Below are 57,671 nucleotides of genomic sequence, written 5' to 3'. Positions count from 1 at the left end.
ACCAACGCACGCGCCTGCGGGGTGGTCGTACGACGCCTCGCCCCGCTCCCGGGGGCACGCGTCCCCTGCTGGTCGACGCCAAGGTGACCGCCGACCGACCCGCCTGGTGGCTGGAGGAGGCGTTCAGGGGGCACGGAACGAGCAAAGTCCCCAAGGCGGCTCGGTCACCGCCATGGGCGGTGGACGATCTTCTTCACGGAACGGCCGGGGTAGACGACGATCAGGTGCTCCTCGCCGGGCGCGTAGGAGTCGTCCTCGTCCTCCTCGAACGTGCGGGCGTAGACGCGCATCCGGTAGCGGCCGGGGCCGTCGACGGCCAGGTTGGGCAGCGGCTCGAGCGTCCCGCTGTCACCGCCCTCGGGGTACGGCGGCACGACCAGGCGGCCGCTGCGGCTGACGACGCCCACCTCGACCACCTGGTCCCAGCCCTTTAGCCGGAGCGGCGGGGCGGCGCGGAACGCCTTGACCGTGAGGCACATCGGCTCGTTCTCGCCGTAGGTCGTGATGGCGGCGCTGCTGCCGGCGGCGTCGATGAACCCGTCGTCGATGGCCTTGAAGATGTCGCCGCCCGCGCCATCGGTGTCGTCGCGGTCGTCGAGGACGGCGTAGCCGCCCCCTTCGAAGAGCAGGTACGCGGCCGTGCCCTGCCGCCTGGCTCGCAGCTTCGGCCAAGGGTCGGCGCATCGGGCGTTCATCTCGGCCATCTCGGCCTCCCACCTGGCTACGCTGCGCGCCTCGTCCACCCGCTGCTGGGCGGCGACGCCGGGGCACAGGAACTCCAGGGCGCCGCTGAGCTCACCCGCCTCCGCCGACCCGCCGGCCCGCCGGAGCAACTCCTGCCGCTCCTCGACGCCGGGCACCGCGCACAGTTCCTCGCCGTACGCCATGACGCGCTGGTCCGGCAGGTCCTCCGGGAACATCGCCATCCCCGCATGGGTGTAGTCCCTGGCGAGGCAGAGGAACGCCTGCCGCCGGTCTTCCGGCCGGGTGTCGGCGTAGGACCGGATCCGTTCGCGGCAGCCCTCGTCCGCGCTGGTGAAGCTGAACCGGGCGTCTTCCTCGGCTCCGACCATGAGGAGCGGCAGCACCAGCGCGACGGCGACGAACAGCCGCGGCCTGCGGCCGGTGGCGGGCCGAACGGCGGTTTCAACGGCGGACAGGCCGACGGGCCTGGCGAGCTCGTGCGCGGTGCGCGCCAGCCACGCCGTGGTGAACACGTCGAGCGCGCTCACCACGAGCCCCGGGCCGCCGAACAGCCACGCGTTCTGGAAGGCGAGGCTGAGCACGGGGACGGCCAGCGGGGCGACGAGCGCGATCAGCCCGATGCCAATCGTGGCGCTGCTCCACCGCCCGTCGCGGCGCTGTCCGATGAGGATCATCACTCTCCAGCCGAGGCTCGCCAGTCCCAGCAGGCTGATCACCTGGGGGCCGGGGCCGTCGGGGAAGAACAGCAGCACTGGAGTCAGCACGCTGATCAGGCCGAGCGCGAGGGCGATCGCCCGGAACCGGGCCGAGACCCCGGAGACGACCCGCACCAGCAGGATCACCGTGGCGGCCCACACGACCAGGCTCGCGGCGTACTCCACGGTGTCGGACAGCTCTTCGACGAGTTCCCAGAGCAGCAGGTCGCCGGCTATGCCCGCATAAAGCAGGCGCCGCAGCCAGACAACGCTGCGCGGCAACCCTCCGGCGCGCGGCAGCGCGGGGCCGCGCAGCACCTGCCACAGCATCCACGCGTTGAGTCCGCAGATCCCGGTGAGCAGGGGCCCCACCCAGTCTCCCTGCGCGGAGAGGCCCCACATCGAGGCCGTCGCGGCCACCGACAGCGCCGACAGGTCGCCGGACACCGCGGCGAACACCGCGGCAGCGGCCACGGCAGCCAGATAGAGCGCGACGACGACGACGGTTACGCGCCCGAAGCGGTAGCGGCCGGTGGCGGCCCATAATCGAGTAACGATGCTGATGATCTTAGCTGCGTGTCCCCTACGCCCGTTCCGTCATGTTGGCCATGCACGCCGCGCGAATTCTTGAGAAGGTCCACTCCGTCGCCGCTGGAGCTTGCTCTCAGTCGCGAGCGCCGCTGCCTTGTTCAGTGACGCCAGACGCCAGGGAAGGTGGCTTCCGCTGGGACCTGAACCGGAGCACATGGCCGGCGGGCCTGCCGAAACGGCGCTCAGCCACCCTCGCTGGAGGAGCGTTGACCCCACGGGGCTGCACCGGCGACGGCGAGAGGGGTCAAGGTGGCTTGCCGTACGGGCTCCGACGGGGACGGCACCGGCGGGGGGGGTCGGTCAGGCGGTGGGTTCGTCGAGGTGCGATGGGCAGGAACACGCGGTCCATCCGTCCGGCATTGTGCCGAGGTCGTCGTCGTGCCCGGCCCGGATCCGCGACCACTGGGCGGTCGGGCGGCCGTCCAGCCGAAACTGGCCGCCTTGGGAACCCCAACGCTGTGGCCAGCCCTCCGGCGAGTCCTCCCAGAACTCCTGCCGGCCGTAGGCGGTCAGATCCAGCAGTCCGTACGACGGTGCCATCAGTTCGTTGCCGCGGCCGGTGGTCCAGTAGGTCTCGTAGACTTTGTCATCGTTTCGGAGATAACTGACCAGGATGCCGAAGTGCCGATCTGCGATCAACCGGTCCACGGCGTCCTGCGGCACCGAGTACCAGGGAACCGTCCAGCCCATGAAGTCGCGATACCGCGAGCTCTCCTCGTACGGCCCCTGACAGAAGGTCGCGTAGCTCACGTCCCGCGAGTGCAGATAGGACAGCTCGTTGATGTGGGTCGTGGAGAAGGTGCAGCCCTCGCACTGCTCCGCGGCGGGCCTGCCGGTGTGCCACATCTGGAAGTAGGCGATCAACTGGGACCGACCGTCGAAGATGTCGATCAACGGAACCGTCCCGTCCGCTCCGATCAGCGGAGTCTGCGGATCGACTTCGACCATCGGGAGGCGGCGTCGGGCGGCGGCGATCGCATCGCCCTCGCGGGTGTGGGCCTTTTCTCGGCCCCGAAGCCGGTCCAGTTCGGTCTGAAACGCGGCCCGGTCGGTGACCGGGGGCCTGGCCGCGTCGCGGATCGCTGAAACGTCGGGTTCGGTGGGCTGGTTGGTCATGACGAAATCCCTTCTTGTAATACCGGTGCAGGAACATCGCAAGACTGCCGCTCCACCGTACAAACGTTGTTGTCTCCGACAGCCTCGATCCCAGAGAAGGGCACCTGCCTTGTACGTGCGAGAAACCGGTAATGCCGCTGGTCCTGTCCTGCTGCTCATCCACGGCGGCGGCGTCGCCGGCTGGATGTGGGATGCGCAGATCGACCACTTTGGACCGCGCTATCGCGTTCTTGTGCCTGATCTTCCCGGTCACGGCCACAGCCATGATGTGGCCTTCACGACGAGCGCGGCGGTTGTCGCCGAGCTCGCCGCTTACCTCGGGCGGTTCCCTGCCGGCACGGACGTCACTGTGGCAGGCTTTTCGCTCGGCGCACAGCTTGCGCTCGAACTGGCCGCTTCCCATCCCGAGGTGGTCACACGCGTGGTCATCACCAGCGCGCTGACTCAGGGCATACCGTTGCCGAGCCTGAGCCACTGGCTCGTCGGGCTCACCGCACCGCTCGCCCGGCAGACATGGTTCGCCAAGCTCCAAGCGAAGTCGCTCTACATCCCGGACGATCTCCTCGACGACTACATCCGCACCTCGAAGACCCTGCCCAGGGAGAGCCTGATCGCGCTGACCCGGGCGAATGCCGAGTTCCGCACGTCATCGGCTTGGCGCCGGTTCCCCGGAGCTGTCCTGCTTCTGGCCGGAGCGAAGGAACCACGAGCGCTCCGAGAGGGGATGCGGCAGCTCGACCATGACCACTCGAAGAGCGAGCTGATCATTCACGAGCACGCAGGCCACGGGCTGCCGCTGCAATACCCCGAGTGGTTCAATGCACGCGTCGAACGCTGGATTCGCGCCAATCTCGCATGAACCGCCGAGATCATCGTGCAGCGCCCCTGCGAACACCAGGTCATCGTGACGCACGGTGGCTCGCTGACATTCGTGGTGGCGTCCTGGATCAAGATGCCGATCAAGGCGGTCGGCCATGCCTATTTCCGGGTGCCATCCGGCAGCATCACCACGCTGCGCGAAGCCGATGAGCCGTCCCTCGCTTAAAAGTCAACGACGTTGCAAAGCGAGCAGCTCTGAGACCGTGACGAATCGGTATCCCTGATCACGGAGGCCCATGACCAGGCCTTTGATGGCCTCGCGAGTGTTCCGGCCGCTGGCGTACCACGGGTGGAGCAAGATGATTGATCCTGGCCTCGTCTCCTCGCGCACCGCCGTGACGATCTCGGCGGCGGTGGGGGTGGTACCGGAGTCCGGCTCCACGTCCCACATGACCGTGTGCCTCTGGTTGCCGGCCAGATACAGCGGTAGGACAAGCAATTTCTTGCCCGTCGGCGGACGGAACAGGATCTCGCCGCGCTGCCCCGCCGTTCGGATGGCCGCATCAGTGCGCTCAACCTCGCTCGCCACGGTGGATGGGGAGACGAACACCATCCGCCGATGGGTGTAGGTGTGGTTGGCGAGCTCATGCCCCTTGCCGACCAGCGCCTGCGCGTCCTGCGGCCGGGCCTCGACCTGGGAGCCGACGACGAAGAACGTCGCGCGGACGCGCTGCTCGGCAAGGATGTCGATGATCTCGGGGGTGTGCTCGTCAGGGCCGTCGTCGAAGGTCAGGGCGACGACCTTCTCGTCGGTCGCCACGCGGTCGGTCAGCTCTCCTGCCAGTTGTAAGGTCCGCGCGTTCATCAGCTGATACAGGCCCACCGCTCCCAGGAGGAGGATGGCGAGAAGGGCCGCAAGAAGCTTGAGCCATCTTCTCCGCACGGTCGTTGCTGCTGCATTCATGAGTGATCATGGAACCACATGCCCGGGAACCCTGTAGCCGCGTCCACACAACCAAGGGCGGGAGCCGGCCACGCAGTCAAGTCCCGTGGTCCCGTGTCTGGGCCGCTGCGGGTCAAGCCGTGGCCGCGGTGACTACGATCTTGCCGAACTGGGTGTTGGATTCCATGTGCTGGTGTGCCTGCACGATCTTCTCCAGCGGGAACACGCGATCTACCACCGGGCGGAACACTCCGCTGCTTAGGCCCGAGGCGACGAACGCGGCGGCGCGGCGCAGCCGTTGCGGGTTCCTGGCAATCTCGAGCATCGTGTAGGTGCGCATGTTCAGCGCGGGCATGCCCAGGTCAAACCCGGGATACGGGGTCGGCTGCCCGCTGAGCGCACCCCACAGGAACAGGGTCCCGTCGGCCGCCACAGCGCGGGCCAGGTCCACGACTCCGGGACCGGCGACGGCGTCGAAGACATACTCGGCGCCTTTGCCGCCGGTCAGCTCCAGCACGCGCTTGGCCACGTCCTCCTCGTCCGAGACGATGACCTCTGCCGCGCCCTCGTCGATCAGCTGCTGCTTCTTGGCGCGGGTGCGGGTGATGGCGACTGGGGTGGCGCCCACCCGGGTGGCGGTGTGGATCGCGGCCAGGCCGACGCTGCTGGAGGCCGCGTTCACCACCGCCACATCACCCGCCCGCATGCGGCCGACTTCCACCATCGCGCCGTAGGCCGTGAGGTAGGGCATCCACACTGCCGCGCCGGACACCGCGTCCACGTTGTCGGGGCGGTGCAGTAGTGCGGTGGCCGGCACGATCGACTGCTCGGCGTACACGCCGTAGTCATTCTGCGAGAAGTTCGGCACGACGCTGATCGCCTGCCCCTTCTCGAAACCGGTCACCTCGGGGCCGACCGCCTCGATCACGCCGGCGGCCTCGGAGCCGAGCCTGGCGGGCAGTTGCTTGACCGACTCGATGTACTGGCCGCTCCGGAACAGTGCCTCGGCCCTGTTGACACCGATCGCGTCTACCCGGATCCGCACTTCGCCCGGTCCCGGCTCACCTGGCTCCAGGTCCTCCAGCCGCATCACCTCGGGTCCGCCGATCTCGTGGAACCGCACAGTCCTTGCCATGCCACCGTCCTTCACTCGCTGGGAACTGGGCCTACGGTGACACAGAAGTACGACCGCCGTCAAACTTTGATGGCTGTCGTACTATGAGGCCATGGACCGTACGCCGTCGCACCCTGAGGTGTCGAAGTTCAACCTCCAGCAGGTGCTGGAGGCTCTCGTCGATCCGGTACGCCGGAGCATCGTCATCCAGCTCGACACCGCCTGCGAGGACATCACCTGCGGCGCTTTCGACATCTCTGTCAGCAAGTCCACCGCCACCCACCACTTCAAGGTGCTGCGCGAGGCGGGCCTGATCCGGCAGTACTACGTCGGAACCTCGCGGATGAACGCCCTGCGCCGCGCCGAGATGGACCAGGCGTTCCCCGGCCTGCTCGACGCCCTGGCCACGCCCCAGGCGCAAGGGGTGTCGACTTAGGGGTGGGCGACTCCTGCGTCTTAGTGATCAGGTCGCGCCGCATGCTCGTCAACCCCCTACGCCCATCCGAGTAGGGGGTTACTCATGCCCGGAATGTTCCCGAGGGGCAGCCTTCAAGGGTCGGCAAGGACGTCGTAGGGAGCGTGTCGTGCGCAATGACTTGAATCATCGATGGAGTGGTCGCCGTGGGCTGCTGACCGTGGTCATGCTCCTGTCTCTCGCCGTGCCCGTGTGGTCGCCGGCTCCGCCGGCCGCCGGCGCCGTGGCGAGGAGTGGGCAGACGGCGGATACCTGGTCGTACCTGTTCGAGATCCACCGGCGTTTCCCGGCGCCGGAAACGTGCGTGGATGTCGACAACGCCTACACCCACGACGGCGCGAACGTGAAGCAGTGGGCCTGCGTCAACGTGCCCCAGCAGCGTTGGCAGTACCTACGGGTGACGCCCGGCAGCGAGTGGTTCTTCATCCGCGCCCAGCACAGCGGCAAGTGCCTGGACGTCGATCGTGCGCTGACCCACGACGGCGCCAACGTCCAGCAGTGGACCTGCGTCAACGTTCCACAGCAGATGTGGCGCTGGAAGTACGCCTACACCGACGCGTGGTGGAACACCTTCTACTTCCTGGAGAACAGGAACAGCGGCAAGTGCCTGGACGTCGACCATGGCTGGACCCACAACGGCGCCAACATCCAGCAGTGGACCTGCAACGAGTACGCCGGCCAGCAGTTGTGGTACTTCCTGGCCGTGTAACCCGCGGTGCGCGAGCGGCACCGGCCGCAATGGACCCGGCCGGTGCCGCAGTCACGCTGGGACTCCGACGGGGGCGGCAACGGCGGGAGGCGCCGTGGCGTGCCGTACGGGCTCCGGTCAGTCGGTCAGTCGGCCAGGTCGCGGCTGAGTTCGTCGGTGATGAGGAGGTCCTCGCGGACCTTGCCGGCGCGGTAGGCGGCGCGGCCGACCATGTGGGCGGCGACCGGGGCCGTCATGATCTGAAATATGGCGATCAGGGCGAGGATGCCGTAGTCGAGAGCCGCGCCCGTGCTCACCCCGATCGCCACCAGCGTCGCCACCAGCCCGATGAGCTGCGGTTTGGCCCCGGTGTGCAGGCGCGAGAGCAGGTCGGGGAAGCGCAGCAGGCCGATCCCGGCGGTGAGCGAGAACACGCCTCCGACCATCAGCAGCGTCCCGACGACGACGTCACTCACTGTTCCTCCGCGCCGCGAACCGCGCCACGGCCACCGAGCCGACGAACCCGATGATCGATACGACCATCAGGATCGGCAGCGTGGCGGTGTGCCGGTTGTAGGCCGCCTCCATCCCGATCCCCACCACGGTGATGGCGATGAGCACGTCGAACGCCACGGCCCTGTCCAGGCGGGACGGCCCGGCGATCAGCCGGATCAGCGTCAGGGTCGCCGCCACGCCGAGCATTGCGCCGGCGATGAGCACGACGACGGTCACGTGAGCCTCCCTCTCTCCTCGCCGCGCCCGATCACGTGAGCCTCCCTCTCTCCTCACCGCTCCCGATCGCACGGATCACGCGGGCCTCCAGAGCCAGCACGCCCAGGCGGGTGTGCTCCAGGTCGTGCTCGCGGTCCACCCCGAGTACGTGCAGGTAGAGGATGCCCGCCGACCTCCTGACCTCCACCACGAGGCTGCCGGGCACCGCGGAGAGGGTCAGCGCCGTGACCGTCATGGTGAGGTCGCTACGGCTCCGCAGGGTCACCGCGATCACCGCGCAGACGGGCGGCGGGCCGGGCCGTACGGCCTGCCAGGCGACGCGCGAACTGGAGATCACCATGTCGGCCAGGAACCATCCCAGCAGCCGCACGCACCCCCACGGCGCGATCCGCGCGTCGCCGCCGACCCTCGGCAGCCGGGTCAGCCAGGTGATGAGCACGGCGACCAGCACCCCGGACAGCACGTTGGCGACGGACAGGTTGCCCCACATCAGCACCCAGATCGCCGCCAGACCGATGATCGGCGCGGGCCTCACGGCAGCACCGCCGTCACTCCGCACGGCGCACCGGCGACCCCTGACGCCAGGCCGGTGGACTGCCCGGCCATCATGGCGACACCACCGCCCGCCCGGCGGCCCGCTGACCCGTCCGGCCGATGAACTGCCGGCGCTCTCACGGCAGCACCGCCGTCACGTAGGGGGTGCGTTCGAGGAGTTCGGCGGCGGCCCGGTCGGTGTAGGTCACCAGTGGTCCGGCGACCACGGTGAAGGCGGTGGCGAACCCGACCAGCGCCAGGGTGGTGCCCGCCATCGATCCCGGGTAGGCGGCGGCCACGATGGCCGTCCCGCCGAGCCCTTCGCGCGTCCGGATGATCTGACCGGGTTCGGGCACCTTGCTCCGGTCGCCCCAGAAGGCGCGGTTCCACACCCAGCAGACGGCGTACAGGGTCAGCAGGCTGGTCAGCACCGACACCCCGACCAGCGTGTACGCCAGCGGGGTGCCCGCCTCGACCCCGGCGCGCAGCAGGCCGAGCTTGCCCAGGAACCCGGACAGCGGCGGTATCCCCGCCAGGTTCATCGCCGGGATGAAGAACAGCACCGCCAGCAGCGGCGACAACCGGGCCAGCCCGCCCAGCCGTTCGATCGAGGTGCTGCCGCCACGCCGTTCCACCAGGCCGGTGACCAGGAAGAGCGTGGTCTGCACGGTGATGTGGTGGGCGACGTAGAAGATCGCCCCGGCCAGCCCGGCCCGCGAGGCGAGGCCGATGCCGAAGACCATGAAGCCGATGTGACTGACCAGCGTGAACGACAGCAGCCGCTTGATGTCGGTCTGCGCGACCGCGCCGAGTATCCCGACGAGCATGGTGAGGGCCGCCGCGACCAGCAGCAACGTGGTCAGGTTCGAGCCGGGGAAGAGCAGCGTCTGGGTACGGATCATCGCGTAGACGCCGACCTTGGTCAGCAGCCCCGCGAAGAGCGCGGTGATCGGCGCGGGCGTGGTCGGATAACTGTCGGGCAGCCACGCCGACAACGGGAAGACGGCCGCCTTGATGCCGAACCCGACGAGCAGCGCCAGCTGGAGCACCAGGCGAACATCGTCGGGCAACGCGTCGAGCCGTACGGCGAGCTGGGCCATGGTGAGGGTGCCGGTCGCGGCGTAGCAGAGCCCGATGGCCAGCAGGAAGACCACCGAGGAGAGCAGGCTGACCACGATGTAGGTCATCCCCGCGCGCACCCGCGCGCCCGTGCCCCCGATGGTGATCAGGACGTAGCTCGCGGTCAGCAGGATCTCGAAGCCGACATAGAGGTTGAACAGGTCGCCCGCCATGAAGGTGTCGGCGACTCCGGCGACCAGGATGAGATAGGCCGGGTGGAAGATCGCCAGCGGGGTGACCTCGTCGTTGTCGGCGGCTCCCTGCCCGATGGCGTAGACGATCACAGCGAGGACGATCACGCTCGACACCAGCAGGATCAGCGCCGACAGACGGTCGACGACCAGCATGACGCCGATCGGGGCGGGCCAGCCGCCCGGGTCCATGGTCTGCGGGCCGTACCTGTCGGTCTGGTAGACGAGCACGGCGGCGATGACCACGATCGACAGCAGGACAGCGACGGAGATGCCACGCTGGACCCGGGTGATCCGGGGCCCGAGGGCGAGCCGTACCCCGGCCGCGAGCAACGGCAGCACGACGGGCAACGGCACGAGGACGTTGTTCACCGCACGCCCCCGCCCATCGCCGTGTCGATCGCCCGGCCGCCGCCCACACCCTCGCCCGTCCTCATGCAGACCTCTCGGCCGCCGCGCACCACACCGCGCCGCCCACGAACGGCGTCGACCCCCCGGACGTCGTTCACTGCACGTCCTCGCCCATCGTGGTGTCCATCGCCCGTTCCGGGTCGTCGGCGGCCATCTGGCGTTCCCATTCCTCGCGCATCCGGCGGCGGAAGTCCCTGCGCTCGCCGCGTGCCGTGCTGCGCAGCCCGCGCCACGCCCGCCAGCCCGCGCGGCGGCCCTCCTCGGCCTGGATCCTGCGGACCCGCTCGGCCTGCTCGCGCAGGCGATCCCTGGCCAGTTCGCGCTCGACCCTGGCGATGACCCTGCGGTCCTCCTCGTCGTCGCGTACCTCGTCGTCGCCGGTGAGCTGCCGGCTGCGATGGGCCAGGGCCAGCAGGAACGCGACGAGCGCCAGGGTGATCACGATCGCGGTGAGGATCATGATCTGGGGCAGCGGGTCACTGATCGCGGACACGGACGAGAACCCGAGGAGGGGCGGCCTCCCCGTCGGGCCCCCGGCGGCCAGGATGAACAGGTTCACCCCGTTGCCGAGCAGGATCACGCCCACGATGATCCTGGTGAGGCTGCGTTCCAGCATCAGGAACACCCCGGTCGCCACCAGCACGGTCACCGTGGCCAACAGGATCACGTTGGGCCCGGTCACGCGGTGATCACCTCCTCGCCCTCCTCCTCGACCTGCCGGTCCAGCTCGCCGCCCATCGCGCGCAGGAAGTCGAGGACGACGCCGATGACCACCAGGTAGACGCCGATGTCGAAGATCGTCGAGGTGGGGAAGTGGATCTCGCCGAGCACCGGCAGGCGCCAGTCGAGCACCGTCTCCCTGAACACCTCGCCGGAGATCAGCAGCCCGGTCAGCCCGGTGACCGTGATGACCGTCAGCCCGGCGCCCTGGCACACTCCCGGCCCGAGCGGCAGCGCGTCCGCCAGTTCGTAGCGGCCCCCGGCCAGGTAGCGCATGGTCAGCGCGAGCCCCGCGACCAGTCCCGCCGCGAATCCGCCGCCCGGCGTGCCGTGCCCGCTGAACAGCAGGAACAGCGAGAGGACCAGCATCGGATGGAAGACCGTCCAGGCGGTCACCTCGAAGACGATCGACCGCCGTTCGGCGGACAGCGTCTCGCTGCCCCGCAGCCAGGTCGCGGCCGGGCGGGCGGCCTCCGGCTCCTCGAAGGAGGGGACGCCCGGCCGCGCCCACACCTCGCCCGAGCTCTCCCCCGCGCGCGGCATGGTCGGCGTGCGCCGCAGGTAGATCAGGCCGATCACCCCGGCCGCCGCGATGAGCAGCACCGAGCTCTCTCCCATGGTGTCCCAGGCGCGCAGGTCCACCAGGCCGATGTTGACGATGTTGTGGCCGCCGGCCTCGATGGCGGCCTCCGGGTAGCCTGCGGAGGCGGGCGGTGCCGTACGGGCGTTGACGGCGACGTAGGCCATGCCCGCCACCAGCAGGCCCACGGCGGCGGCGAACACCGCGTTGAGCCGGCGGATGCCCTCGACCTGCCGTTCGACGAACTTCGGCGGCAGCCTGCGCAGCACCAGGACGAAGGCCACCAGGGTCACCGTCTCGGTGAGGAACTGGGTCAGCCCCAGGTCGGGGGCCCCGTGCAGGACGAACATGGTGGCCGTGCCCACCCCGGTCACGCCCGCGCACATGACCGCGGCGAGCCGCCACGTCTGGTTCACGGTGGCGAGGGCGGCGACGCAGATCAGGCCCGCGACCACGGCCTCGGCCGGCACGTCCCACAGCCGTACGGCACCGCCCCAGGGCAGCCCGGCCAGCAGCGCGCTGCCGGGCATCATGAGCAGCGCGAACAGGATGAAGCGCAGGTAGACGGGCAGCGAGCCGCGCTGGGTGAAGCGGGTGGCCTGGTCGGCGGCGCGATCCAGGCCGTGCATGATCAGCCGGTAGGTCCGTTCGGCGTCGAGGTGCGGGTGCAGGACCGCCTGGACCCGCGAGACCGCGCCCCGGGCGACGAAGAGCGCCGCGCCCGCCAGGAGGACCAGCGCCGACAGTCCCAGCGGCAGGGTGAAGCCGTGCCACAGGGCGAGGTGCTCGTCGTCGGGGCCCGGCGGATAGGCGTTCGCGTATCTGGCCACGATCGGGTCGAACACCGGCGCCGCCAGGCCGAGCAGCACCGTCGCCACCGTCAGCACGACCACCGGCGCCGACAGGGACACCCCCGGCCCGTGCATCACCGTCGGCTCCCTGCCCGGTTTGACGGCGAACGCCCCCCACACGAAGCGGGCGCTGTAGGCGACGGTGAGGATCGACCCCAGCACCAGTACGGCGAGCACGACCGGATCGTCGGTGAAGGCCGCGAAGTCGGCCTCCTTGCTGACGAATCCGCCGAGTGGCGGCAGCCCCGCCATCGACGCGGCGGCGATCACCCCGCACACACAGGTGACCGGCGCGGCCGACCGCAGCCCGCTCAGTTTGCGCAGGTCGCGGGTGCCGGTGCCGTGGTCGATGATGCCCACGACCATGAACGACGCGGCCTTGAAGGCGGCGTGCGTGAGCAGCGTGTAGACGCCGGCCAGCGCGGCGGCCCAGGTGCCCACGCCGACCATGACGACGAGGAAACCGAGCTGGCTGACGGTGCCGAAGGCGAGCAGCAGCTTCAGGTCGTACTGCCGCATGGCCCGCCAGCCCCCGATGATCATGGTGGCCAGCCCGAACACCACGGTGATCGTCCGCCAGGGGGAGACGTCGGCGAAAGCCGGCGAGAGCCTGGCCACCAGGTAGACGCCGGCCTTCACCATCGCCGCCGCGTGCAGATAGGCGCTGACCGGGGTGGGAGCCGCCATCGCACCCGGCAGCCAGAAGTGGAAGGGGATCAGCGCCGACTTCGACAACGCGCCCACCAGCACGAGCACCAGCCCGGCGGTCACCGTGGCGCCCGAGGGCGGCCTCGCGATGATCTCGGAGATCCGGAAGGTGCCGGCGGCCAGCCCGATCATGATCAGTCCGACCAGCATGGCCAGCCCGCCGAAGGTGGTGACCACGATCGCGGTCATCGCCGCGCGCCTGCTGTTGCGCTCCTCCGCGTGAAAGCCGATCAGCAGGTAGGAGAAGACGGTGGTCAGTTCCCAGAAGACGTAGAGCAGGACGAGGTCGTCGGCCAGGACCAGGCCGAGCATCGCCCCCGCGAACGCGACGAACATCCCGGCGAAACCCGGTAGTCCGACGTCGCCGGAGTTGAAGTAGCCGCCGCAGTAGACGAGGACCAGCGCGCCCACGCCCGCGACCACGACCACCATCAGCAGCGCGAGCGCGTCCATCCGGAAGGCCAGGTCGAGCTGGTAGCCGGGAACCCAGGAGAACACCTCGGTCCGCGACCCGCGGGTCACCACCGCCCACCCGGTCACGGCCGCGGGGACCGCCGCGATCAGCCAGAACGCCCGTGCTCCCAGCCGCCGCACCGCGACCGGCGCGACCACGGCCGCCACGAAGTGCGCGAGCACGGCAACAAGCACCCTGAGATCACCACGCTCCCCCAGCGCACGACCCGAACCACAAGATCCTAAGCACGGTCCCGGCGCCGCCTCCGCCAGGCTCGCCGAAACTTGGGACTGGCGGGACTCCTGAATCGGATGTTGAATGCGTGATGTGATCGATCTCCTCGATATCGCATATGTCCGTTCGGGGGCCGGTGACTTACCCGCCGCTGTGCGGTTCGCTGTCGACATCGTCGGCATGGAACCGGCCGGGGAGGAGGAGGGCGTCGCCTATCTGCGCGCCGACGACCGCCACCACTGCCTGGCCTTCGTCGAAGGCTGCTCGGGCGTGCTGTCCTCCGCCTTCGTCCTCGCTGACGAACACGCACTCGAACGCGCCGAGAACGAGCTGGAGCTCTCCGGCGTCAAGGTCGCCCGGGGCACCCCGGAGCAGGCCAGGTCGCGCAGGGTCCGCGACTTCATCGCCTTCGACGATCCCTTCGGCAACCGCATCGACCTGGTGATCGACCAGGTCAAGGTGCGACGTCCGATGCGGCACGGCCGGCCGTCGGGCATCACCGAGTTCGGCCATCTCTGCCTCGACGCCGCCGACGTGCGCGAGGCCCACCGGTTCTGGTCCACCATGTTCAACGCCAGGGCCTCCGACTGGATCGGCGACTGGGCGTGCCTGATGCGCATCGACCCCGTCCACCACAAGCTGGCCTTCTTCAAGGGCAGCTCACCGGGCCTGTGCCACATCAACTTCCAGGTCGACTCGATCGACGACGTCATGCGCAACTGGCATTTCCTGCAGGAGCAGGGCGTCGAGATCGAGATGGGCCCCGGCAGGCACCCCCAGTCGACCGCGATCTTCCTCTATTTCAAGGGACCGGAGGGCCTCACCTACGAATACTCCTACGGCGTGCGGCTGATCACCGACGAGGCGGCGTGGCAACCGCGCTACTGGGACCCGGCGGAGCCCGACGCGATCGACATGTGGCGCGGGCCGACCCGGCGGGTCAACACCCAGCCGCAGATCATGCGGGCACTAGGCGACGAGTAAGCCGCAACAACTCCTCGACGTCACCGCCCGGATCGTCGCGTACGACGGCCACGTCCAGGCCCGCCTCGGCGAGCCGGGACAACGAACGGGCGGCGTCGCCGGACGTGCCGGCGACGGTGAACAGGTCCACCAGGTCGTCGTCGACGAGGTCCACCCGCGGGCTGCCCGCCAGCCAGCCCTCCCGGAAGGCGGCGCACAACTCCGCGGCCAGCCCGGCCGTACGGGTGATCTCGTGTTCGCCGTGCACGCCGAGATAGGTCGCCACCATGGGCCGCACCCGGTCTCGCGCGAGGGACACGTCCGGGTCGACCGACAGCGCGACGTACGCCGCGAGCTCCATCGCCGGACCGACCCGCTCACGCACCGAGGCGACGTACGGCGGCGACGACAGGATCGACAGCAGCAGGCCGTCGGCGCGACCGGCGGCCATGGCCACCGCACGCGGGCCCTTGACGCCGAGCACGATCGGCGGCCTGGTGCGCGGCGGGGTGAACGCTAGCCCGGCGGCGATCTGGAAGTGCTCGCCGTCGAAGCGCACCTCCTCGCCGGTCAGGAACGCGCGGACCACGTCGACCGCCTCGGTCAGCCGCCCGATCGGCTTCTCGAAGGGGATGCCGAGCCGGTCGGTCATCCACCGGGGGTTGCTCGCGCCCAGCCCGAGGACGGCCCGTCCCTCGCTGATCTCCTCCAGGGCGGCCAGTTCCATCGCGATCAGCGCCGGATGCCTCGTCCACGGGTTGACCACGCCGATCCCGACGCGCACCCGTTCGGTGGCCGCCGCGATCGCCCCGGCGAGCGCGAACGCCCCCCGCTCGCAGTAGTCCTCCGTCACCCAGACGGTGTCGTACCCCGCCTCCTCCGCCTGCCTCGCCACCCGTACGGCGGAGCCCGCGTGCCGTTGGCCGGAGATCGAGAACGCGAGCTTCACGCCTGCAACGCCCGATCCAGCGCGGCGGGCGTCGGCTCCACGACCGGGACCGGCCGGAGCGTGCCCGCGGTGGCGCCGACGTCCTTCAGACCGGTGGAGGAGCCGATCAGGACCGTGGTCGCGCCGGGCGGCACGGCGCCCTCGGCGACGAGTTCTTCGAGCGCGAGCAGTGTGGTCACCGACGAGGCCTCCAGATAGAGTCCCGCCTCCCGGCCGAGGCGGCGCTGGGCGTCGAGGATGCGGTCGTCGTCGGGCACGCCCACGGCGCGTCCGCCGGTGGCGCGCAGCGCGGCCAGCCCCTGGTAGGTGCCGAACGGCGAGGCGATGGAGAAGGCGACCGACGGGGTGATCGGCACCGGCCCCGCCACCTCCGCGCCCGCGGCGAGCGCGCCCGCGAGCGGCCCGAACGGCTCGGCGGCCACCAGCTTGGGCATCCGGTCGGCGACGCCGAGCGCGACCAGGTCGGCGAAGCCGCGCCAGATCCCGGCGAGGCCGTCGGCGTAGGCGACGGGGACCACCACGAAGTCGGGCACCCGGCCGAGTTCCGCGACGATCTCGTAGGAGATCGTCTTGTAGCCGTCGACGCCGTAGCCGATGGAACCCACCGGCGGGGCGGCGTGCCCCGACATCGGCAGCCAGCCGCGCTCCTCCACGAGCTGCCGCATCAGCCGCCAGCGGTCGGGGGGCTGCTTGAGCGCCACCACGTCGGCGCCGTAGACCTGCATCAACGTCTTCATCGTGTCGGGCACGGAGGCGACCGTGAGCACCACGCAGCGCACCCCCGCACGGGCCGCGTACGCGGCGACCGCCGCACCGTGGTTGCCGGTGCTCGCCACGACCACGGCGGGAGCGCCCAGCTCGACGGCCTTCGTCAGGGCCACCGAAGCCAGCCGGTCCTTGTACGACCAGGTCGGGTTGCGGGTCTCGTCCTTGACGTGGACGGCCGCCAGCCCCAGGCGCTCCGCCGTACGCGGGAGGGACACCAGCGGCGTGTCGCCTTCGCCGAGGCTGACCGCGGGGGTGGCGGGGTCCAGCGGCAGCAGCGACCGGTGGCGGAAGAGCCCCGGCTCGCCCTGCGACACGGGCAGCACGCCGGTGGCGGGAATGGCGTACTCGGGCAGGACGTTGGCGGGCACGCCGTCGCGTTCGCACGCCGGGCAGCCGCGGCCGAGCAGCTCCACGCTCGGGTCCGCGTACGCGGCGGCGCAGCGCAGGCAGGCCAGGCGGCCGAGGTAGTGACTCATGCGGGCACCACCGGCAGGGCGCGCGGGGAGTGGGTGAACAAATCGACGCCGTCGGCGGTCACCACCAGGGTGTCCTCGACCATCATCCCGCCCCATCCGATCTCGTAGTACGGCGTCTCGAAGCAGAATGTCATGCCCTCTTCGAGCGCCGTCGCGGTCCCCGGCGCGATGATCGGCTGCTCGTAGATGGACAGCCCGATGCCGTGCCCGCAGTGCTGCCGCCGGTAGGGGGCGATCCCGCCCCGCCGCACGGTCTCCATCGCGATCTCGAACAGCTCCTCGGCGGTGACCCCCGGCTTGGCCAGCGCGATCTGCTCGTCCAGACCGTCGAGGATCGCGGCGTACCGGCTGGTCTGCCGGTGGTCGGGCCCGCCCAGTACGGCGGTGCGGCCGATGTCGGAGTAGTAGCCGCCGTAGAGGCATCCCACGTCGAACCTGGCCAGTTCGCCGGGCTGCCACGTCCTGCCTGTCGGGTGGGCGTCGGCGAGCGCCGACCGCGGGCCGGTCGTGGCCACCACGAACCGCGGCTCCCCACCTTCGGCGACCATGGTCGCGGCGACGACGCCGGCCAGTTCCTGCTCGGTGATCCCCGGTCCGGCGGCGTCGAGCGCGGCGTTCACGCCCGCCTCGGCGAGCCGGGCCGCGTGCCTGAGCAGCGCCACCTCACCGGGCAGCTTCGGACCGCGCAACGCGGTCATCCACTGCGTCGCGTCCACGGCCGCACCGGCCGAGCCCTCGGCGGACGTACGGCCCGGCGAGCCCGCGGACGAGCCCGCAGCCGTGCCGAGAAGCGGATCGGCCGCGAGTCCTTCGATGCCGTAGCGCAGCCCTCGCCCGGCGAATCCGACGGCGGTCGCCAGCGCGGCCGGGAGGTCCGGGTGCCGGTCGGACATGTCGGTGAGCGGGGAGCCCAGGGCCGACTCGAAGTAGAACCGGCCGAAGGGCACCAGCCGGTCCTCCGGCATCCCGGCGTCGGCGGCCGGGGCCGTGTCGGCGGCGGGGCAGACGAGCCAGCAGTCGTCCCCGGTCACCAGCGCGGCCATCCGGTGCGCGCGGAACAACGGCCCGGCCACGGAACGGTACCCCGTGGCGTAGAGGATGCTCTCCGGCGTGGTGAGGATCACGGCGTCGAAGGGCGCCCCGGCCAACGCCTCGCGCAGCCGTCCCAGCCGTTGCCCGGCGAGTTCCCGCAGATCCACGGTCATCCGATCGTCTCCCCGTCGCTGATCGTCTCGCCGCCCAGCCGCCACCCGGCCGGACCCCGCAGACCCGCTGTCATCCGATCGTCTCCCTGCCAATGATCGTCTCGCTGAACTCGGCCATCGCGTCGACCGTCTCCTCCACCGTGTTGGCCGCGAACAGCAGCCCGGCCATGGTGTCGACGCCGGCCGCCCGGTAGGCCGCCACCTGTTCGGCCACGCTCTCCGGGGTGCCGATGAGGTTGCGGCGGGCCAGATCCTCCACACCCTGGTCCTTCAGCGTCGAGCCGGACAGCGAGACGAGGTGGTTGTGGATCTGCGAGGCCCGGAACCTGCGCCACGCCTCTTCCATGGTGGGCGCGACGCACACGGCCACCTGCAAAGCAACCTCGAATCCCGGGGGCAGGCCGCCGCGCGCGGCGGTGGCCCGGTCGCCGATCGCGGCGATGCCGTCGGCCACCTCCCCGGGGGTGAGGCAGGCGGGCAGCCAGCCGTCCGCGTACAGCGCGGCCCGGGTGCGCGACCCCGGCGCGTTGCCGCCCGACAGGATCGGCAACGTCGGCTGCATCGGCTTGGGGTACGACTCCACGTCGTGGAAGTCGACCCAGCGTCCGTGGAAACTCGCGCGCCGCCGGGTGAAGAGCGCCTGCAACGCCTGGATGGCCTCCGCCGCGTGCTCGCCCCGGTGCAGCGGACGCCCGGGGTTCATCGCCTCGTACTCCTCGCGGTAGGCGCCGATGCCCACCCCGAGCACGGCCCGGCCGCCGGAGAGCTGGTCGAGCGTGGCGGCCTGCTTGGCGGCCACCACCGGGTTGCGGAACGGCAGCACCATGATCGCCGTGGCCAGCCGGATCCTGCTGGTGATCGCCGCGACATAGCTGAGATAACCGAACGGGTCGTAGAAGCGCGGCGGAGTCTCGAACTCCTCCCGCACGTACGCCTGGGTCGACACGTGATCGTTGGCCCACACCGAGTCGAAGCCCAGCCGCTCCGCCTCGACCGCCAGCCGTACGGCCTGGCCGATGTCGGCGTAGGGGACCGGGTACATCAATCCTTCGGTCCCCGTCGGCACTCCAAGGCCGAATCTCATGACTCATCCCTTTCCGGTACGGCCGGCTCCGGCGCGCCCATCGGTTTGATCCTCTTCAGCACCCAGCCGAGCAGCGCGTAGCACACGAAGCCGTACACCAGTCCCTCGATCGCGTCGGTCAGCAGCACGTCGGTCACCTTCGAGAGCACCGCCGCCAGCGCCCACGCGACCAGGGCCTCGACCCGTACGGCAGGCGCGGAGCGGAGGAGTTCCGTGCCCGAGCTGTGGCGGGCCAGCACCCAGAAGTGCGCGATGAGGACGCCGGCGAACGGCGGTGCGACGAGCGCGACGATGTTCAGGAAGACGAGGAAGGAGTCTGCCAGCCCGGCGAAGGCCACGAGCACGGCGATCACGATGGAGACGATCGTCCACACCGGCTTGCCGATCCGCGCGCCCAGTGTGTTGGAGGCGTTGGTGAAGGCCAGCGACGCGGAGTAGAGGTTGTTGTCCGCGGTGTTCCACAGTGCGAGGACCAGCATCACCGCGGCCGGGGCGAGCAGCCCGAGTCCCTGCATGACCAGCACGAAGTTGCTGTTGGCGACCTTCATCGCGGAGACCATGGAGATGGTCTCGAAGACGCCCGCGCCGGCGACGAAGCCGCAGAAGCTGGAGATGATCACATCGCGCGGGCGGCTGGCGTATCTGGTCACGTCGCCGACCAGCGCCGCTCCGGTGACCCAGGTCGCGATCACCGCTCCGACGGCGGCGCCGAACCCGATCGGCACGGCGGGGGTGTGTGCGATGACTTCGGCGAAGCCGCCCTCCATACCGCCGATCTTGAAGAGGGCGACCAGCGCGATGCCGATCTCGATGGGCACGGCGATCGCGGAGAACCTGGCGAGCCCCTTGATTCCGAAGATCGCCGTGGAGGTGATGGCCAGGGCGAAGGCCAGCACGAACACCCACGAGGGGATCGCCGGGAGCAGCTTGTTCACCGCACCGCCCCAGGTGTCCATCAGTACCCCGATGAACCCCATGGCGAGCAGGCCGAGCAGCAGCGAGACGACGACCGCGCCGTGCCGCCCGAAGACCGCCCGGGCGGCCAGATAACTCGACAGCCCGGTCCGGTAGCCCACCAGCCCGACCAAGGTCGAGACCACGACCAGCACCAGGTTGCCGACGAGGATGGCGGCGATGCCCGCCCCGAAGGAACTGCCGCCGCCCACCACGCCGCCGACCAGGAAGCTGCTGACGCTGATGTTCCAGCCGATCTGCACAATGATCATCTGGAGCAGCGACTTGCGGCGGTTCGTCGGGACCGGTTCGAGGGCGTGATCGTCAAGGTCGGTGGCGAGCGTGTCCCGTTCCGCCGGGGGCGCGACCTGTGAACTCATGAGGGTCCTCTCCTCATCTGACCTGTGATATTCCATAGTCAGTCAGCACTTCTCGATCCCTCTACGTGGACCGACTGGAATATGAGGGGAGGTTCTTTGTGGATCTGCCACAAAGGGTAGGTCTCCTGCTCCCCCAGGTCGACGACCTCGCCACCAGCCTGGTCGCCGCCGTCTGGCAGAACCTGCCCGGCTACGACCACGCCCGGATGGACGTGATGGACCTCGCCGGCGTGGTCGCGCCCAACCTGCGCGTCCTGCTCGCCTCCGTCGCCGAACGCCGCGGTCCGCGCGGGTCGGAGCTCGACCCGGCGGCGGCGCTGGGCCAGCGGCGGGCCATCCAGGGGGTGCCCGTCGAGGCGGTGGTCGCCTCCTGGCACGCGGCCGAACGACTGCTCCTGGAGCGGCTCGCCACCGTCGGCCCGCCCCTTCCGACCAAGACCCTCATCGAGCTGTCGCACCGCCTGGCCACGAGCACGGACGTGCTGATCGAGGCGTCCACCGACGCCTACCGGCAGACCCGCTCCGAGGCGGCCGGGCACCTCGACCAGATCGCCACCGACCTCGTCTCCCGGCTGGCCGGCGGCGAACCCCTCGACCCGGGAGACGTCGAGGAACGCGCCCGGCTGGTCGGCGTCCGCGCCCAGGTCCCGCACCGCGCCGCCGCCATCGGGATGCCCGAGGAGACCAGCCCGCTGGCCCTCACCCGCACCCAGGGGATGCTCCTCGAAGCCGTCAGGCCGCGTCTTCCCTCCCGGCTGCTGGTCGGCGGCAAGGGCTCGACCCTGCTGCTCGTGTTCGCCGACGCGCCCGGCATCGGCGAAGCGTTCACCCGTGCCGCCCGCAGGCCCGGCATGCCCGCCCGGCTCATCGTCGGCCTCGGCGAGCCCCGGCCCCGGCTCGGCGAGGCGGGCGCCTCATGCAAGGAGGCGCTCTCCGCCCTCGAAGCCGGCCTGCGGATGAGGGCCGACCGGGTGGTGGTGCCGTTCGAGAACGTCATCCCCGAGGTGCTCCTCATCGGCAACCCGCTCGACGCGCGTCGGCTCACCGACTCCATCCTCACCCCGCTGCGCGGCAGCCCCGCCCTGGTGGAAACGCTACGGGTGTTCCTGACCAGCGGCCTCTCCACCCGCACCACCGCCCGCCTGCTGGCCGTCCACGAGAACACGGTCACCTACCGGGTCCGCCGCATCACCCGCCTCCTCAACGCAGAAACCCCCGCCGACCTGGTCCGCGCCGACGTCCTCCTGGCCCTCCGCGCCGACGAACTGAACCCCACCTGACACCCGTTCAGTCGATGATCGCGGTGGCCTCGACCTCAACCAGATGGCCGGGTACGTCCAGTGCCGCAACACCCAGCAGCGTGCCCGGCGGGACCGGGGTGACGCCTAGCTTCGCGGCCGCCCGAGTGACCCCCTCCAGGAACAGGGGCATCTTGTCGGGGGTCCAGTCGACGACGTAGACGGTTAGTTTCGCCACGTCGTCGAAGGAGCCGCCGACCCCGGCCAGGGCAGTGCCGATGTTGAGGTAGCACTGCTCGACCTGAGCGGCGAGGTCACCTTCGCCGACCGTGACCCCCTTGGCATCCCAGGCGACCTGCCCGGCGATGAAGACCAGCTTCGACCCGGTCGCGATGGACACCTGCCGGTACGCATCGATTTCCGGCAGTCCACTGGGGTTCACCAGAGTGATGGCCATGCTGCCCGCCTCCTTCGTCATGAGCCCGTGGGCTACTTATGCTCTCTTGTGGTTACTCAGGAACCATAGGAGAGTGGCCGCTGACGTGGAAGAACGCACTTTCCAGTGACTGGAGAACCTTATGGTGACCAAGCAGTTCAAGGGCTCGCCCGAGGACGCGGACCTCACGCGCGCGGACTCTCTGGCGCGGGAGATCTTCTCGGACGTCGCCAACAAGTGGGCGTTTCTGATCATCGAGTTCCTCGGTGAACGCACCCTGCGCTTCACCGAGTTGCGGAATGAGGTCGAGGGCATCAGCCACAAGATGCTCACCCAGAATCTGCGCATGCTGGAGCGCAACGGCCTGGTCGAGCGGACCGTGCACCCCACCGTGCCGCCGCGGGTCGACTACACCCTCACCGAGCCGGGCCAGGCCCTGCGAGCGACGGTCAATGGAATGTGCGACTGGACCAGCCGGTACCTCGTCGACATCGAAGCCTCCCGCCGCCGCTTCGACGCCTGATGGGTGGATCACCCGCACGCGAAGCCGTCGGCCGGACGGTTCGGTGAGCCGTCGTCGAGTGCGGGAGCGCGCCGCCGTACGTCGGGAGGCTGAGGACCTAGGTCCTAGAGGGATGAGACCATCCCCCGATGTGCTCGGCGGTGGCCGTCAATAGCGTCGTGAGCATGACGGAGAAGAGTCTGACGAACAAGGGGCTGACTGCGGGGCTGATCGCGATGATCTCGCTGGTCGCCCTGGAGTACATGGCCGTGGCGATCGCGATGCCGGTCGTGGCCAAGGAGTTGGGGGGCCTCGAACTGTACGGCCTCGCGTTCAGCGGGGCGATGGCCGCGGCGGTCATCGGCACGGTGCTGGGCGGGCGGTGGTCCGACCTGCGCGGGCCGTCCGCGCCGCTGTGGGTCGGTGTGGCGAGCTTCGTCGTCGGGCTGTTGCTGGCGGGAAGTGCGACCAGCATGGAGATGCTCATCGCCGGCCGCCTGGTGCAGGGGTTCGGCGGTGCGCTGGTGCAGGTGGCGCTGTACGTGGTGGTGGCCCGGGTGTACGCCGAGGAGCTGCATCCGAAGATCTTCTCGTTGTTCGCCACCGCCTGGGTGGTGCCCTCGATGGCCGGTCCGGCGCTGGTCGGAGCCGTTGTCGACACGATCGGCTGGCGCTGGGTCTTCCTCGGCGTCCCGCTGCTGACCGTGCCCGCCGCGCTGGTGATGTGGCGCGGCCTGGCGGGCAAGCCGATCCGGGGCGGACAGGCGGCGCCCGCGCCGGGGCTGGGCGTCAAGGTCGTGTGGGCGGCGGTGACCGCCGTCGGCGCCGGTCTGATGCAGTACGGCAGCGACGGCCGGCTTCCCCTGCTGCTCATCGGCTTCGTGATCCTCGTCGTGGCGCTGCCCCGCCTGCTGCCGGCCGGCACCCTCCGCGCGGCCCGCGGACTGCCGGCCGTGGTGGCCCTGCGCGGCCTGGCGACGGGCGCGTTCTTCGCGAGCGAGATCCTGGTCCCGCTCATGCTCATCAACGAGCGCGGCATGTCGTCGATCACGGCCGGGCTGGCGCTCACCGGCGGGGCGCTGACCTGGTCACTGGCCTCCTGGCTGCAGGGGCGCGAGGTGTTCAGCCGGATGGTGAACGTCCGCGGCGGCATGGCGCTGCTCGCCCTGGGGTTCGTGCTGATGGGCGCCGTGACGTTCGACGCGGTGCCGATGGCGCTGGCCTATCCGGCGTGGATCGTGAGCGGCTTCGGCATGGGCCTGATCTATCCGACCCTGTCGGTGCTCACCCTTGAGCTGTCGGGTCCCGGCGAACAGGGGGTCAACAGCTCGGCGTTGCAGGTCGGCGAGTCGGTGTTCTCCGTGGTGGCGGTGGCCGTCACCGGCGCACTGTTCACCGCGATCGGCTCAGGTTACTGGGCGGCCTTCCTGTTCGCCCTGGTCATGGGCTTGCTGGGGGTGCTGATCGCGCCGCGCTTCGTCACCTCCGCCCGCACCGGCCAGGCGGCCTCACCGGTTCCGGTGGACGCGTAGTCTGCGGCGCCGTCGGCCTCGACCTTGCCGCCGACGGCGCTGTGCCTGGTCCGCCGATCGCCCGTAGGAGCCGGTCAGGCACCGGGGTAACGTGAGGAGGGGGCGATGTGATGGGGACGAAAGAAACCTCCGCTGCCGCCTCGGAAGAGGAACGGCTTCGCATACTCGCGGTCGCGTGCGCCGGGCTCAGCGACATTGAGGTCCTGCAGTACGCGCTGGACCAGGCGCTCGCCGATGTGCACGCGCTGAGCGGGATGGTGCATTGGCGCGGTCCCACCGGCAGCTGTGAGCTGCGCCTGGTGGTCGCCTCCGGACTGCCCCCGGCGGAGCTGCATACCGGCGGCGACGTCCGCGAGGTGATCTCCCACGCGCTGGACGCCAGGGCACTTACCTGCCGCCCCGTCCCGCTCGCCGCCGGCCCGTCCCGCACGGTGATGCTGACGGCCGTCCCGCTCGACGGCTCCGACGCGTCCCTTGGCGTCATGTCCGTCCTGACCGACGGGCCCGCCGAACTATCGGGCGACCGGCAGGCCTTCCTCCGGTCATTGGCCTTCTGGCTTTCCGAACGACTCGAGACCACCACCCCGGAGCCGGGCGGCACGCCCCGCCTCTGGCAGGCCGACTCCCATCTCCAGCAGGCGTTGAAAGCGGTCAAAGTCGGATCCTGGGACTGGAACATCCGGACCGGCGACCTGCAATGGGACGAACCCGCTCTGACCATGATGGGTATCGACCCCGGCACCGCCCCCTACACCATCGACACTTGGGTGAACATCGTCCACCCGCAGGACCTGCCCAGGGTGATGGCCGCGACCGAGGAGGCCATTCGCGCCAAGAGCCTCTATGAGGTCGAGTACCGCGCCCGCCGCCCCGACGGCACCACGGGCTGGATGCACGCGCGGGGCTGCCTCATCCTGGACGCGGACGGTGAGCCGGTACGCATGGTCGGCACGGTCTGGGACACCACCGAGAGCCGTCTTGCAAGGGAGTCGGCCGGCCGGGCGCTGCAGTACATGAGCGACGCCTTTCTCGCGGTGGACCGCGACTGGCAGATCATCTTCGTCAATCTCGGCGCCGAACGCCTCCTGGGATCCAGCGACCTGCACGGCCGGGTGCTGTGGGACCTGCCCGCGGGCGATGTGCCCGACCTGCGGTCACGGTGCTTTCGAGCCGCCGCCGAGCGGGCGCCCGCCAGCTTCGACGTGCGGTGGCCGACCGACCAGCGGTGGTACCACGTGCGCCTGGTGCCGGTGCCGGACGGCCTGACCCTCTACCTCGCGGACTTCACCGAGAAGCGAATCCGCGACGCGGAGCGCATCGCCGCTGAGCACGCCGCCGCGGAACGGGCCGCCTGGATTCAAGAGCTGACCTCCACCCTCAGCGAGGCGGTGACCGCCGAAGACATGGTGCGGGTCATCACCAAGCGGGTTCTGCCGCTCTTCGCCGCCGCCGGCCTGGTGATCGTCACTGTTGAGCACGACCGCCTGCACGTCGTGGGAGCCGTAGGCTACCCGCCCGACGTTCTCGGCCGCATCGAGCAATGCAGGGCCACCGACCATTCCATCCTCACCGACGTGCTCCAGACTGGCCTGCCCGCCTTCATCGAAGACCATGCGCGATGCCCGGACACCGACACCCTCATGGCCGACTCGGGCATGAACGCCTGGGTACTGCTCCCGCTGGTGGTCCCCGGACACCCCAGGGGCTGTTGCGTGATCTCCTTCGACCTTCCGCGCCGGTTCACCGGCGAAGAGCGCACGCTGCTCACGGCGTTCAGCGGCCTGATCGCGCAGGCCCTGGCGCGGGCCCGCATGTACGACGCGGAACACATGCGCGCCCAGGAGCTGCAACGCCTGCTCCTGCCCCGCGACCTGCCGTCCCTGCCCAGCATCACCGCAGCCGCCCGCTACCTGCCGGCCCGCGGCACCGAACTTGGCGGAGACTGGTACGACATCATCCCGCTCTCCGCGGAGCGGGTTGCCCTGGTCATCGGCGACGTCATGGGCCACGGCCTGTCCCAGGCCGCCACCATGGGCCGCCTGCGCACGGCCGTGCGCGCCCTCGCGGACCTCGAACTGCCGCCCGACGAACTCCTCGCTCACCTCAACGACCTGGTCAACGGCCTCGGCGAGGACACCTACGTCACCTGCCTGTACGCCGTGTACGACCCCACCACCGGCGAGTGCGCCTTCGTCAGCGCCGGACACCCCCCACCCGCCATCGTCCACCCCGACGGCACGGTACGAGTCCCGCGAACGACTCCCGACCCGCCGCTGGGCGCCGCCGAGCCGCCTTTCACCACGGCCGAGCTCCACCTGCCGGACCGAGCCCTCTTCGTGCTCTACACCGACGGCCTGGTCGAGTCGCCCACCCGTGACTTGGACGACGGCATGGCCGAGCTGACTCGGCTCCTCTCCGATCATCACAGGAGTGAGCTGGATCACCTGTGTGACGCCGTGACCGGCGCCATGCTGCCCGGCGCGCACCAACCGATAGCCGACGACGCCGCGCTGCTCATCACCCGTGCGCACCGGCTGGCCGCCGAGAACATCGCTTCCTGGTCGCTGCCCGACGACCCCATCGCCGCCGGTGAGGCCCGCGGGCATGTACGCGAGCAACTCGCCCACTGGCACCTGGAAGACCTGGTGATGACCACCGAACTGGTGGCCAGTGAGCTGGTCGGCAACGTCGTCCGCCACGCCAAGGGCCCGCTCCGGCTCCGGTTGCTGCGCAGCCGCACCCTCGTGTGCGAGGTCTCCGACGGCAGCCAGACCACGCCCAGGATCCGCCGCGCCGCGGAAACCGACGAAGGCGGCCGCGGCCTCCAGCTCGTCGCCGCCCTCTCACAGCGCTGGGGCACCCGCTTCACTGCCGACGGCAAATGCATCTGGACCGAACAGCCCCTGCCCGCCCTGTCCAGTTGAGTCGCCCGCCGGCACTCGCGGGATCGAGAAAGTAGGGGTACAGCAGAACGGAATGATTTGTTCTGATGTAGCGTGGATCACGTGACAGCATCAATGAGCGGGCGGCAGGCTCAGGCGGCCCGCAACGACGAGGTGATCCTCGCATCCGCCCGGGCGGTGTTCGTCGCCGATCCCGGTGCTCCCATCGCGGCGGTCGCCGAGCACGCCGGAGTCGGCATCAGCGCGCTCTACCGGCGCTACGCCAGCAAGGAGGAACTGCTCAGGAAGCTCTGCCTGGACGGCCTGCACGACTACATCGCCGAACTGGAGACCGCGCTGGCCGACGAGGGTGAGCCGTGGTCCGCCTTCGCCGGCTTCATGCGAGGGGTGACCGACGCCGACACCCACTCGCTGACCCAGCGGCTGGCGGGCACCTTCACCCCGACCGAGGAGCTGACCCGCGAGTCCGAGAGGGCCGCGGAGCTGACCGTGCGGCTCTTCGAACGCACCATGGCCGCCGGCGTCATCCGCCCCGACCTGGAGGTGGCCGACCTGTCCATGCTCTTCGAGCAGCTCACCGCCATCCGGGTCGAGGACCCCGAGCGAATCGTCCAGCTCCGCCACCGCTACCTCGCCCTGATCCTCGACTCCCTGCGCGTCACCCCGACGGACTCGTTACCGGGCCCGCCACCGACATCTGCGGAACTCGGCGAACGCTGGGTCCCCAAGAAGGCCGAGCCGGCCAAACCCGCGCGCGCACGCCGCTAGCGCGGTGTCCAGCAACGTTTCACCGGCTCCAGGAGCCGAGGTCGGAGCCGCTTGGACCCCGGCGAAGTGGACACCGCACTGGCCGGGCGAGGATCATGTCCCGCCCGGCGGGACGATCTGCCCTCCGTGACGCCGAGGTCGGGCGTTGGCGCGCGGCGCTGGATGAGGTTCGCGCCGGCGGCTCGCCTTCCCGCCCGCCCCTCGCCGGGCGGGAGGGTCATCGTCGCCAGACGATGTACGCGAGGGTCAGCTCTTCTCCGTCCCGCTCGGCGGCCTTGACGAACTGCCCCGCGCCGATGTTCTTCTGGGCCGTCTCCACGCAGAACCAGCCGCCCTGTTCGACGGACACGCTCCCGTAGTGCCGCGAGCGCAGCCGATCCTCGCATTGGGCCATGCTGGGCTCGCCGGAGAACGGGGTGATCCACAGCGCCCCACCGCCCTTGGTCCATATCTCCTTGTAAGGAGCGTTGTAGGTGATGTCGGCGGCGTCGTTCACCTCGCTGATCACGCCGCCTTCCAGATCCAGGTAGTCGAGGTCCACGAGCACGGCCCTGCCCTGGTTGACGACCGCTCCGCGGGCGGGCGCAGGCGTCCCCTTCGCCCCGTCGTCGGGAGCGACCGAGGCGGACGGCGACGGGCTGGGGAGCGCGGCACTCGACGGGCCCGTACTCCCGGTGTCACCGGCAACGGGCTCGGAGGCGACCGGTCCCGAGGGCCCGGGGGCGAGGGTACGGCTCTGCGAGGCCGGACCGAGCGCGGCCTGATCGCTCAGGAGCCGCTCGGCGGACACTCCCGCCGTGCCCGCCCCGATGGCGATGAGGGCCGCCATGACGAGGGCGCCGGGGCCGATCGGCTCGCCGAACCGCCGGATCAGCCCGCCGATGCCCGACAGCGCCGCCAGCACCCCCGCGACGAGGATGCCCATCTGCGGGCCGCTGACCAGGAGCTGGGCGAGCGCCGCCACGTCCGCGACCACGCCCAGCGCCGTTAGCGCGGCGGTCTGGCGTGCGGCCGAGGGGGATTGGGTCGTTCCGGCAGAGGTCACATGAGTTCCTGTCAGGGCGTCCGGGCCGGCGGGTGGAGGTCACGCGGGGACGCGCCCCGCCCGGGTGTCGTGGGGCACCGGCTCAGGGCGAGGCGGGGGCGACGACAGGCCGGCACACCTGTACGTCGTCGACAGACCACGAATAGTTACAGGCCAGGAGCGCCCGGAAGGCCGGAAAGGCCCGGATGTCGTGTCCGGACTTGTACGGATGATTCGCGATTCGTTGTCCGGCATCGCAGCGCTGCCCCACCGTCGACCTGACATCGGCCAGACCTGCGACTCATTCGAAAGAGGGAGCCGAATTGCGATCAGCGACCGACGAAGATCACAGCGGGCCCACGCGCGGCCCCGGACCGCGGAGCCGTACCCGCGGCCGGCGGCTGCCCGCGCTGATGGCCCTCGTCCTCCTGGCGGCACTCACGGTGGCGGGGGTGTCGGCCGTTCCGGCCGGTCCCGCGCGGGCCGCCGCCGGCGAGGTGTGCCGGGTGACGTTCACCGTCACCACCGGCGACGACGGCCTGCACGACACGTCCACCGAGAGGATCACCTTCGGCGGCGGAACCCTCCTCTTCGAGGACGGGGACGGCGACGGCACACCCGACGCCACGCCCCAGCCCTTCCACCGGGGAGGCACGGGCGACACCCGGAACGCCACCTTCACCTGGGACACCCACCTGACGCCGTGCGTGCCGGCGAGGCACCTGCTCGACGGCTTCACATTCACCCACGAGACGACCAAGCCCGATATCTCGGCGGACAACTGGAACCTGCAGGCGCTGCGCGTCACCGACCGTGACACCGGAGCCGTGTACTACGACCGAGCCTCCCCGGACCCCGCCGAACCGCTGCACCGCTTCTACAAGAACACCGACCAGTCGTGGAACACCAACGAGGGCCGGCCGGATCCCGACACCGACGGGGACGGCCTGACCGACCGGGTGGAACTCTTCGGCATCCGGCGGGCGGACGGCACGCTCGACACCTGGCTCCCCGACCGGGCCGCGGACCCGTGCCGGAAGACGACGGCCGTCGAGATCGACTGGCTCGACGACGGGACCGCGTCCGACCGGCCGTCGGCGACCGCGATGGACGAGGCGCGCCACATGTTCGACAACGCGCCGGTCAACGCGGCGGCACAGTGCCCGTACGGCCCCAGGCCCGAGCCCGGCATCCAACTGCTGGTCGACCTCTCGGACGCCATCCCGGTCACCCCCGCCGAGCGCCGGCGGCCACTGCGCGAGCAGGGGGAGGACGGGCGGACCGGCTTCGACCGGCACCGGGCGGCCCACTTCCCGCCGCACCGGCAGAACCTGTTCTTCTACAACCTCTGGGGATACAAGCACGACGAGTCCACCAGCAGCGGCTACGCCCCCGTGGACGGCTACGCGATCGACTTCATCGTGTCCCTGGGAGCCTGGGACGAGATCACCGACCGAACGCAGAGCGGCACCTTCGTCCACGAACTGGGACACGCGCTCGGTCTCCTGCACGGCGGCGGCGACAACACCAACTACAAGCCGAACTACTTGTCCGTCCTGAGCTACCAGTACCAGCTCACCGGCCTGCCCGACTACAGCGCCTGGCTGGCCGCCCTGCGCGACATGCCCGGCGACACCGCCGAGGACTCCTGGGTGGAGACGGCGGAGGCGGTGAGCGCCATCGACTACTCGCGCGAGAAACTGGACGATCTCCAGATGACGCGGCTCGTGGAGAGTGCGGGCATCGGGGCGAGTACCGGCCTGACGGCGGCGTGGCGGGACCCGGCTCGCGTCCTGCGCGTCGGCGACGCCAGGCGCGGCCTCGACTGGAACTGGAGTTCCGCCGGCGTCCCGGATCCCGATCCCACCCGCGAGGTCTCCGTCAACCTGCTGGGCGGCACCGAGCCTGACAGCACGCCGTTGACCGGCTCGGACGACTGGGAGAACATCACCTTCCGGGTCGGCGTCTCCCCCGACGCCGGCAGCCCGCCGCCGAGCGCCCCGGAGCCGGGACTCACCGAGGAGCAGGGCAAGCGCGTCGTCGCGGAGCTGATCGACGCCATGGTGGCGGCGGCCGCGCCCACCGCGTCGGCCACTCCCCGCTGGGGTTTCGCCTACATGGACAAGGCGACCGCCCCGCTGGGCGCCGAGACCGCGCTGGACGCCACCTTCCAGTGGACCACCGGACGGCGTGACCCCGCCAACGCCGCACACCGGGCGACGGTGACCCATACGGGCACCGGCGAGTACACCGTCCGGCTGCCCGACATCGCCTCCGCGACCGGAGTGGCGCACGTGACGGCGTATCGCACGACCTATCGGGGGCGGACGTGCGCGGTGGCCGGTCAGGAGCCCGCCGTACCGGACGAGGTGATCCGCGTGCGGTGCTTCGACCACACCGGGGCACCGATCGACTGGTGGTTCACCGTGTTCTTCGCCGCGCCGGCCGCCCCGGGCGACACGCCGTACGCCACGGTCCGCTACAACCCGCCCGGCGGAACCGGCAGCCTCACCCCCGTGCGCAACGACGGCACCTACAACTCCGCCGGCCAGGTCAACCACGTCCGCCACGAGGGTCCGGGCCGTTACAAGGTCGTCCTCAAAGGCGCCGCGTTCACCGAGGACAGCGGCTACCCGCAGGTCACGCCGTACGGCTCGGGCGGGCCGGCCCGCTGTCACCCGGAGGGCACGACCGTCGCCGGTGACACCCTGGAGGTGGCCGTCGGCTGTTACGCCGTGAGCGGGGAATCCACGGCGCGGCGCGTCGACTCCCCCTGGGTGCTCTCCTACGTGCAGGGCCGGGGACTTCACCGCGACCCGTCGGCGCCCGCCGCCTACGTCACGACCACCGGCGACCCGGCCGGCCCGGTGATCGACCAACGCCGCTCCTACAGCAGCGACGGCGGATCCCCGACAGTCACCCGGCTGGCGAAGGGGTGGTACCGGGTCGTCCACACCGGCATCGGCAAGCCGATCGACAGCGCCCAGGTCACCACCAACACCCCCGGCCAGTACTGCCACCTGGGCGTTTTCAACTCCTACAGCGCCCCACCGCAGCTGACCGTGGACGTCTACTGCCACTCCCCGGAGGGCACCCCCGCCGACTCCGCCTTCGGCGTGGCCTACCTCCGAGCCCCGTAACCGCCCCCTGAGCCCCGTGACCGCCCCCTGACGTTCCCCGACACCATCACCGGCCGCCACCGAACACCCCGGCCGGGCCGACACCACCGGCCCGGCCGGGGCCCACACCACACCCCGGCCCCGGACACCCGACCCCTCGTGGCGGCAGGTTCAAGCCCTTCGGACGTACCGAAGAACCCACGTCAAGGCACGCCGTGACGGCGGCTCGCCACCGCTGCTGGAGCGGCGTGACCCGACGGACCGCACCACGGGCGGCGCGGGGCGCCGGGGTGGCTTGCCGTACGGGCAGGTACGGCACGCAACAAGCGGCGGGTATGGCAAGCCGCCCGAGCGCGGGCGTGGTCAGGGGGTCAGTTTCGCGACGAGGGTGAGGACGTCGTACTTCGCGACCGAGGAGCCGTCCTGCTTGGTGACGTCGGTGTCCCAGCGGACCTCTCCGTACGGCGCGCCCTCGCGCGGGTCGATGTGCTTGGCGGTGAGCGTGACGGTCAGTTCGTCGCCCGGGTAGACGGGGGTGAGGAAGCGGAGGTTCTCCAGGCCGTAGTTGGCCAGCACGGGGCCGGGGTCGGGGTCCACGAACATGCCCGCCGCCAGTGACACCACCAGGTAGCCGTGCGCCACCCGCCCGTCGAAGAACGGGTTGGCCCTGGCCGCCTCCTCGTCCATGTGGGCGTAGAAGGTGTCGCCGGTGAAGTCGGCGAAGTGGTCGATGTCGGCCAGGGTGACCGGCCGGGGACCGGCGATGACCGTGTCGCCCGGCCGCAGTTCCTCCAGGTGCATGCGGAACGGGTGCGTCACGGTGACCGCGCGGGGCGCACCCGGCACCCACCGCCCGGTCACCGACGCGAGCATCGCCGGACTCCCCTGTACGGCGGTGCGCCGCATGTGGTGCAGGACCCCGCGGATCCCGCCGAGTTCCTCGCCGCCGCCGGCCCGGCCGGGGCCACCGTGCACCAGCGCGGGGAGCGGCGAACCGTGCCCGGTCGACTCGGCCGCCGCCTCGGCGTCGAGCACCAGCAGCCGCCCGTGCCACGGCGCGACGCCCAGCACCACCTCGCGGGCGAACTTCGGGTCGCCGGTCACCACCGAGCCCACCAGACTGCCCTGCCCGCGCGCCGCCAGCGCGATCGCCTGCTCCGCCGTGTCGTACGGGATCAGTGTGCTGACCGGCCCGAACGCCTCCACCTCGTGCGGTTCGACGCGGCCCGGGTCATCGACGCGGAGCAGCACGGGAGAGATGAACGCGCCGCGCACGGGGTCGGCTCCGGTCACCTCGACCCGGTCGGGGTCGCCGTACACGACGCCGCCGGCGCGGCGCAGCGCGGCGACGGAGCGGCGGACCTCCTCGCGCTGGGCGAGGCTGGCGAGCGCGCCCATCCGGACGTCGGGGTCGGCGGGGTCGCCGATCGTCACCTTGGCGAGCCGGTCGGCCACGGCCAGGGCCACGTCGTCGAGCAGGGCGGCGGGGACCAGCGCGCGCCTGATCGCGGTGCACTTCTGGCCCGCCTTGACGGTCATCTCCGTCACGAGCTGCTTGACGTAGAGCTCGAACTCGGGGCTGCCGGCCAGGGCGTCCGGGCCGAGGATCGAGCAGTTCAGCGAGTCGGCCTCGGCGTTGAACCGGACCGAGCGGGCCACCACGGCGGGGTGGGCGCGCAGCCTGGCCGCGGTCGCCGCGGAACCGGTGAAGGAGACGAGGTCCTGCTCGGTCAGATGGTCGAGGAGGTCTCCCGGACCGGTGCACACGAGTTGCAGGGCCCCTTCGGGGAGCAGCCCGCTGTCCACGATCAGCTCCACCAGCCGGGCGGTGAGATAGGCGGTCTGGCGGGCCGGTTTGACCAGCGAGGGCACCCCGGCGAGGAACGCGGGCGCGAACTTCTCCAGCGGCCCCCAGACGGGGAAGTTGAAGGCGTTGATCTGCACGGCGACGCCCCGCAGCGGCGTGCACAGGTGCTGGGCGACGAAGGAACCGCCCTTGCCGAGCCGCTCCACCTCGCCGTCGAGGAGGACGGTGTCGTTCGGCAGTTCGCGGCGGCCTTTGCTCGCGTAGGAGAACAGCACGCCGAGGCCGCCGTCGACGTCGAACCGGGCGTCGCCGAGGGTCGCCCCGGTGCGCAGCGAGAGTTGGTAGAGCTCCTCGCGGTGCTCGCGAAGGTGCGAGGCCAGCGCCTTCAGCAGGGCGGCCCGCTGGTGGAAGGTGAGCTCGCGCAGTGCGGGCCCGCCGGTCCTGCGGCCGTGGTCGAGCGCGGCGGCGAAGTCGACGCCGCCGGTGGAGATCCGCGCGACCTCCTCGCCGGTGACCGCGTCGAGCAGCGATTCGCCGCCGTCCGCGGGAGTGTGCCAGGAGCCAGAGACATAGCTTCGCAACGGCGCCATCGCCGGGCCTCCTCGTCATCGAGTCATCTCGTTCCTACCCCGGCACGGCTATGATCGCGAGTGCACGTGCGCACCTGAGGAGGCGGCTGTGGCCGACATGCCCGACCTGGTCCTCCGCGGTGGCCGGGCACTCGACCCCGAGACCGGCCTCGACGCCGTCGCGGACGTCGGGATCAGCGCGGGAGTCATCACCGCTGTCTCCGCCGAGCCGCTGGCCGGACGCCGCGTCCTCGACGTCACCGGTCTCGCCGTCGCTCCCGGCTGGATCGACCTGCACAGCCACTCCGACACCGTGGCCGGGCACCGCCTCCAGGCGCTCGACGGCGTCACCACCGTGCTGGAGCTGGAGGCCGGCGTCATCCCGGTGGCCAAGGCGTACGGCAGGGCCGCGGCCGAGGGCAGGCCGCTCAACTACGGCTTCTCCGCCTCCTGGACCCAGGCGCGGATGTCCGCCGTGGCGGGCATCGCCCCCGGCGGCGGCTTCACGGGGGCGCTCGGCCACATCTCGGCCCGCGCCTGGCAGGCCCCGGCGAGCGCCCGCGAGCTGGACGCCCTGCTCGCCCTGCTGCGCGCCGAACTGGCCGACGGCGCGCTGGGCATCGGCGTCCTGATGGGCTACGCCCCCGAGGTCGACCCGGCCGAGTACCTCGCGGTGGCCGCGCTCGCCGCCGCGGCGGGGGTGCCGACCTACACCCATGCCCGCCCGCTGGTCGAGGGGGTGCCGGGGGTGCCGATCGACGGGGCGCAGGAGTTGGTGCGCGCCGCCGCGGAGACCGGCGCCCACATGCACTATTGCCACATCAACAGCACCTCGGTCCGTCAGGTCGACCGGGTCCTCTCGCTCGTCGACCGGGTCCGCGCCGAGGGCGGCCGGGTCACCACGGAGGCGTACCCCTACGGCGCGGGCATGACCGGCATCGGGGCCCATTTCCTGGCCGCCGACCGGCTGCACGCCCTGGGCATCGGGCCGAGCGCGCTCGTCTACGCGCGCACCGGCGAGCGGCCGGCCGACGCCGCACGGCTGGAGGAGATCAGGGCGGCCGACCCGGGCGGCCTCGTCTTCATCCACACCCTCGACGAGGAGTCACCCGCCGACCTGGCCTTCCTCGACCGCGCCCTGCTCGCGGAGAGCACGGTGATCGGTTCCGACGCCATGCCGCTGACCTGGACGGCCGGCGAGCCCGACGAGACGGCCTGGCCGCTGCCCGCCACGGCCGTCACCCATCCCCGTACGGCGGGCACGTTCTCCAAGGTCCTGCGCCGCTATGTCAGGGAGACCGAGGCGTTGACCCTGCTCGACGCCGTCGCCCGGTGCGGGCTGCTGGCGGCCCGGGTGCTGGAGCCGTCGGTGCCCGCGATGCGCCGTAAGGGCAGACTGCAGGCCGGATGCGACGCCGACCTGGTCGTCTTCGACCCGGGTGCGGTCGGCGACCGGGCGACGTACGAGGCGAGCACGCTGCCCTCCACGGGGTATGCCCACGTGTTCGTCGGGGGCGAGCCGGTCGTCCGCGACGGTGAGCTGGTGTTGTCGGCGATGCCCGGCCGTCCGATCAGACGCGGGTAGGGGCGTCGGCCCGTCATATCGGCGGCGAAGGGGCGGCGGGTGCCTGACCAGGTCGGGTTTACTGCGATCTTCGGGCGGCTTGAGTATGCGTAATAGCTCACCAAGTCATTGAATGTCGTGCTTTATCCCGCTATATTTCGCGATCAACTACTAGCTCTGGCCTTGGGGGGCCACGGCCGGGCGGTAGCGGGGAGGACGACGTATTTCGATGGGGGAGTTTCTCGACGCCACGCTCGAGTTCCCGACCGTTCTGTTTAGCTTTCTCCTGCTGGTCGTCATCGGCTACTGGGTGCTGGTGCTCGCAGGCGGACTGGGACTGGACGCGCTCGATCCCGACGACGGGCCCTCGGGGCTCCTGACCGGGCTCGGAATCGGTGGGATGCCGGTCACCGTCGTGCTGTCGCTGATGGTCGCGCTGGCCTGGTTCACCAGCCTCGCGGGCGGCGCGTTCACCGACGGCACCCCGGCGCGGCTCGCCGTGCTCGCCGTCGCCCTGCTGGTCGCCTGGCTGGGCACCCGTCTCCTGGTGCTCCCGGTGCGCCGCCTGCTCCCCGAGGAACAGCCGCCCTCCCGCAACGACTTCATCGGCCGGATGTGCGTCATCAGGACGCGCAGCGTCAGCGCCGACTTCGGCCAGGCCGAGGTCACCGCCGCGGACGGCTCCTCCGCCGTGATCCAGGTCCGCCAGAACGGCACGGACCCGCTGAGTGCCGGCAGCAGCGCCCTGATCTTCGATTACCACGCCGACGGCGAGTACTTCTGGGTCATGCCGTACGACGCCGCGCTCGATCCTCACCGACCTTCCACCTAAGGACCTCTGATGGACGTCATCTCCACCGGGTTCGGCATTCTGCTCGCCGTCGTCCTCATCATCGTCATCGGCCTGCTGTTCGTGATCAGCCGCCTGTTCCGCAAAGTCGAACAAGGTAAGGCGCTGATCGTCTCGAAGGTCAACAAGGTGGACGTGACGTTCACCGGGAAGATCGTGTTGCCGGTGGTGCACCGGGCCGAGATCATGGACATCTCGGTCAAGACAATCGAGATCAACCGGTCCGGCCACGAGGGACTGATCTGCAAGGACAACATCAGGGCCGACATCCGCATCACCTTCTTCGTCCGGGTCAACAAGACCGTGGAGGACGTGATCAAGGTGGCCCAGGCCATCGGCACCGCCAGGGCCAGCGACGAGTCGACGCTGCAGGAGCTGTTCAACGCGAAGTTCTCCGAGGCGCTGAAGACCGTCGGCAAGCAGCTCGACTTCGTCGACCTCTACACCCAGCGCGACGAGTTCCGCGACCAGATCATCCGGGTCATCGGCACCGACCTCAACGGCTACAGCCTTGAGGACGCGGCGATCGACTTCCTCGAGCAGACCCCGATGTCACAGCTCGACCCCGCCAACATCCTCGACGCGCAGGGCATCCGCAAGATCACCGAACTCACCGCGAGCGAGAACGTCCGCACCAACGAGTTCCGCCGCCACGAGGAGAAGGAGATCACCCGCCAGAACGTCGACGCGAGGGAGGCCATCCTGGAGCTGGAACGGCGGCAGGCCGACGCCGAGACCAAGCAGAAGCGCGAGATCGAGACCATGCGGGCCCGCGAGGAGGCCGAGACCGCCAAGGTCAGGGCCGAGGAGCGGCTCAAGGCGCGCGCGGCCGACCTCCGCACCGACGAGCAGCTCGGCATCCAGCAGGAGAACCAGGCCAGGGAGATCGCCGTCGCGGAGAAGAACCGCGAGCGGGTCATCGCGATCGAGACCGAGCGGATCGAAAAGGACCGGATGCTGGAGGTCATCTCCAGGGAACGCGAGACCGAGCTGTCCCGGATCTCCAAGGACAAGGAGCTCGAAGGGGAGAAGCGGTCGATCGCCGAGGTGATCCGCGAGCGGATCGCCGTGGAGAAGACGGTCGCCGAGCAGGAGGAGAACATCAAGCGCCTGCGGGTCGTCGAGGAGGCCGAGCGCACCCGCCAGGCCATCGTGATCCAGGCCGAGGCCGAGGCGCAGGAGGGCCTGGTCAAGGACATCAAGGCGGCCGAGGCCGCGGAGACGTCGGCCAAGCACAAGGCGCGTGAGGCACTGGTCCTCGCCGAGGCCCGCCAGCAGGCCGCCGAGCTGGACACCCGCGCGAAGATCAGGCTCGCCGAGGGCGCCCAGGCGGAGGCCGCGGCGACCGGCCTGGCCGAGGTGCAGGTCCGCGAGCGCGACGCGGTGGCCATCGAGCGGGTCGGCAGGGCCGAGGCCGTCGTCGAGCGGGAGAAGGCACTGGTCGCCGCCGCCGCGATCGGCGAGAAGCTCAAGGCGGAGGCCGAGGGCCTCACCGAGAAGGCCGCCGCGATGGCCGCGCTCGACGACGCCACCCGCACCCACGAGGAGTACCGCCTCCGGCTGGACGCGGAGAAGGAGATCAGGCTCGCCGAGGTCAACGTACGGCGGGACGTGGCCCAGGCGCAGGCCACCGTGCTGGCCACCGGGCTGGAGAAGGCCAAGATCGACATCGTCGGCGGGGACGGCATCTTCTTCGACCGGCTGGTGAACTCCATCTCCGCCGGGAAGAGCGTCGACGGCTTCATCCAGCACTCCGACGTCGCCGGCGCCCTGGCCAAGCCGTACCTCAACGGGGACGCGCACCTGGGCGCGGACCTGGCCCAGCTGCTGCGGTCGGTGGACTCCGCCGGGGTGCGCGACCTGACGCTGTCCGCGCTGCTGGTCAAGCTGATCAAGGCGGGCGGGCCCGACGAGGACAAGATGCGGCAGCTTCTGGAGACCGCACAGCATCTCGGCGTCGCCGAGTCGCCCGTCGCCGCGCTGACCGCCGCGAAGCAGTGACGGCCGCACCCGACGCCGGGCTCGACGCCGGCACCTACGAGGTGCTCCGGGCCCGGCTGGCCGAGCAGGCCACGGAGCTGTCCGAGCGGGCCGAGGCGCTCAACGCCCGCAGGCTCGACGTCTTCGGCGGCGCCGAGCTGCGGCTGGTCGGCACCGAGCGGATCCGCACCGAGCACAACTGCGTGCCCCGCGACATCGTCTCCGTCGGCGGGCTCATGCTGTTCGGCTACAACGTGTTCATCGGGCTGAAGCCGGAGACGACGACCGACGACGTCTTCTCGCTGCACCGGTTCACCCGGGACGGCGACGCCTTCAGCTTCGACGGCGACGGCGACCTGCCCGGACTGCTGCACGACCCGCAGTTCGAGCGCGACTTCTCCGAGCTGTACCGCTACTACCGGGAGACCCGGCTGTTGCAGCTGCGCCGGCTCGACGGCCTGCTGCTGGCGATCTTCCAGACCGGCCCGAAGGACATCCGGGTGCTGCGCTGGCGGGTCGCCACCGACGGCTCGGTCTCCTACGTCGACAACCGCGGCGAACGCGACCACGTCTTCCCGCCCACACACGACTTCGAGTGGACCGAGACCACCCGCGACGACCACGTGCTCGGCCGCCACCCGCACATCTCCATCGCCGGCGAGCTGTTCGTGGAGACCGTCGGCGGCGACCTCACCATCAAGATCGAGAACAACACGGAGACCGGCGAGGGCGTCTACCGCGAGCCGGTCGCCGAACCGCTGCAGAGCCTCGCCGACGCCGACGTGCACCACGCGAGGGTCGGCCCGCTGATCCTGCTGCGGATCCGCCCCTACAACGAGACCGAATGGCGCCACCTGGTCTTCAACACCAGGACCAAGGCCGTCGTACGGCTGGACGGCATCGGGCAGGCGTGCCAGCGGCTCCCCGAGGACCAGGGGATCATCTTCCCGGACGGCTACTACCTGTCCACCGGCGTCGCCAAGACCTTCGACACCGACGTGGCCAGCCTGGAGTTCGAGCGGGTCATCCGGTCCGCCAACGGCGAGGACGTGCTCTACGTCTTCCACGCCAGGGCCGAGGGGCGCACGCTGCTGCTGCCGTACAACGTGATCCGCAAGGAGGTCGCCACGCCGATCCCGTGCCACGGCTACTCGCTGTTCGACGACGGCACGCTGGTCGTCTTCCGGGCGGTCTCCGAGGAGCCGACCCGGGTCCATCCCATGCAGGTCTGGCAGACGCCGTACCTCTCCGACGTCTACGCCGCCGCCCAGCCCGTCGGCACCGGCCCGCTGGAACGCGTCGGCAACGCCGAGTTGGTGCGCGGCATCTCCGAGTGCCTGTCGGTGGCCAGGATGGTCGGCGAGATGGCGCCGTCCGTGCCGGTGTTCGAGGCGCTGATCGCGGCCTGCGCCCGGGTGTCCGACTCCTACCACTGGCTGGCGGAGCACGAGCTGCGCGATCCGCTCGCCGCGGTGCGGGCGACCGCCGAGCAGGTCCTCGACGAGTTCGAGAAGGTCCAGTCGCTCACCGCCCAGGCCGCCGCCGCCCTGGAGGAGGCCGCCGCGCAGGTCACCTCCCTGGTGCGGCAGGCGCGCGGCGAGACACCGCGCTCGGCGGACGCCTGGGTGCGCAGGCTCGCCGAACTGCGCCGGGCCCAGGGCCGCCTGGTGACCCTCCGCGAGCTGCGCTACGTCGACCTGGCCGCGATCGACGCGCTCGCCTCCTCGCTGGCGGACGAGGTGACGTCCACCGGGCAGCGGGCGGTCGCGTTCCTGCAGGGCGAGGACGCCTTCACCGGCTACCACACCGAGGTCGACGGGCTGCTCGCCCAGGCTGAGGCCATCGTCAACGTCGCCGGGGCCGGGCCCGTGCGGGAGCGGCTCGCCGAGCAGGCCGAGGGCCTGGAGATCGTCACCGAGGTCGTCGGCACCCTGGACATCGCCGACGCCACCGTGCGCACAGCCATCCTCGAACGCGTCGGCGAGGTCCTCGGCGGCGTGAACCGCGCCAGGGCCACCGTGGACGCCCGCCGCAGAGAACTGCTGGCCGTCGAGGGCCGCGCCGGGTTCGCCGCCGAGTTCGCGCTGATCGGCCAGGCCGTGACCGGCGCCCTCGCCGTCGCCGACACCCCCGACCGCTGCGACGACCAGCTCGGCCGGCTGCTCCTGCAACTGGAGAACCTGGAGTCCCGGTTCACCGAGTTCGACGAGTTCCTCGCCGAGCTGACCACCAAGCGGGAGGACGTCTACGAGGCGTTCTCCTCCCGCAAGCAGGCGTTGCTCGACGATCGGGCCCGCCGTGCGGACCGCCTCGCCGACTCCGCCGACCGCATCCTGGGCAGCGTGCGGCGCAGGATCGCCACCCTGGGGTCGCTCGACGACGTCAACACCTACTTCGCGGCCGACCCGATGGTGGCCAAGCTCCACTCGGTCGCCGCGGAACTGCGCGAGCTGGGCGACCAGGTCCGCGCCGAGGAGCTCGAAGGCCGCGTCAAGGCCGCCCGCCAGGAGGCGGGCCGTACCCTCCGGGACCGCCTCGACCTGTACGGCGCGGGCGGCGAGACCATCCGGCTCGGCCGGCACCACTTCGCGGTCAACACCCAGTCGATCGACCTGACCCTGGTCCCCCACGACGGCACGATGGTCTACGCGATCACCGGCACCGACTACCGCGCCCCGGTCCGCGACGCGACCTTCGAGGAGACCCGTCCCTTCTGGGATCAGCTCCTCGTCTCGGAGACCGCCGCCGTCTACCGCGCCGAACACCTCGCCGCCGCGATCCTCGCCGAGGCCGAATCCGGCGCGGGGTCAGGAGCCGGGTCCGGCGCAGGGACAGGCGCGGGGACAGGAGCCGGGCTCGGCCTCGACGCGCTGCACGAGGCGGCGGTGACCGAGAACGGGCTGCTGGAGATCGTGCGAGCCGCCGCCGGGAGCCGGTACGACGAGGGCTACGAACGTGGCGTCCACGACCACGACGCCGCCGCGATCCTCGACGCGCTGCTCCGCCTGCACGCCACCGCCGGCCTGCTGCGTTACCCGCCGTCGGCCCGCGCCGCCGCCCAGCTCTTCTGGGCGCACGGCACAGACGAGGCCCGCCGTACGGCATGGGCCACCCGGGCCGCCTCGCTCGCCCGCGCCCGCGCCACGTTCGGCCCCACCTCCGCCCTGGCCGCCCTGCACGCCGAGTTGGCCGCGGCCGTCACCGGCTTCCTCCGGGTGGAGACCCCGCTGGCGGGCGAGTATCTGGCGGAGGAGCTGGCCACCCCGGGCGGCTTCGTCACCAGCGCGGCGGCCAGGGATCTGCTGGAGCGGTTCCGGAAGTCCCTCGGCGCCGGCCGGATCGAGGAGTACGAGGACGACCTGCGGGCGCTCGGCGACGATCTCGGCGCGCGCCGTCAGCTCGCGGAGGCGTGGCTCGGCTCGTTCGACGCGGGATCCGCGGAACTGCCCGAAGCGGTCGCCCTGCAGCTGTGCGGCGACCTTCCCCGCCACGACTCCGCGGCGACCCTGGAGACGACCGTCGAAGGGCTCCTCGGCGCGCATCCCCGGATCAACGAACGCGCCCTGGACCTCCGCCTGGACGAGACCCTCGCCAGAACCCGCGTCTTCCGGACGGAACGGATCCCCGCCTACCGCGGCTACCAGCGGCGGCGCACCGCCCTGGTGAACGCGGAGCGACAACGGCTCCGGCTGCCCGAGTACCAGCCGAAGGTGATGAGCGCCTTCGTCCGCAACCGCCTCCTCGACGAGGTCTACCTCCCGCTGATCGGCGACAACCTGGCCAAACAGCTCGGCGCGGCGGGTGACGCCAAGCGGACGGACCAGATGGGCCTGCTGCTGCTCATCTCACCCCCGGGATACGGCAAGACCACGCTCATGGAGTACGTCGCCAACCGTCTCGGCCTGGTGTTCGTCAAGATCAACGGCCCCGCCCTCGGCCACGACGTCACCTCCGTCGATCCCGCGGACGCCCCCAACGCGACCGCACGCCAGGAGATCGAGAAGATCTCCTTCGCCCTGGAGATGGGCAACAACGTGCTGCTCTACCTCGACGACATCCAGCACACCTCCCCCGAGTTGCTGCAGAAGTTCATCTCCCTCTGCGACGCCCAGCGCCGGATGGAGGGCGTGTGGGACGGCGGCACCCGCACCTACGACCTGCGCGGCAAGCGCTTCGCCGTCTGCATGGCGGGCAACCCCTACACCGAGGCCGGCCGGCGCTTCCAGATCCCCGACATGCTCGCCAACCGCGCCGACGTCTGGAACCTCGGCGACGTGCTCTCCGGCCGGGACGACGTCTTCGCCCTCAGCTACGTGGAGAACGCCCTCACCTCCAACCCGGTCCTGGCCCCCCTCTCGACCCGGGACCGAGGCGACATCGACCGCCTCGTACGGCTCGCCGCGGGCGACGACTCGGTGCGCCCCGACCAGCTCGCCCACCCCTACTCCACGGTCGAGCTGGAGCAGGTCCTGTCCGTCCTGCGCAAGGTCCTCCGGGTGCAGCGGGTCGTGCTCGCCAACAACCGCGCCTACATCGCCTCGGCCGCCCAGGCCGACTCCGCCAGGATGGAGCCCCGCTTCCAGCTCCAGGGCTCCTACCGCAACATGAACAAGCTGGCCGAGCGGATCGTCCCCGTGATGAACGACGCCGAACTCGAAGCCCTGATCGACGATCACTATCTGGGCGAGGCCCAGACCCTGACCACGGGCGCCGAGGCCAACCTCCTCAAACTCGCCGAACTCCGCGGCGCCCTCACCCCCGCCCAGGCCGCCCGATGGGCCGAGGTCAAGGCCGGCCACCTCCGCGCCCAGGCCCTGGGCGGCGCCGAGGACGACCCGATGACCCGGGCCGTCGGCGCCCTCGGCCTGGTGGCCGACCGGGTGGCCGCCGTGGAGACCGCCATCACCCGAGCCGCCTCGAACCACCCCGCCCACGGCGAGTGATCGCCTCCGGCGTCCGTTCGTATTGATCGGCCGGTAAAGCGACTCGACGTTGTCGAATCAGTGGAGCGCCTATTCGTCGAATACTCCCCGTTCGGGGTGTCGGGCCGCATTTATTTATATAAGCCGGGCCACTGAATTCAGGCCGATGGCTCTTACAGAGAATTCTCCACTCGGGACAACTTTAAGTAGTAGCTTGATTACTTAAAGTGTCCGCCAGAAGGAGGGGCTCCATGCTCGCAGTCAGCCTGTTCGCCCGTCGCGCCGCCGCCGTCACCGCCGCCGCACTGGCCCTCACCGCGTTAGCCTCAGCCGCCCCGGCGCAGGCCCAGACGGCGGCGAGCCGGCTGGAGCTCACGGTGGTGGGATTGTCCGGGGATTACAACCACTGGACCCTGACCTGCGGCCCGGACGACGGCAGCCACCCGAACCCCTGGGCGGCGTGCGCCGATCTGTACGCCGTCGACGGCTATCTCGAAGAGCGCGAGCCCGACCCGAACCCGTGCCCCCGGATCTACGACCCGGTCGAGGCCACCATGGAGGGCTACTGGTTCGGCCGTCCGGTCTTCTACCGGCAGCAGTTCTCCAACCAGTGCCTCATGACGGCCGCCACCGGCGCGGTCTTCCCGCCCCTCCAGTAGCCTCCGCCATCGATCCCATCGCCCCGGGCCGCATCTCCCGGGGCCGCATGACGACCCGCGCCACCCGGCTCCCGGCCGGGCCCGGGACGGCTCCGCCGGACGCCCTCGGCATCCGGCGGGGTCGGCGACGTACGGCTCAGCGGCTCAGCTGAAGATCACGTCGCTGCAGAAGTAGAACGACTGGTCCATGTGCGAGGCCTGCCAGATCGTATAGACGATGTGGCGTCCGCTGCGTCCCGGGGCACTGGCGGCGATCGAGATGTTCTGGGTGGGGGCATATCTGCCGGTCTCGCGGACCAGCTCCAGGTTGTTCCAGCCCAGCGACTGGGTGGCGGGGTTGAAGCCCTGCCGGGTGACGTAGACGCGGAAGTAGTCGGCGCCGTGGAGGGCCTGGTCCCACAGGTTCACGGAGAAGTTGGTGCCGATGTTCGTCGTCTTCCACAGGCCCACGGTGTCCAGGGAGTTGTAGCGACCGCCTTCGGTCCGGCCGGCGCTGCACAGCTGGCCGTTCGGGATCGCCGCCTGATGGTTGCCGCCGACGTTGTTGCGGTAGAGCCCGTTCCAGTTCCACATGGCGTTCGGGTTGTCCTGCCATGCCTGCCAGCACATCGGGTCCTGCTGCGCCATGGTGGGGTTCTGGAAGTCGCTGCCCCAGCGGTTCCAGCAACCGTAGTTGCGGGACGCCGGGTTGATGATCGAGCCGTGCGCGGTGGCGGTGTCGGCCAGGGGAATCAGGACGAGCATGGCCGCCGACAGCAGGGCCAGGGCACGCAGCGCCCAACGGGGGGTGTTTCTGACGTGATGATGGTGCATCGTGCGGTCTCCATCTTTCCGGGTGGGGGATTACCGGACAGTGGGAGCGCTCCCATGATTTGCTGGCAAGTTTACCTGACGGAAATGAGTTGGACTACCTGACGAGGAAAAGTTGAAAGTTTCATCCCGGGCAGCACAGCCTGCCACCCCCACGATCGGCGGAGAACCGACCCTGACTCAGAACCCGGTGGAGGAGGTCAGGATCTGCCTTCGCGGGGTGGGAGGTGGGTGTCGAGCCAGTTGAGCTCGGCGAGGAGGCGGTCGGGGGGACCGGCGAGGGAGGGGTCGCCGAGGGAGAGGTCGAGGGCGTCGCGGGCGGCCTGGTAGCGGGTGGCCGCGAGGAGCCGGGTACGGGTGACCGGGTCGTTGGCCGCACCGGCCGCCATGACGGTGGCGCGGGCGGCGGCGGCCAGGTCGGCGGCGATGATGTGGGTGCGGCGGAACTGGCGGCGCCGCATGGGAGAGAGGATCCACGACGCGTCGCGCAGGACCCCGGAGAAGTTGCGGCCGGACACGGTACCGCGCGCGACGGCGAACACGACGTGCGGCAGCGACGCGAGGGAGGCCCGGCGGAGGCACTCGACCTCCAGCGCGGCGAGGCGGTCGACGCGGGCGCGCAGGCGGACGAGGAGCAGCCGGGAGTACATCTCCACGACTTCCTGCTTACGGCTGACGAACCGGGGCTCCCAGGATGTGCCCCGTTCCAGCAGAGTGGCCTCGGGCCGGCGTCCGAACACCATCTCGTGGGCGTGGACACTGCAGGCGTAAGTAAGGGCGAGCGTTACATCTCGGCCTCGGGTGGCGGCGTGATCCTTCATGGTCTGCGCAGGCTGCTTCGGTGACGGGCGTTGTACATGGCCCTCCTGAGGGACGCGGCTGCGTGGATGGCCGTAGTGACCCGGAGGCCACTACCTGCAGTATCTCAGGTGTTGGGCTTCCACGCAGGTGCCACCCACCCAAATAGGCACAAATCACAGCGGCGAGGGGGCGTCCGACATGCTGACCGGTGGAGGCGCCCAGACGGTGATCACGTGGTGCGGCGACCTGCCGGCGGATGCCTGATCATCGAAGCCGGGCATCGGCAGGAGACGGTTCCAGCGGCCCGTACTACCCGATCCTGACCAGAGCCGTTCGACGATCTTCGTCAGGGACGGCGCGCGTTCACGGGATCTTCCGGGCTTGGCGGCTCGGGCGTGGCACCGATGCCGGGGGGAGCCGTCACGCGTTCACGAACTTGGGCTAATGGCCTTCTTCAGGGGGTATTCGTCCTGCGAGGGGGTGGGGACGTTGCGCGCACTGACGGTGAGACCCGGTGAGCAGGGTTCGTTGCGGGTCGAGGAGGTGCCCGATCCGGTCCCGCGCGAGGGCGAGCTGCTCGTCGACGGCCTGGCCCTGGGCATCTGCGGGACCGACAGGGAGATCGCCGCGGCGGAGTACGGCTGGGCGCCCCCGGGCGAGGATCGGCTGATCCTCGGACACGAGTCACTCGGCCGGGTGGCCCAGGCTCCCGAAGGGTCGGCGTTCGCGCCGGGTGACCTCGTCGTCGGGGTGGTGCGCAGGCCGGACCCGGTCCCGTGCCCGGCGTGCGCGCGGGGCGAGTTCGACATGTGCCGCAACGGCCGCTACACCGAGCGCGGGATCAAGGCGATCCAGGGCTACGGCAGCGAGCGGTGGACCGTGGAGCCCGCCTACGCGGTGAAGCTCGACCCGGGCCTGGAGCGGGTGGGGGTGCTGATGGAGCCGGCGACCGTACTCGCCAAGGCGTGGGACCACATCGAGCGGATCGGCTCGCGGGCGTGGTTCCAGCCCGAACGGGTGCTGGTGACCGGGGCCGGCCCGATCGGGCTGCTGGCCGCGCTGATGGGCAGGCAGCGCGGGCTTGAGGTGCACGTCCTCGACCGCGTCAGCGGCGGCATCAAGCCGGATCTCGTCCGCGAGCTGGGCGGCGTCTACCACAAGGGGTCGGTCCCCGAGGCGGTCGGAGACACCAAACCGGACATCATCATCGAGGCCACCGGGGTCGGCCCGATCGTGTTCGACGCCGTGGAGAACACCGCCTCGGCGGGCATCGTCTGCCTGACCGGGGTCTCCGCGCCGGGACGCCGCCTCCAGGTGGACGCGGGAGCGATCAACCGCGAGATCGTACTGGAGAACGACGTGGTCTTCGGTTCGGTCAACGCCAACCTCCGGCACTACGAGCTGGCCGCGCAGGCGCTGGCGGCGGCCGACCGATCCTGGCTGGAACACCTGATCACACGCCGGATCCCGCTGGCCCGGGCACACGAGGCGTTCGAGCCCGATCCCGGCGACGTCAAGGTGGTCCTGGACCTGGCAGCGGGCTGAGCCGTGCCCGCCCGCCACGCCGTATCACCATAAGCGAGAGGATTGAAGTCCAGACGGCGTGCGGATGGAGCAGATCATGACGGATAAGGCAGTCATCGGGGTCACCGGCCTGGCGGTCATGGGCCGCAACCTGGCCAGGAACTTCGCCAGGCACGGTCACACGGTGGCGGTGCACAACCGGACCACGGCCAAGACCAAGGCCCTGGTCGAGGAGTTCGGACACGAGGGCACGTTCGTGGCGGCCGAGACCGCCGAGGAGTTCGTGGCCTCGCTGGAACGGCCGCGCAGACTGGTCATCATGGTCAAGGCGGGGGCGCCGACCGACGCGGTGATCGAGGAGTTCGCGCCGCTGCTCGAACCCGGCGACATGATCGTCGACGGCGGCAACGCGCACTTCGCCGACACCCGCAGGCGGGAGGCGGCGCTGCGCGAGCGTGGCCTGCACTTCGTCGGCACCGGGATCTCGGGCGGCGAGGAGGGCGCGCTGAACGGCCCGAGCATCATGCCGGGCGGCTCGGTGGAGTCCTACCAGGCGCTCGGGCCGCTGCTGGAGAGCATCTCGGCGAAGGTGGACGGCACGCCGTGCTGCACCCACGTCGGCCCGGACGGCGCCGGCCACTTCGTCAAGATGGTGCACAACGGCATCGAGTACGCCGACATGCAGCTCATCGCGGAGGCGTATGACCTGCTCAGGCATGGCGCGGGGCTGACTCCCGCCGAGATCGCCGACGTCTTCACCGACTGGAACTCCGGCCGGCTCGGCTCCTATCTCATCGAGATCACCGCCGAGGTGCTCGCACACACCGACGCCAAGACGGGCAAGCCGTTCGTCGACGTCATCCTGGACCAGGCGGAGCAGAAGGGCACCGGCCGCTGGACCGTGCAGATCGCGCTCGACCTCGGGGTGCCGGTCAGCGGGATCGCCGAGGCCGTCTTCGCCCGTTCGGTGTCGGGGCACGCCGACCTCCGCCGCGCCGGCCGCGGCCTGCCCGGCCCGGCCCGCACGGGTACGGCGGGCAGCCCGGTCTCACCCGACGACGTGGAGAAGGCGCTCTACGCCTCGAAGATCATCGCGTACGCCCAGGGGTTCAACCAGATCCAGGCCGGCAGCAAGGAGTACGGCTGGGACATCGACGCCGGGGCGATGGCGACGATCTGGCGGGGCGGCTGCATCATCAGGGCGAAGTTCCTCGACCGGATCCGGGGCGCGTACGAGGCCGATCCCTCGACGCCGACGCTGCTGACCGACGACCACTTCACCGAGGCGCTCGCCGACGGGCAGGACGCCTGGCGCGAGGTCGTGGCGACCTCCGCCCGGCTCGGCATCCCCGCGCCGGGGTTCAGCTCGGCGCTCGCCTACTACGACGCGCTGCGCGCCGAGCGGCTCCCGGCGGCGCTCACCCAGGCCCAGCGCGACTTCTTCGGCGCGCACACTTACCGGCGGGTCGACGAGGACGGCTCCTTCCACACCCACTGGGAGGCCGGCAACACCGAGGCTCGGGCCTGACCTGGCCGTGCCGTCCCTTGGCAAGTAGGTTGCAACTCGTGTTCATTACATTGCGCGGGTAATAGGACCTACTAGCTGGGGGTTGGATGAAGGCCCGCATTTCGGGCGTCGCTACGTTTCTGCCTGGCCGTACGCTCAGCAGTGCGCAGGTGGAGAAGGGGATCCGGGGATACGTTCCGCCTGCGGGAATCGTCGAGCGGATGACCGGGATCCAGTGGCGACACGTGGCGGACGACGATCAGCAGGCCTCCGACCTGGCCGTCTCGGCGGCCAGGAAACTGGACCTCGACGGGATCGACCTGCTGATCTTCGCCTCGGCCTCGCAGGACATGGTCGAGCCCGCGACCGCGCACATCGTGTCGGCCAAGCTCGGGCTGTCGTGCCCGGTGTTCGACGTGAAGAACGCGTGCAACAGCGTGCTCAACGGCATTCAGGTGGCCGAGGCGCTGATCCGCACCGGGGGGCACCGCCGGGTGCTGGTGTGCTCGGGCGAGATGCCCTCCCGTGCGGTCCGCTGGCAGGTCAGCGACCGGGCGCAGTTCGTCGAATCGTTCGCGGGCTACACGTTGTCGGACGCGGGGGCGGCGGTGCTGCTGACGGCGGACGCCCGCCGCGGAGTGTTTTACCGCGATTTTTCGGCAGATAGTACGGCGTGGGGCGTCGGCACCCTCCCCGGCGGCGGCTCCGCCCACCCCCGCGACCCCGAGTACTCCTACTTCAAGGGCGACGGCCGCCGGATGAAGGCCGCCTTCGAACTCGTCGGCCCCGACCTGTTCCTCAACGCCCTCAAACACACCGGCCTGGGCTGGGACGACTTCGCCGTCGTCGCCGTCCACCAGGTGGCCATGCCGTACCTGCGCTTCCTGACCGGAGTGCTCGACCTCCCCGACGACCGGCTCGTGGTCACCCTGCCCGACCACGGGAACTGCGCCTCGGCCACACTGCCCCTGCAACTCTCGCTCGGCGGCTGGTCGCCCGGCGACCGGGTCGCGATGCTCGGGCTCGGCGGCGGGATCAGCATGGGCGTCATGCTGGCGGAGATGTGATGGACCTCTGGGTGATCGTCCCCGCCTACAACGAGGCGGCCGGGATCGAGGGCACGCTGCGCGCACTCGCCGCACAGGATGACCAGGACTTCACGCTGCTGGTGGTGGACAACGACAGCACCGACGGCACGGCGGACATCGCCCGGCGGCACGGCGTCCGGGTGGTCGGGGAGCCGCGCAAGGGCACCGGCGCGGCTGCCGACACCGGCATGCGGCACGCCATCGCGGCCGGGGCCACCCACCTGGCCAGGACCGACGCCGACTGCCTGCCGCGCCACGACTGGGTGCGCAACCTCCGGCGGGGGTTCGCCGACGGGCTGGAGATGGTCGGCGGGCAACTGCGGCCCCGGACCGACGAGTTCCCGCTGAAGTTCTGGGAGCGGCGGCTGATCCCCTTCGTCGTGGAGGTGGCCGCGCTGTTCGGCCGGTTCCGGCCGGGCAACCGCGATCCCGCCTATCGCGGGCCGTACGTCATGATGCCCGGTGCGACCATGGCGATCACCACCTCCCTGTACGAGCGCGCGGGCGGCTTTCCCCGGACCGCGATCGAGGAGCTGCACGAGGACCGCGCGCTGGTCAACGCCGTCCGCCGGCTCACCCCCGCCTACGCCACCCGGCGGGACGTCGTCGTCTTCGGCTCCGTGCGCCGGCTGCGCGCCTATGGCCTGGTCGGCACCCTCGCGTGGTACGCCGACCACCACTACCGCCCCGACGTCATCGACGTGCGATGATCGCGAACCACGAGACACAGCCGCACCCGATCACGTACCCGGCCATACGGCTACCGGCCCGGCCCAGGGCGGCGGTTGCAATGGTCGCGGACCACGAGACACAGCCGCACCCGGCCACGTACCCGGCCGTACGGCTGCCGCCCCGGCCCAGGGCGGTGCGATGATCGCGGACCACGAGGCACAGCCGTACCCGGCCGAGCGGCTGCCGCCCTGGCCCGGGGCGGCGGTGCGATGATCTCCAACCACGAGACACGGCTGTACCTGGCCGCGCACCCGGTCGCGTACCCGCTGGTGCGGCTGCTGGCCCGGCTGGGGCCGGTGGTGCGGGTGCCGGGCCTCGGCGTGGTGGTCAACGACGCCGCCGTGGCGCGGGCGGTGCTGACGGACGACCGGTTCCGCAAGGACGGCCCCGGCTCGCCTGGTGACCTCTGGACGCCCGTCCTCGGCCCCTCCGTGTTGCTCAACATGGAAGGCGAGGCCCACCTCGCGCTGCGGCGCAAGCTCGCCCCGCTCTTCGCCCCCGCCTCCGTTGATCCGCTGGTCCGCGATGTTCTGAACGAGCCGCTCGCCGACCTCTCACGACGGCTGGCCGATGGCGAGACGGTCGATCTGGTGGACTCGATGCGGCTGATGGCAGGGGCGGTGATCGGCCGGCTGATCGGGCTGGAGGAGGTCGGGGAGAAGGCGGCCAGGGAGCTGTTCGCCGATGGTGAGCGGGTGGTGTCGATGGTGTCGCTGCGTTCGCGGCGGCTCGCAGACCGGCAGGTCGCCGTCGCCCGCGCGGTCCTCGACCGCATCGGCGACATCGCGTCCGCCGCGTACCACCGGGGCGGCGAGACCACCGTGATGGGCCGGATGCGCTCCCTCGGCCTGTCCGAAGCCGAGGCCCGGGGAGCCGCCGGAGCCTTCTTCCTCACCGGCACGGAGACCGTCGCCACCTTCGTCCCCCGCCTGGTCGCGCTCCTGCACGACCACGGGACGAGCGAATTCGACCTGGACACGGCCATCGACGAGGCGATGCGGTTCACCACGCCGACGCCGGTGATGCTGCGCTCGGTCGCCGCACCCGGCCGGGTGGGGCGGGTGCAGGTCCGGCCGGGCGATCGGGTGGTGATCGTCACGCACAACTGCGCCCGCGCCTACGGTCCCTTCGACCCTGCCCGGAAGCATCCTGCCGAGGTGCGCCACCTGTGGTTCGGGGCCGGGCCGCACTTCTGCATCGGCTACCCGCTCGCTCAGGCCGAGATCCGGGCGGTGGCGGAGGTCGTCCTGCGGCACCGGCCCCGGATCGTCGCCCGGCGGGCCGCTCGCCGGGTCCTCATTCCCACGTACGCACAGCTGTGGATAGCCCATGCACGATGATTCACGTGAAACATTTGACCTCGTCGAGGGGGTACTCGCGGCTGCTCGCCGTACTCCGGAGGCGGTCGCGGTCATCGACGGGCGCGGGCGGGAGCTGACCTACCGGGAGTTGGGCCGGCGGGTCCTGGCCGTGCGGGACGCGCTCGGCGGGATATCCGCCGGGGACGCCGTGTTGTTCGCGGTGCGACCGGGGCCGGACGCGGTGGTGCTCGCGCTGGGGGCGGTGGCTGCGGGCGGGATGCTCATGCTGGCCGATCCGGGGCTGGCCCCCGAGGTCTTCGCCGGGCGTCTCGCGGCGGCCCGGCCTCGCTGGGTGATCACCGAATCACCGGCGTACCTGTTGAGCGGCCCCCTTCGCCGCCTCGCCCGCCGCAGGGGCCTGGTCCTCCCCCGGCTCGCCGCCATCTCCGCCCGTCATCTCTACACCGGCCCCTGGCTCCCCGGTGTGCCCCGACACGCCACCCGGCTCACCGCTCTTCCCCGTTCCGGCGTCGGGGATCGGGCGGTTGTCGGAGGCTCGGCCGATGACCCGGCGGTGGTGGTGTTCACCTCGGGGACCACGGGGGCGCCCAAAGGGGTGGTGCACACGCGGGGGTCGCTGGCTCGGGGAGCGCAGCTGTTCGGGGAGGCGTTTCCGCTGGGAGCCGGGGATGTGGTGCACACCGACCAGCTCATGCTGGGTCTGCCGGCGTTGACGGCGGGCGCGACGTGGTCGTTGCCCGGGGCGGCCGAACGGTTCACGGCCGAACTGGGCGAGCGGCGGGCGACGCACACCTTCTGCGTGCCGGTCCGGCTGGACGCCCTGCTGAGGAAGACCCCCGAACTGCCCGGCACGTTGCGCTACCTGCTGCTGGGCGCGGCTCCCGCACCGCCCGCCGTGCTGCGCAGGGCGATCACGGCGGGCCCGCACGTGCGGGTGCTCTCGGTCTACGCGATGACGGAGGCGCTGCCGATCGCGATCGCGGACGCGGAGGACAAACTGGCCAACCCGGAGGGCGACCTGCTGGGCACACCGCTGCCGGACGTGGGAGTACGGCTGGCCGGCGACGGCGAGCTGTTCGTCTCCGGGCCGCACCTCGCCCGTGGCTACCTGGGCGAACCGCCGCACGACGAGGTCGCGACCGGGGATCTGGTGCGGATCGACGACAAGGGCCGGCTGGTGCTGCTCGGCCGGAAGAAGGACATGATCCTGCGGGACGGGGTCAACATCTATCCCGGGCTGTACGAGCCCGCCATCGCCGCGCTCCCCGGGGTCGCGGAGGCGGCGATCATCGGCCTCGCCGACGAGGCGACCGGCGACGAGGAGGTCGTGCTGGCGCTGGTCCCCGAGGCGGGATTCGAGGAGTCTCTCGTTCGCAAGGCCCTTCCCGAGCTCGTCGACACCGGCGCCCTTCCCGACCGCATCGCCGTACTCGACGCCTTCCCACGCGCCGGCCGCGCCGACAAACTCGACCGCGCCGCCCTCCGCGCGACGGTGACACGATGACCGCCACCGACCGCCACCGCGCCCTCCCCGAACTCACCCTCCAGGCTGAGGCGACCACCGTCACCGACCCTGAACGCACCACCCTCCAAAACACGACGACCACCCCCGGACGCACAACCCTCCACACCAGGGCAACCACCGTCACCGACCCCGGACGCACCACCCTCCAGGGCAGGGCGACCACCGACCCCGGACGCTCCACCCTCCCAAGCGCGGTATCGCGCCTCCCAAGCGCGGTGTCGCCGTGATCGTGGCGGTCACGGGGGCCTCGGGGTTCGTGGGCGGGGCGGTGTGCCGGGCGGCGGTGGCCGCGGGGTGGGACGTGCGCGCGTACGGCAGGCGGGCGCAGGTGGCGGCCGGGCACGTGGCGGGGGCGCCATATCGGGCATGGGACATCACGCGGGCGGCGCCGTACCGGCTGCCCGAGGTGGCGGCGGTGATCCACTGTGCGGGCAGCGTCACCGACTGGGGGCCGCCGCGCGGGATCTGGGCGGCGAACGTGACCGGTACGCGTAATGTGGCCGCCGGGTTCCCTGGGGCGCGGTTCGTGCAGGTGAGCACGGCCAGCGTCTATGACCCGTTCCGGCCCACGGTCCGGGCGCGGGAGGAGGAGGCGCCGGTCAGGAGATACGTCAACGCCTACGGGGCGTCGAAGGCGGCGGCGGAGCGGGTCGTGGCGGGGCGGGCGGTGGTGCTGCGGCCGCACGCGGTCTACGGCAAGGGCGACACCACGCTGCTTCCCCGGGTGCTGGGCGCGGTGCGCGGGCGCAGGCTGCTCGCGGTGGGCGACGGCCGCCAGCGGATCAGCCTGACCTCGGTGGACAACCTGGTGCGCGCCTGCCTGCTGGCCGCCTCGGGCCCGGTCGATCGCGGGGTGTTCAACGTGGCCGACGCCGAGCCGGTCGTGCTGGACGACGCCCTGCGCGCGATCCTGGCGGAACGGAACGTGCCCGCCGAGCCGTACTATCTGCCCGCCGGCCTGGTCCACCCCGTCGCAGCCATGGCCGAGACCGTTCACCGGCTGCTCGGCGTGAGCCGCCCGCCGCGCCTGACCCGCTACGCGGCCGGTCACCTGGCGGTCGAGCGCACGCTGGACATCTCCGCGGCGATGAGCACGCTGCGTTATCACCCGACTGGCACCTCCTTCACCGGGGCCGCCACCTGGTGACCCAGTTCAGGGGGGTTGCCGCGCGTCGCCACCGGATGGATGCAAACGTAACTAACCTGTGGTGAGTGACGGAGAGTGGTGGCCGGTTCGGCTTGGGGGCGAGCGCGGCGCTCACGTTCGGATCGGCGGTGATCTGGGGGCTCGCCCATCTCGTCACGGGACGCCGGCTGACCGGTCTGCTGCTGCTCGCGGTCGAGGCGACGCTGGTGGGCGCCGGCGTCGTCATGCTCTCCGGCCACCGCGCCCGTCTGCTCGGGCTCGCCGTACGCCCGGGATGGCTGGCGGGGCTCGCCGTGGGCCTGGTCGTGCTGGGCCTGGCCTGGGCCGCCGTGATCATCTGTTCCTACCGCCTGGTACGGCCCGCCGCCGTCACCCGTCTGCTGACGGCCGCGCTCTGCCTGCTCGTCATCGTCCCTGCGGTCCACGCGGCCAGGGTGGCCTACCTCTCGGGCGACCTCATCACCGGCATGTTCGGCCGCGCGCACGACCCGTGGAGCGGCAAGGACAGGGTGAACATCCTGCTGCTGGGCGCCGACGCCGCCACCGGCCGCGAAGGGATCCGCACCGACAGCGTGACCCTCGCCTCCATCGAGGTCCGCACCGGCAGAGCCGTACTGCTCGGACTCCCCCGCAACCTGGAACGGGTCCCGATGCCCGACGGCCCCGCCAGGAGACGCTTCCCGTACGGCTTCGCGGGCGACCCTCCCCTGACCCCCGGCATCCTCAACGAGATCTTCCAGTACGCCGAGGACCACCCCGAGATGGTCCCGCACACCCCCACCGGCAAACGCGGCCCGAAACTACTCAAGGACACCGTCTCGGGCATCCTCGGCCTGCCCGTCCACTACTACGCGATGGTCGACATGAAGGGATTCGCCGACATCATCGACGCCATGGGCGGCGTGACGGTGAAGGTCAGGGAACCCATCGTGTACGGCTCGCGTCGCGAAGGGCTGATCCCGGCGGGCACCCGGAGGCTGTCCGGCGAGGCTGCCCTCTGGTACGGCAGGTCACGCACCGACAGCAGCGACTACGTCCGGATGGCCCGTCAGAAGTGCCTGCTCAACGCGGTCGCGAGGCAGGCCGGACCGGCGACCCTGCTCAGCGGCTTCGACCGGCTGGCCCGCGCCGCCAGGCAGGCGGTGTCCACCGACATCCCACAGAGCCTGCTGCCCGGCCTGATCGAGTTGTCGCAGCGGGTCCGCGACTCGGAGATCAAGAGCCTCCAGTTCGTCCCCCCGCTGATCGACCCGGCCACCCCCGACTATGCGTTGATCAGGCGCAAGACGGCCGAGTCGCTCCACGGGACCGCCCCCCGGCCGGCCGCCACACCTAGCCCGGCCAGGAGCACCCCCGTCTCCCTCGACGAAACCTGCTAAGCCCTGACGGCTGGGACGAGCGCTCCGCGTCAGTGGTAGATCTTCAGTCCCACCACACCGGCCACCACGAGCAGCAGGCAGGCGATCCTCGGCAGGGAGGCCGACTCGCCGAGCCAGGCCATGCCGACGACTGCCGTGCCGATGGCGCCGATGCCCACCCAGATCGCGTACGCCGTACCGACCGGAATGTCGCGAAGCGCCCAGCCGAGACCGATCATGCTCAGGATCAGCGCCACCACGAAGACCGTCGTGGCCAGCGGTTTGGAGAACGCCTCGGATTTGTCCAGGGCCACGGCCCAGACGGTCTCCAGGATTCCCGACACGAAGAGCACCAACCAGGCCATCTTGTTCCCCCCGATCGCTCATACCCCGGCGGAACGCCTCGCGACCGTGGCATGATGAGCCCTCCAGGGTTGCAATGGTTTTCATAATCAGATTGGATCGAGGCGTGAGGGTAGCGTTCGTCGGCAAGGGCGGCAGCGGCAAAACGACTCTGTCCGCGTTGTTCGCGAGATACGTGGCCAGCCAGGGCGGGCCCGTCGTCGCGATCGACGCCGACATCAACCAGCATCTCGGCATGATCCTCGGCGTTGAGGACACGGAGCTGCCCCCGCCGATGGGCGCCCACCTCACGGAGATCAAGGAATATCTGCGAGGCGACAATCCGCGCATCACCTCCGCCGCGGCCATGGTCAAGACGACCCCGCCCGGCCGCGGCTCCAACCTGCTCGACCTCGGCGAGCGCGACGACCCGATCCACGACCGGTTCGCCACCACCACGCCGGAGGGGGCCTGGCTGATGGTCACCGGGCCGTTCAACGAGGACGACCTCGGTGTGGCCTGCTATCACTCCAAGGTCGGCGCGGTCGAGCTCTACCTCAACCACCTGCTCGACGGTCCCGACGAATACGTCGTGGTCGACATGACCGCGGGGGCCGACTCCTTCGCCTCCGGGCTGTTCACCCGCTTCGACCTGACCTACCTGGTCGCCGAGCCGACCCGCCAGGGCGTCGGCGTCTACCGGCAGTACCGTGACTACGCCGCCGAGCACGGCGTGCCGGTCGCGGTCGTCGGCAACAAGGTGCACGGTCCCGACGATCTCGCCTTCCTCCGCCGGCACGTCGGCGACGACCTGGTCACCTGGTTCGAGCACAGCCCGGCGGTGCGGGCGCTGGAGCAGGGCAGGCCGTTCGCCCTCGACGACCTGGAGCCGGCCAACGCCGACTCCCTGGCCATGCTGCTCAAGATCCTCGACAACCGGCCCAAGAACTGGGCGCGCTTCGGCGACCAGGCCGTGGAGTTCCACCTGCGCAACGCCGACGCGTGGGCCAACCGGGCCACCGGCCAGGATCTCGCCGCGCAGATCGATCCCGACTTCGTCTACGGCCCCGCACACACGACTGTCGCTTCGTAGCCATATGGAGTGTTCCCCTACCCCCACCTAGCGTCAATGTGATCCCCTTTGAGAGGAGACAGCAGCATGTCGCTGACCGTTCCCAATGAT

The 57,671-nt window shown here is 70.7% G+C and carries 49 protein-coding genes (1 of these 49 running past the window's edge); 27 read left to right on the top strand and 22 right to left on the bottom strand.

What is annotated here, in order from left to right:
• Positions 1-164 precede the first annotated feature (164 nt).
• Together MBA17_RS21265 and MBA17_RS21260 are read right to left on the bottom strand one after the other, a co-directional pair.
• Positions 165-1,874: a TgpA N-terminal domain-containing protein gene (locus MBA17_RS21265; RefSeq protein ID WP_238498265.1), complete on the bottom strand. Its 1,710-nt coding sequence runs from the start codon at positions 1,872-1,874 to the stop codon at positions 165-167.
• Between the two features lie 417 nt (positions 1,875-2,291).
• Complete coding sequence (locus MBA17_RS21260; RefSeq protein ID WP_238498264.1) at positions 2,292-3,107, bottom strand: DUF899 family protein; 816 nt, start codon at positions 3,105-3,107, stop codon at positions 2,292-2,294.
• A 115-nt stretch (positions 3,108-3,222) separates the two neighbouring features.
• On the opposite strand from MBA17_RS21260, the gene MBA17_RS21255 reads away from it, so the two are divergent.
• Together MBA17_RS21255 and MBA17_RS21250 are read left to right on the top strand one after the other, a co-directional pair.
• A complete protein-coding gene (locus MBA17_RS21255; RefSeq protein ID WP_238498406.1) occupies positions 3,223-3,966 on the top strand; it encodes an alpha/beta fold hydrolase in 744 nt (247 codons plus the stop codon).
• 15 nt (positions 3,967-3,981) lie between these two features.
• Positions 3,982-4,152 carry a histidine phosphatase family protein gene (locus MBA17_RS21250; protein WP_238498263.1) on the top strand — a complete coding sequence of 57 codons (171 nt, stop codon included), beginning with the start codon at positions 3,982-3,984 and terminating at the stop codon, positions 4,150-4,152.
• 3 nt (positions 4,153-4,155) lie between these two features.
• Here the strand turns inward: MBA17_RS21250 and MBA17_RS21245 are convergent, their stop codons facing one another.
• Together MBA17_RS21245 and MBA17_RS21240 are read right to left on the bottom strand one after the other, a co-directional pair.
• Positions 4,156-4,890, bottom strand: a complete 735-nt coding sequence (locus MBA17_RS21245; RefSeq protein WP_238498262.1) for a polysaccharide deacetylase family protein — start codon at positions 4,888-4,890, stop codon at positions 4,156-4,158.
• 112 nt (positions 4,891-5,002) lie between these two features.
• Positions 5,003-6,004: a zinc-dependent alcohol dehydrogenase family protein gene (locus MBA17_RS21240; RefSeq protein ID WP_238498261.1), complete on the bottom strand. Its 1,002-nt coding sequence runs from the start codon at positions 6,002-6,004 to the stop codon at positions 5,003-5,005.
• A 91-nt stretch (positions 6,005-6,095) separates the two neighbouring features.
• Between MBA17_RS21240 and MBA17_RS21235 the strand changes: the two genes are divergently transcribed.
• On the top strand, positions 6,096-6,419 hold the full coding sequence (locus tag MBA17_RS21235; RefSeq protein WP_238498260.1) for an ArsR/SmtB family transcription factor: 324 nt from the start codon (positions 6,096-6,098) through the stop codon (positions 6,417-6,419).
• A gap of 148 nt (positions 6,420-6,567) precedes the next feature.
• Complete coding sequence (locus MBA17_RS21230) at positions 6,568-7,167, top strand: RICIN domain-containing protein (RefSeq protein ID WP_238498259.1); 600 nt, start codon at positions 6,568-6,570, stop codon at positions 7,165-7,167.
• Between the two features lie 125 nt (positions 7,168-7,292).
• Here MBA17_RS21230 and mnhG read toward each other — a convergent pair whose 3' ends face one another.
• The 7 genes from mnhG to MBA17_RS21195 form a co-directional block, all read right to left on the bottom strand.
• Positions 7,293-7,622, bottom strand: coding sequence for a monovalent cation/H(+) antiporter subunit G (mnhG, locus tag MBA17_RS21225; RefSeq protein ID WP_238498258.1), 330 nt, complete (start codon positions 7,620-7,622; stop codon positions 7,293-7,295).
• The gene (locus MBA17_RS21220) at positions 7,615-7,878 is read right to left on the bottom strand and encodes a monovalent cation/H+ antiporter complex subunit F (protein WP_238498257.1); all 264 of its coding nucleotides are present in this window, start codon (positions 7,876-7,878) and stop codon (positions 7,615-7,617) included. Before MBA17_RS21220 ends, mnhG begins: the two co-directional genes overlap by 8 nt.
• 31 nt (positions 7,879-7,909) lie before the next feature.
• Positions 7,910-8,413 (bottom strand): Na+/H+ antiporter subunit E, encoded by a 504-nt coding sequence (locus tag MBA17_RS21215; protein ID WP_238498256.1) that lies wholly within the window; start codon positions 8,411-8,413, stop codon positions 7,910-7,912.
• Positions 8,414-8,549: 136 nt separating this feature from the next.
• Positions 8,550-10,094 carry a Na+/H+ antiporter subunit D gene (locus MBA17_RS21210; protein ID WP_238498255.1) on the bottom strand — a complete coding sequence of 515 codons (1,545 nt, stop codon included), beginning with the start codon at positions 10,092-10,094 and terminating at the stop codon, positions 8,550-8,552.
• Complete coding sequence (locus MBA17_RS21205) at positions 10,091-10,231, bottom strand: hypothetical protein (protein WP_238498254.1); 141 nt, start codon at positions 10,229-10,231, stop codon at positions 10,091-10,093. The genes MBA17_RS21210 and MBA17_RS21205 overlap by 4 nt, the downstream gene beginning before the upstream one ends.
• Entirely contained in the window at positions 10,228-10,815 is a 588-nt protein-coding gene (locus MBA17_RS21200; protein WP_238498253.1) for a Na(+)/H(+) antiporter subunit C, read from the bottom strand. The genes MBA17_RS21205 and MBA17_RS21200 overlap by 4 nt, the downstream gene beginning before the upstream one ends.
• Complete coding sequence (locus tag MBA17_RS21195) at positions 10,812-13,640, bottom strand: Na+/H+ antiporter subunit A (RefSeq protein WP_238498252.1); 2,829 nt, start codon at positions 13,638-13,640, stop codon at positions 10,812-10,814. Before MBA17_RS21195 ends, MBA17_RS21200 begins: the two co-directional genes overlap by 4 nt.
• A 124-nt stretch (positions 13,641-13,764) precedes the next feature.
• On the opposite strand from MBA17_RS21195, the gene MBA17_RS21190 reads away from it, so the two are divergent.
• Positions 13,765-14,664 (top strand): VOC family protein, encoded by a 900-nt coding sequence (locus tag MBA17_RS21190; protein ID WP_238498251.1) that lies wholly within the window; start codon positions 13,765-13,767, stop codon positions 14,662-14,664.
• Here the strand turns inward: MBA17_RS21190 and MBA17_RS21185 are convergent.
• The 5 genes from MBA17_RS21185 to MBA17_RS21165 form a co-directional block, all read right to left on the bottom strand.
• Positions 14,639-15,592 (bottom strand): LLM class flavin-dependent oxidoreductase, encoded by a 954-nt coding sequence (locus MBA17_RS21185; RefSeq protein ID WP_238498250.1) that lies wholly within the window; start codon positions 15,590-15,592, stop codon positions 14,639-14,641. The two genes, MBA17_RS21190 and MBA17_RS21185, sit on opposite strands and share 26 nt — an antisense overlap.
• Positions 15,589-16,836 carry a threonine synthase gene (locus tag MBA17_RS21180; RefSeq protein ID WP_238498249.1) on the bottom strand — a complete coding sequence of 416 codons (1,248 nt, stop codon included), beginning with the start codon at positions 16,834-16,836 and terminating at the stop codon, positions 15,589-15,591. Before MBA17_RS21180 ends, MBA17_RS21185 begins: the two co-directional genes overlap by 4 nt.
• Positions 16,833-18,041: a M24 family metallopeptidase gene (locus MBA17_RS21175; RefSeq protein WP_238498248.1), complete on the bottom strand. Its 1,209-nt coding sequence runs from the start codon at positions 18,039-18,041 to the stop codon at positions 16,833-16,835. The genes MBA17_RS21180 and MBA17_RS21175 overlap by 4 nt, the downstream gene beginning before the upstream one ends.
• 70 nt (positions 18,042-18,111) lie before the next feature.
• Positions 18,112-19,125: a TIGR03619 family F420-dependent LLM class oxidoreductase gene (locus MBA17_RS21170; RefSeq protein ID WP_238498247.1), complete on the bottom strand. Its 1,014-nt coding sequence runs from the start codon at positions 19,123-19,125 to the stop codon at positions 18,112-18,114.
• Positions 19,122-20,459 (bottom strand): purine-cytosine permease family protein, encoded by a 1,338-nt coding sequence (locus MBA17_RS21165; RefSeq protein WP_238498246.1) that lies wholly within the window; start codon positions 20,457-20,459, stop codon positions 19,122-19,124. The genes MBA17_RS21170 and MBA17_RS21165 overlap by 4 nt, the downstream gene beginning before the upstream one ends.
• Before the next feature lie 98 nt (positions 20,460-20,557).
• On the opposite strand from MBA17_RS21165, the gene MBA17_RS21160 reads away from it, so the two are divergent.
• Positions 20,558-21,739: a PucR family transcriptional regulator gene (locus MBA17_RS21160; protein WP_238498245.1), complete on the top strand. Its 1,182-nt coding sequence runs from the start codon at positions 20,558-20,560 to the stop codon at positions 21,737-21,739.
• A 7-nt stretch (positions 21,740-21,746) separates the two neighbouring features.
• On the opposite strand, the gene MBA17_RS21155 is transcribed toward MBA17_RS21160, so the two are convergent.
• Positions 21,747-22,154 carry a RidA family protein gene (locus MBA17_RS21155; RefSeq protein ID WP_238498244.1) on the bottom strand — a complete coding sequence of 136 codons (408 nt, stop codon included), beginning with the start codon at positions 22,152-22,154 and terminating at the stop codon, positions 21,747-21,749.
• A gap of 121 nt (positions 22,155-22,275) precedes the next feature.
• Between MBA17_RS21155 and MBA17_RS21150 the strand changes: the two genes are divergently transcribed.
• From MBA17_RS21150 to MBA17_RS21135, 4 genes are all read left to right on the top strand, one after another.
• Positions 22,276-22,656: a winged helix-turn-helix transcriptional regulator gene (locus MBA17_RS21150; protein ID WP_238498243.1), complete on the top strand. Its 381-nt coding sequence runs from the start codon at positions 22,276-22,278 to the stop codon at positions 22,654-22,656.
• A gap of 164 nt (positions 22,657-22,820) precedes the next feature.
• The gene (locus MBA17_RS21145) at positions 22,821-24,167 is read left to right on the top strand and encodes an MFS transporter (RefSeq protein WP_238498242.1); all 1,347 of its coding nucleotides are present in this window, start codon (positions 22,821-22,823) and stop codon (positions 24,165-24,167) included.
• 110 nt (positions 24,168-24,277) lie between these two features.
• A complete protein-coding gene (locus tag MBA17_RS21140; RefSeq protein ID WP_238498241.1) occupies positions 24,278-27,091 on the top strand; it encodes a SpoIIE family protein phosphatase in 2,814 nt (937 codons plus the stop codon).
• An 81-nt stretch (positions 27,092-27,172) separates the two neighbouring features.
• Positions 27,173-27,838 carry a TetR/AcrR family transcriptional regulator gene (locus tag MBA17_RS21135; protein WP_238498240.1) on the top strand — a complete coding sequence of 222 codons (666 nt, stop codon included), beginning with the start codon at positions 27,173-27,175 and terminating at the stop codon, positions 27,836-27,838.
• A gap of 217 nt (positions 27,839-28,055) precedes the next feature.
• Here the strand turns inward: MBA17_RS21135 and MBA17_RS21130 are convergent, their stop codons facing one another.
• Positions 28,056-28,883, bottom strand: a complete 828-nt coding sequence (locus MBA17_RS21130; protein ID WP_238498239.1) for a hypothetical protein — start codon at positions 28,881-28,883, stop codon at positions 28,056-28,058.
• Between the two features lie 302 nt (positions 28,884-29,185).
• Here MBA17_RS21130 and MBA17_RS21125 point away from each other — a divergent pair, with 302 nt between their 5' ends.
• Complete coding sequence (locus MBA17_RS21125) at positions 29,186-32,002, top strand: hypothetical protein (RefSeq protein WP_238498238.1); 2,817 nt, start codon at positions 29,186-29,188, stop codon at positions 32,000-32,002.
• A 342-nt stretch (positions 32,003-32,344) separates the two neighbouring features.
• On the opposite strand, the gene paaZ is transcribed toward MBA17_RS21125, so the two are convergent.
• The gene (paaZ, locus tag MBA17_RS21120) at positions 32,345-34,378 is read right to left on the bottom strand and encodes a phenylacetic acid degradation bifunctional protein PaaZ (RefSeq protein WP_238498237.1); all 2,034 of its coding nucleotides are present in this window, start codon (positions 34,376-34,378) and stop codon (positions 32,345-32,347) included.
• An 88-nt stretch (positions 34,379-34,466) separates the two neighbouring features.
• Between paaZ and MBA17_RS21115 the strand changes: the two genes are divergently transcribed.
• The 5 genes from MBA17_RS21115 (at position 34,467) to MBA17_RS21095 (ending at position 44,332) form a co-directional block, all read left to right on the top strand.
• Positions 34,467-35,942, top strand: coding sequence for an amidohydrolase family protein (locus MBA17_RS21115; RefSeq protein ID WP_455432810.1), 1,476 nt, complete (start codon positions 34,467-34,469; stop codon positions 35,940-35,942).
• 208 nt (positions 35,943-36,150) lie between these two features.
• Complete coding sequence (locus MBA17_RS21110; RefSeq protein ID WP_238498236.1) at positions 36,151-36,753, top strand: hypothetical protein; 603 nt, start codon at positions 36,151-36,153, stop codon at positions 36,751-36,753.
• A 9-nt stretch (positions 36,754-36,762) separates the two neighbouring features.
• Entirely contained in the window at positions 36,763-38,772 is a 2,010-nt protein-coding gene (locus MBA17_RS21105) for a flotillin family protein (protein WP_238498235.1), read from the top strand.
• Positions 38,769-43,694 (top strand): DNA repair ATPase, encoded by a 4,926-nt coding sequence (locus tag MBA17_RS21100; protein WP_238498234.1) that lies wholly within the window; start codon positions 38,769-38,771, stop codon positions 43,692-43,694. The genes MBA17_RS21105 and MBA17_RS21100 overlap by 4 nt, the downstream gene beginning before the upstream one ends.
• Before the next feature lie 230 nt (positions 43,695-43,924).
• Complete coding sequence (locus MBA17_RS21095; RefSeq protein WP_238498233.1) at positions 43,925-44,332, top strand: SSI family serine proteinase inhibitor; 408 nt, start codon at positions 43,925-43,927, stop codon at positions 44,330-44,332.
• Between the two features lie 144 nt (positions 44,333-44,476).
• Here the strand turns inward: MBA17_RS21095 and MBA17_RS21090 are convergent, their stop codons facing one another.
• Both MBA17_RS21090 and MBA17_RS21085 read right to left on the bottom strand, forming a co-directional pair.
• Complete coding sequence (locus tag MBA17_RS21090; protein ID WP_238498232.1) at positions 44,477-45,145, bottom strand: lytic polysaccharide monooxygenase auxiliary activity family 9 protein; 669 nt, start codon at positions 45,143-45,145, stop codon at positions 44,477-44,479.
• A 197-nt stretch (positions 45,146-45,342) separates the two neighbouring features.
• Positions 45,343-45,885 carry a hypothetical protein gene (locus MBA17_RS21085; RefSeq protein ID WP_238498231.1) on the bottom strand — a complete coding sequence of 181 codons (543 nt, stop codon included), beginning with the start codon at positions 45,883-45,885 and terminating at the stop codon, positions 45,343-45,345.
• 547 nt (positions 45,886-46,432) lie between these two features.
• Between MBA17_RS21085 and MBA17_RS21080 the strand changes: the two genes are divergently transcribed.
• The 9 genes from MBA17_RS21080 (at position 46,433) to MBA17_RS21040 (ending at position 56,167) form a co-directional block, all read left to right on the top strand.
• Positions 46,433-47,488, top strand: a complete 1,056-nt coding sequence (locus tag MBA17_RS21080) for a glucose 1-dehydrogenase (RefSeq protein ID WP_238498230.1) — start codon at positions 46,433-46,435, stop codon at positions 47,486-47,488.
• Positions 47,489-47,564: 76 nt separating this feature from the next.
• Complete coding sequence (gene gndA / locus MBA17_RS21075; protein WP_238498229.1) at positions 47,565-48,995, top strand: NADP-dependent phosphogluconate dehydrogenase; 1,431 nt, start codon at positions 47,565-47,567, stop codon at positions 48,993-48,995.
• A gap of 149 nt (positions 48,996-49,144) precedes the next feature.
• Positions 49,145-50,041 (top strand): 3-oxoacyl-ACP synthase III family protein, encoded by an 897-nt coding sequence (locus MBA17_RS21070; RefSeq protein WP_238498228.1) that lies wholly within the window; start codon positions 49,145-49,147, stop codon positions 50,039-50,041.
• Positions 50,041-50,772, top strand: coding sequence for a glycosyltransferase family 2 protein (locus MBA17_RS21065; protein ID WP_238498227.1), 732 nt, complete (start codon positions 50,041-50,043; stop codon positions 50,770-50,772). The genes MBA17_RS21070 and MBA17_RS21065 overlap by 1 nt, the downstream gene beginning before the upstream one ends.
• Before the next feature lie 231 nt (positions 50,773-51,003).
• Positions 51,004-52,134, top strand: a complete 1,131-nt coding sequence (locus MBA17_RS21060) for a cytochrome P450 (protein WP_238498226.1) — start codon at positions 51,004-51,006, stop codon at positions 52,132-52,134.
• Positions 52,124-53,620: a class I adenylate-forming enzyme family protein gene (locus MBA17_RS21055; RefSeq protein ID WP_238498225.1), complete on the top strand. Its 1,497-nt coding sequence runs from the start codon at positions 52,124-52,126 to the stop codon at positions 53,618-53,620. The genes MBA17_RS21060 and MBA17_RS21055 overlap by 11 nt, the downstream gene beginning before the upstream one ends.
• A complete protein-coding gene (locus MBA17_RS21050; protein ID WP_238498224.1) occupies positions 53,617-53,868 on the top strand; it encodes a hypothetical protein in 252 nt (83 codons plus the stop codon). Before MBA17_RS21055 ends, MBA17_RS21050 begins: the two co-directional genes overlap by 4 nt.
• Positions 53,865-54,788, top strand: a complete 924-nt coding sequence (locus MBA17_RS21045) for an NAD-dependent epimerase/dehydratase family protein (protein ID WP_238498223.1) — start codon at positions 53,865-53,867, stop codon at positions 54,786-54,788. The genes MBA17_RS21050 and MBA17_RS21045 overlap by 4 nt, the downstream gene beginning before the upstream one ends.
• Before the next feature lie 65 nt (positions 54,789-54,853).
• A complete protein-coding gene (locus MBA17_RS21040) occupies positions 54,854-56,167 on the top strand; it encodes an LCP family protein (RefSeq protein ID WP_238498222.1) in 1,314 nt (437 codons plus the stop codon).
• A 29-nt stretch (positions 56,168-56,196) separates the two neighbouring features.
• Here MBA17_RS21040 and MBA17_RS21035 read toward each other — a convergent pair whose 3' ends face one another.
• Entirely contained in the window at positions 56,197-56,511 is a 315-nt protein-coding gene (locus MBA17_RS21035) for a DMT family transporter (protein ID WP_238498221.1), read from the bottom strand.
• 104 nt (positions 56,512-56,615) lie between these two features.
• Between MBA17_RS21035 and MBA17_RS21030 the strand changes: the two genes are divergently transcribed.
• Positions 56,616-57,581, top strand: coding sequence for an ATP-binding protein (locus MBA17_RS21030; protein ID WP_238498220.1), 966 nt, complete (start codon positions 56,616-56,618; stop codon positions 57,579-57,581).
• A 66-nt stretch (positions 57,582-57,647) separates the two neighbouring features.
• On the top strand, positions 57,648-57,671 hold the 5' portion of the coding sequence (locus MBA17_RS21025; RefSeq protein WP_238498219.1) for an SCO5389 family protein. Its footprint extends 363 nt past the window's final position; the window shows 24 of its 387 coding nt (coding positions 1-24); the start codon lies at positions 57,648-57,650; the stop codon falls past the right edge of the window.

This window comes from Dolomitihabitans soli (assembly GCF_022213955.1).
Classification (GTDB): Bacteria; Actinomycetota; Actinomycetes; order Streptosporangiales; family Streptosporangiaceae; genus Streptosporangium_A; species Streptosporangium_A soli.
The sequence above is the reverse complement of the archived record's forward strand: the minus strand, read 5'-3'. Positions and strand labels throughout refer to the sequence as shown.

What these genes read in the sequence shown, in the direction of transcription:
- MBA17_RS21260 (WP_238498264.1), bottom strand. Translation starts at nt 3,107, where the DNA reads ATGACCAACCAGCCCACCGAACCCGACGTTTCAGCGATCCGCGACGCG.
- MBA17_RS21245 (WP_238498262.1), bottom strand. Translation starts at nt 4,890, where the DNA reads ATGAATGCAGCAGCAACGACCGTGCGGAGAAGATGGCTCAAGCTTCTT.
- MBA17_RS21240 (WP_238498261.1), bottom strand. Translation starts at nt 6,004, where the DNA reads ATGGCAAGGACTGTGCGGTTCCACGAGATCGGCGGACCCGAGGTGATG.
- MBA17_RS21235 (WP_238498260.1), top strand. Translation starts at nt 6,096, where the DNA reads ATGGACCGTACGCCGTCGCACCCTGAGGTGTCGAAGTTCAACCTCCAG.
- MBA17_RS21190 (WP_238498251.1), top strand. Translation starts at nt 13,765, where the DNA reads ATGCGTGATGTGATCGATCTCCTCGATATCGCATATGTCCGTTCGGGG.
- MBA17_RS21180 (WP_238498249.1), bottom strand. Translation starts at nt 16,836, where the DNA reads ATGAGTCACTACCTCGGCCGCCTGGCCTGCCTGCGCTGCGCCGCCGCG.
- MBA17_RS21175 (WP_238498248.1), bottom strand. Translation starts at nt 18,041, where the DNA reads ATGACCGTGGATCTGCGGGAACTCGCCGGGCAACGGCTGGGACGGCTG.
- MBA17_RS21170 (WP_238498247.1), bottom strand. Translation starts at nt 19,125, where the DNA reads ATGAGATTCGGCCTTGGAGTGCCGACGGGGACCGAAGGATTGATGTAC.
- MBA17_RS21165 (WP_238498246.1), bottom strand. Translation starts at nt 20,459, where the DNA reads ATGAGTTCACAGGTCGCGCCCCCGGCGGAACGGGACACGCTCGCCACC.
- MBA17_RS21155 (WP_238498244.1), bottom strand. Translation starts at nt 22,154, where the DNA reads ATGGCCATCACTCTGGTGAACCCCAGTGGACTGCCGGAAATCGATGCG.
- MBA17_RS21150 (WP_238498243.1), top strand. Translation starts at nt 22,276, where the DNA reads ATGGTGACCAAGCAGTTCAAGGGCTCGCCCGAGGACGCGGACCTCACG.
- MBA17_RS21145 (WP_238498242.1), top strand. Translation starts at nt 22,821, where the DNA reads ATGACGGAGAAGAGTCTGACGAACAAGGGGCTGACTGCGGGGCTGATC.
- MBA17_RS21140 (WP_238498241.1), top strand. Translation starts at nt 24,278, where the DNA reads ATGGGGACGAAAGAAACCTCCGCTGCCGCCTCGGAAGAGGAACGGCTT.
- paaZ (WP_238498237.1), bottom strand. Translation starts at nt 34,378, where the DNA reads ATGGCGCCGTTGCGAAGCTATGTCTCTGGCTCCTGGCACACTCCCGCG.
- MBA17_RS21110 (WP_238498236.1), top strand. Translation starts at nt 36,151, where the DNA reads ATGGGGGAGTTTCTCGACGCCACGCTCGAGTTCCCGACCGTTCTGTTT.
- MBA17_RS21105 (WP_238498235.1), top strand. Translation starts at nt 36,763, where the DNA reads ATGGACGTCATCTCCACCGGGTTCGGCATTCTGCTCGCCGTCGTCCTC.
- MBA17_RS21095 (WP_238498233.1), top strand. Translation starts at nt 43,925, where the DNA reads ATGCTCGCAGTCAGCCTGTTCGCCCGTCGCGCCGCCGCCGTCACCGCC.
- MBA17_RS21090 (WP_238498232.1), bottom strand. Translation starts at nt 45,145, where the DNA reads ATGCACCATCATCACGTCAGAAACACCCCCCGTTGGGCGCTGCGTGCC.
- MBA17_RS21085 (WP_238498231.1), bottom strand. Translation starts at nt 45,885, where the DNA reads ATGGTGTTCGGACGCCGGCCCGAGGCCACTCTGCTGGAACGGGGCACA.
- gndA (WP_238498229.1), top strand. Translation starts at nt 47,565, where the DNA reads ATGACGGATAAGGCAGTCATCGGGGTCACCGGCCTGGCGGTCATGGGC.
- MBA17_RS21065 (WP_238498227.1), top strand. Translation starts at nt 50,041, where the DNA reads ATGGACCTCTGGGTGATCGTCCCCGCCTACAACGAGGCGGCCGGGATC.
- MBA17_RS21060 (WP_238498226.1), top strand. Translation starts at nt 51,004, where the DNA reads ATGATCTCCAACCACGAGACACGGCTGTACCTGGCCGCGCACCCGGTC.
- MBA17_RS21055 (WP_238498225.1), top strand. Translation starts at nt 52,124, where the DNA reads ATGCACGATGATTCACGTGAAACATTTGACCTCGTCGAGGGGGTACTC.
- MBA17_RS21050 (WP_238498224.1), top strand. Translation starts at nt 53,617, where the DNA reads ATGACCGCCACCGACCGCCACCGCGCCCTCCCCGAACTCACCCTCCAG.
- MBA17_RS21035 (WP_238498221.1), bottom strand. Translation starts at nt 56,511, where the DNA reads ATGGCCTGGTTGGTGCTCTTCGTGTCGGGAATCCTGGAGACCGTCTGG.